Source organism: Hyphococcus sp. D3-15 (genome assembly GCF_055809375.1).
This window is the reverse complement of the sequence record NZ_CM147910.1, coordinates 388,765-442,335: the sequence shown is the minus strand read 5'-3', so window position 1 is coordinate 442,335 and position 53,571 is coordinate 388,765. Positions and strand designations below refer to the sequence as shown.

Sequence of the window (53,571 nt, the reverse complement as noted above, 5' to 3'; positions counted from 1 at the left end):
TGCCGCTTCGGCGTGAAAGCCCATCATCAACGAGCAGGTGAACGGCCAGGGCTGCGAAAACTGATAGACCACATTGTCGATCGTCACGCCGGCCTCTTCGAAAATCTCCCGGCGCGCGCATTCCTCCGGCGTTTCGCCGGCTTCGACAAAGCCGGCCAGCGCCGACACAAAGCCTTCGGGAAATTGATGGCCGCGCCCCATCAGGCAGGCGTCGTCATGGGTCGCGAGGATGATTGAGACCGGGTTGATGCGGGGGAAATGTTCCGCCTCGCATTGCGTGCATCGGCTCTTGGCGCCGCTGGGGTCGAGCCGTGTTTCGCCGCCGCAAATCGCGCAGAAGCGATGATTTCGGCGCCATTCAAAAAACCACCGCGCCTGTCCGACAATAGCGAGATCGTCGCGGGTTAAAATACCGGCCGCTGTGCGCAAGGAGGCGTATTCGCCGATTTCGGCGAAAGGCGCGGCCTCCGGCGTGTCGGCCGTCGCAGAAACATCAATGGCGAAATAGGCCCGTCCGCCCATCAGACCGAGTAGAATGACCGGCGCTGTTTTTGGAAATTCAGATAGCGCCGCCGTCGACAGGAATGCCGGCTTGCCGTCCGCCATCAGCGGATCGCCGCGCCAAAGCGGGAGCAGCAAACTCTCAGGATCGGCGAGGCGCGCTTTTGAAAATGCGTCCTGATCTTTTTCAATATTGATGCGCGACAGCGGGCTGTTCGCGAACCAGTTTGGATTTTGCCCGTGTTTCATGGCGGCGTTTGTCGCAAGGCCGTCAAGCCGGTGCAAGCTTTATGCGCTGCGCTTCAACATGCTGAGGGCGGCGCTTTTGTGGATGATCAAGATGAGCGCGGCGAATACCCAGCTAGCGCAAGCGGCGTAAAACAGCGCCGGAGAAAAGGCCGTCGGTTCGCCATTCGCCCATTCCACCGGCGTTTCGATGCCAAGCGGCGTGAACAGGTGAAAAAAGATTGCGCCGCTCATGATCCCGACAGCGATGAGCGCGCCGAGAAACTGCGATGGCGCGATCAGGCGTCTTTTGCCGGCGAACAGGAACACCGCGGGCAGGGCGATCAGCAAGAGTGATGACAACAACTCGCCCAGTCCGATGACCCACGGGCCTGCGGGATAAAACAGGCCGATGCCGGACCACTCGCGAAGGGTCGTGAAAATATGCTGCGGTGTCGGATGGCCGGTGAATTTGAAGCGCAGCAGATCCACAAAGATCGCCGAGATGAAGAGCCCGCCAGCCCAGGGAAAAAGTGAAAGAATGCGCTGCATGGGTCGTCCCCCGTTTCAGGATGCGCGCGCCCAGCGCGGCATGTGGTGATGACAAAGGTCAAATCGAATTTCGGCGGGACGTATCACAGGGCGCCGGTCACGGGGCATCACATCCCGCCCACTTGCAATCACGAAGCTGCGCGCCGATATAGGCTCCCGGAAGGCTGGCGGACGTGTTTCTCGCCAACCTGGTCAGGTCCGGAAGGAAGCAGCCACAACGAGTTTTGAACACGGGTCGTTCAGTCTTCCACCCTGTTTTCCCTTGATATTTCGCCATTCACGCATGCGGGCTTCTGGTCCGGGCGCATATTTTGTTGCTTTCCATTGACAAAATGTAAAACAAACCTAACATAATGAACGGCAGAACATACAAAGGAGCTGGGGATGACTTTCAAGGAAAAAAGCGCGTGGATCGTTTTGGCGGCGCTGATCTGGATTTATGGCGGCTATGCCTGGTCGCTTTACGAAGCGGGCAGTTTCGGCGCTGGCACAACGGGTGTGATGTTCGGGGCGATCATCGGTTTTGTGGTGGTTCTTGTGGTTGCTCATATCGTTGCGGCGATCTTTTCGCCGAAATCGGCTGATGAGGCGGAAGATGAACGCGACCGGCAGATCGAACTGCGCGCGGAGGAGGCTGGCGGCGTGATCCTTGGCATGGCTGTCTTGTTTGCGCTGGGCGTCGCCCTTTTTCACGGTGAATATCTGATGGCCAATATTCTGTTTCTCAGCCTCGCCGCGTCAGAGCTGGTGAAGAACCTCTATCAGGTGTTTGTCTATCGCAGGAGCGCCTGACCTTTATGGGGAAAACTCCGGTCAGCAATCGCATCCGTGTCTTGCGCGCAGAACATGGCGATATAAGCCAGGGCGATCTCGCCGCGCGCATCGGCATGACCCGCCAGACCGTCGCCGCCATCGAAAAGGGCAAATATGCGCCCACACTTGAAGCGGCGTTTCGCATCGCGGCGGTCTTTGGCGTCCCCTTTGACGAGGTCTTTCAATATGAAGAGGCGTCAGACGCCGCCTTTTTGAAGCTCCAGAAAAATGCGGTGAAAAAGGACGGTTGAGAAGCGCCGCCCGCACCGCCATATTCGCCGGACGGCCCAACGGGCGAATAAGTGGTTCAGATGACGGAAACGGACGAGAATAAGGGCAAGAGCGGCGGCGCCTATCAGGTGCTGGCGCGCAAATATCGTCCGCAGAATTTCGACGATCTGATCGGCCACGGGCCGATGGTGAAGACGCTGCAAAACGCCTTCGCTTCGAACCGCATCGCCCATGCCTATATCCTCACCGGCGTGCGCGGGGTCGGCAAAACCACAACTGCGCGCATTCTCGCTCGCGCCCTCAATTATGTGGGGCCGAAGGGCGAGGATAATGGCCCGCAAATCGACATGCCGTTCGAAGGCCTCAATTGCCGCGCCATCGCCGAAAGCCGCCATCCCGATGTGATGGAGATGGACGCCGCCTCGCGCACCGGGGTTGGCGACATTCGCGAATTGATTGAGGGCGTGCGCTACGCCCCGGTGGAAGCGCGCTACAAAGTCTACATCATCGACGAAGTGCACATGTTGTCGACGGCGGCGTTCAACGCGCTGTTGAAAACGCTCGAAGAGCCGCCGCCTCATGTGAAATTCATTTTCGCGACGACGGAAATCCGCAAGCTGCCCGTGACGGTCCTGTCGCGCTGTCAGCGCTTTGATTTGCGCCGCATCGATCCGGAAGTGCTGACCGAACATTTGTCCGCCATCGCCGAGAAAGAAAACGTCAAGATTGATCGCGACGGTTTGTGGATGATCGCCCGCGCGGCGGAAGGCTCCGTGCGCGACGGGTTGTCCATTCTCGATCAGGCGATTGTTCAGCATGCGGCGCAAGGTGAAGACAGCGTCAGCGCGGAAATGGTGCGCGACATGCTCGGTCTCGCCGACCGTTCTTCCGTTTGGGCGCTCCTCGAAGCGGCGATGAAGGGCGACGCCAAAACCGCGCTGGAAAATTTCCGGTCGCAATATGACAGCGGCGCGGAACCGACGCAGATCCTGCGCGACCTGCTCGACCTCACTCACCTTCTGACGCGCATCAAGGCGGCCGGGCCGACTTCGGCGGGCCATGGCCCGGCGGGCGAGGCCGATGCGGAACGCGCCAAGGCGCTGGCGTCCGGGCTGGAAATGTACGCGCTGACCCGCGTCTGGTCGCTGCTGATGAAGGGCCTCACGGAAACCCAAATGGCGCCGGATGCGGCGGCCTCGGGCGAGATGGCGCTGATCCGCCTGTGCTTCGCCGCCGACCTGCCGACCCCGGATGAAGCCCTTCGCGCCTTAAAAAAAATAGTTCCGGCGCCCCGGTAGCGAACAATGCTGGCGCCGCTGCGTCGCCCGCCCCTGTGAATGCACAGCATGCGGAAGACCGCCCCTCGGCGCAGATCATCGACATCATGCCGCCCATGTCCCAGCGCCCGGCGGACGGCTCACCCTATTTGCGCGCCTTCGAAGACGTTGTGCGGCTGGCCGGTGAAAAGCGCGATGCGAAATTGCGAACAGAACTCGAAGCCTATGTGCATATCGTTTCGTTTGCGCCCGGCCGCATTGAATTGCGCCTGCATGACGCCGCACCCGGCGACCTCGCCAATCGGCTGACCCTGCGCCTTAAAGAATGGACCGGCAAGGCGTGGATCATTTCCGTCACGTCGGAGCATCAAGGCGCGGAGACCGTGCGCGATGCGCGCACGCGCGAAGTGATGGAGCATCCGATGGTGCAAAAGGCGCTGTCGCTGTTTCCGGGGGCGGAAGTGACGTCGATCCGCGAGCCTGAAAACACGATCTCGCCGGCGCCCGACGAATTGGAAGAAGACGCGCCCATCGACCCCGATGACGAGGCGGTTGCCGAAGCGATCGCGGCGCGCAAGGAAACAGGAAAAGCGTAATGGATTTGAACGAGATCATGAAACAGGCCGGCCAGATGCAGGCCAAGATGCAGGAAATGCAGGAAGAAATCGCCGGGCTCGAGGCCACCGGCGAAGCCGGCGCAGGCATGGTCAAAGTCGTCCTCACCGGCAAGGGCTATGCGAAAGCCGTCGCGATTGAGCGCTCGCTGGTGAAGGAAGACGACGCGGAAATCCTCGAAGATCTCATCGCCGCGGCGATCAATGATGCGAAAGCGAAACTAGAAAAGCTCTCCGAAGAGCAGATGAAAAAAATGACGGCGGGCTTGCCCCTGCCGCCGGGTATGAAGTTGCCGTTTTAGGTGTTGGGCCCCTGTGACCGAGCGCATCAAAAATGATTACATGTTAGCCTTCGCTTGCTTTCATTGTCGTAAGTCATTTAAGCGCCAGTCAGAAAAATATGTGTTTGTACGCAAATGTCCTGACTGCGGCGGGGCAGCGGTTGACCTAGGGCGCAAATTTCAACCACCAAAGAAAACGGACATAGAAAAATGGATAACTGTGCAATTTTTGTATGAGCACGGCTTCACATATCGTTCGCTCGAGCGGCGGCAGCGGTATCCCGAAGATTTGAAAAGTGCTCGAGCGTTTGTCGAGCAACACCCAAGGCAACAGCCGCTTGGGTTTACCGTTTCAGTAAAAATTCCACACCCAGAAAAGCCGAAACAATTTACACACAAGGACGTTTTTGTACCTTGGGAGCCCTACAAAAACCCAGTCATTCCAAAAGATGAGCATTGATCTTTATGCCCGCTTCTCCCATCGGTCCCGAGTTACAGCGCCTGATTGATCTCCTTGCAAAAATGCCGGGGCTGGGTCCGCGCTCGGCCAAGCGCGCGGCGCTCTATCTTCTGAAAAAACGCGAGCCGGTGATGCGCCCGCTGGCCTTCGCCCTTGATGACGCGGCGAACAAGGTCAAGGCCTGCGCGGTCTGCGGCAATTGGGATTCCATTGACCCCTGCGCCGTCTGCGCCGACACGGACCGTGATTCATCTGTCCTCTGCGTGGTGCAGGATGTGGGCGATCTATGGGCGCTGGAGCGCGCGGGCGCCCATAAGGGCCGCTATCATGTGCTTGGCGGCTTGCTGTCGCCGCTGGATGGCGTTGGCCCCGACGATCTACACATCGGCGCGCTGATCGCGCGGGCCAAGGAAGGGCTGGTCAGTGAAATCGTGCTGGCGCTTCCCACCACGGTCGATGGTCAGACCACGGCGCATTATCTCACCGACCATATTGAAAGCGCGGGCGTCAATGTCACGCGCTTGTCCCAGGGCGTCCCCGTGGGCGGTGAGCTTGATTATCTCGATGAAGGAACGCTGGCGGCCGCAATGAAGGCGCGGCGTTCGTTTTAGCTTTTTCCGCTCATCCCCGCGAAGGCGGGGATCCACAGGAAAAGAACTGCATTGCAATTTCTGGATTCCCGCTTTCGCGGGAATGACCGGGTTATTGATGTTTTGGCTGTAGACGCCTTAACACAAAAACAAACGCCATCACCGTCACGACAAAGGAAAGATTGAAACCTGTCTGCGCCGGTTCGCCCGGCAGCAGCATAGGCAGCAGGAACAACCCCGCCAGCAGCAAATGGTCATGCCTGCGCCAGCCGTCACGCGCCGCTTCCATGGCGAGCAGCGCAACCAGCGCCGCGATGATCGTCAGCTCGTAATAATAGGCGTAAGGGGCGACCAGAAACGCCCCGGCGCATATGACGGCGGCTTTCAGTGCGCGGTTATCATGGCGCCGCCAGATGATCCATGTGGCCCAGGCGGCGGCGCCCGCGCCCATAAGATGCAGCGCTGCGGCGACCGAAGCCGGGAACCCGGCCAGCGAAAACGCCGCGAACAATGTCGGCATTTTAAAGAGCGGCATGACGCCGCCGCTGACCCGGCCGCTGACGCCGATGATGCTGTCGAGAAACGCCGCCCACGGAGCAAATCCGAATGCGGCGACGCTCGCGCCCGCAAGCAGGACGGCGCCAACCGCCGCTGCGCCGAATGCGCGCCAATGCCCGCCGGCGATATAGGCGATGGGAATGAGCAGGCCGAGCTGCGGCTTGATGGTGAGCAAAGCGGCGCAAGCCCCGGCTACAAGCGGGCGCTTGTCGGGCAGCAAGGTTGCGCCGAGCAACAGGCTGGCGGTGAGAAATCCGTTCTGGCCGGTGATAAAGGTTTGAAACAAGGCCGGCGCCGCGAGCATGACCAACAGCGCCGCGCCTTTGACGCCCGCCGCGCGCGATGACGCGGCGAACAGCGCGAGGCCGCCGCCGCTCCACAGCACATAGCCGAGCCCATAGGGCAGCAGCGCCAGCGCGCTGATGACGAAGAAATAGGTGGGCGGATATTGCCAGGAGAGGCCCCAGCGTTCCTGCGCCGGGGCGATGCGCGCCAGCCAGTCCTGAAACGCCGCCGGGTCATAGATCGCCGCCGCGTCGCCGGCCGCCATGGCTTTTGCGGCGGTCCAGAAGGCGGCGTAGTCGCCGCCGACCGGCGTGCCCGCCGGCGTCACATAGCCCTTGGCCAAAAGGATCTGCGCCAGTGCGACGGCCGCAAGGGTGAGCGCGATGATCGCCGCGCCCAGCCTTGTCTGGCGGGCGGTGAGGCGAAAATCCGCAAGCCTGTCGAGCCTGTTGAAAACCAGCGATCCCATGGCCGGGACCCTAGGGCTTACGGTTAAAGAAACCCTTATGAGCCGGGAAAATGAGCGCTTTCCCCGGCCCTGGCGAATCGGCTAGGTTCTCGAAATGTTCACTGATGCGCTTGCCCGAGCGGGCTTCCCGATTGATGGTCCGGCCCTTTGGCTGGCGCTGTTCCTGTTCATTGGCGTGGTGTTTTTCATCATCCAGGCGCGGCGCGAGGCGAAGCGCGCCCAGCGCCTGCGCGGCGAGCTGGAGGAAACCCGCATCAATCTCGCAGCGGCGCGGGAGCAAACCAGCAATTTTGACGCGATGCGCGATGAGCTGTCTCTCGAGCGGCAATTGCGGGCGCAACTTGAGCAAAACGCCGCCGCCAATGCGGTGAAGCTCGAAGAGCGCCAGCGCGCGCTGGACGAGCTGAAAGTCCGTATGGAGACGGAGTTCAAGGCGACCACGGCGCAATTGCTGGACGGCGCCAATGAAGCATTTTTGAAGCGCGCGGCGGAGACGTTTCAGCGCTATAGCGAGAATGCGCAAAGCGAAGGCGACAAGCGGCAAAAGGCGCTTGATGATTTGCTGAAGCCGGTCAGCGAGACCCTGGTGCGCTATGAAAAAGGTCTCGCGGAAATGCGCGATGAGCAATTCAAATCGCGCGGCGCCTTGACCAGCCAGATCGGCGAGCTTGCCAAACAAACCCATGATGTGCGCGCCGAAGCGCAAAAGCTTGCGACGGCGCTGCGGGCCGGTCCGAAAACCCGCGGCCGCTGGGGCGAAGAACAACTGCGCAATGTGGTCGAAATTGCGGGCATGACCGCCTATGTGGATTTCGTCGAACAGGCGAGCCATGACGATGCGGAAAAGCGCCGCAAGCAGCCTGACATGGTGGTCAGTCTGCCCGGCGGGCGCGTTGTAGCGGTCGATTCCAAGGTTTCTCTCGGCGCTTATCTCGATGCGATCGAGGCGGAAGGCGAAGACGCCCGCATGGCGCATCTTGCGCGGCATGCGGACGATCTGTGGAAACATGTGAAGAGCCTGTCGGCGAAAGAATATGCGTCGTCCCTGCGCGACTCTCTAGACTATGTGGTGATGTTCGTGCCCGGCGAGAATTATTTCTCCGCCGCGCTGGAGGCGCGCCCGCAACTCTATCAGGATGCGTTCGACCGGAAAATTCTGATCGCGTCGCCGACAATCCTGATCGCGATGCTGAAATCAGCCGCGCTCAACTGGCGTCAGGAAAAAATGACCGAACATGCGCAAGCCGTCGCCGCCATGGCGAAGGATCTCTATGACAGCCTACAGGTGATGAGCAAAAACCTGTCCGGGGTCGGCAATGCGCTGTCGTCAGCGCTGAAGAAATACAATTCGACCGTGGGCGGATTTGAATCGCGGGTGCTGTCGCGGGCGCGCAAATTTGCAGAATATGAAATCCCCGGCATTGAATCCGACATCGAGGCTGTGACGCTGGTGGAGGATGCGCCGCGCGTGCTGCGCGATGTGAGCAGTGAAACCGCGCCTGATGATGATGGCCGCGAAGACGCCGCCTGAGCGGGCGTTCCTAACGCAGCGGAAACGGCAATCTGTCGTCGCTGCTTTCGCCGGATTTGCGTGGCGGCGTTTCCAGCGCGGCGGTATATTCTGCGGGTTGATGCAGCGTCGGCGCAGCGGGTTTTTCCGCTTTCGCAGGCGACGCCCCATTTGACCGCTGGCTTTCCAGCATGGCGACGCGGTCGCGCAGGGATTGCAATTCCTCGATGAGATTAGCCGGGCTTGTCTCTTTCACGCCGGCGCCTGCCATCACAGCGCTGATCGTATGCAGCGCCGCCATCAAGGATGTGGGCGAGACCATGAACACCCGCGCGCGATAACTTTCCTGAACGAGGTCAGAGAAATGCGCATGCATCTCCGACAGGATGTTTTCCGACGGGATGAACATCATCGCGCAATCGGCGGTTTCTTCAGGCGAGATCAGCTTCTCGCCGGCATCGGCGATATTGCGCAGGACCGCGCGGCGCAGCTCCGTTTCCGTGCCGGCATTGCGCGACAAATGCCAGGCGTCGAACGCCTCCACGGGAAAGCGCGCATCCACGGCGATCGGCGCCAGCGGTCCGGGCATCATGATCGCCGCTTCGGCGGTGCGGCCGGTTGAGAGTTTGTGGCGCAGCTTGTAGCGCTGCGGCGCCAGCGCATCGCCTAAAAGGTCTGATAGTTGAATGCGTGCGGCGGTTGGCGCGCCAGCGCCGGGCGCGGCCGGCAAATGGTCCAGGCGCTTTGAAAGCTTGTCGACGGCGCTGTTCACGGCGCCGCGCAGCGCATCAAACTGTTCGCCCATCAGATTGGCGAATTCCGCGAAATGTTCTTCGGAAACGCCGCCCGGCGCGTCCTGATAGGCCGCCAGCGGCGCGCTTGCGGGCGCGTTTTCCGCGAGCTTTTCCGCTTTCGCGCTGACGGCGTCGATGCGTTCTTGAAACTCGCCCGACATGGCCGCGAGACGGCGCTCCAGTTCGGCCATGGCGGCGGCCCGCTGGTCGAGCGCGGCTTCCTGTTTGCGCAGGTCGATCTTCATGACGTTCTGGGCGTCTTCATTGGCCCGCTTCAAATCGCGCGCAAGCGACTCTGCGCCTTCTGCGCGTTTCAGGGCCAGTTGCGCGGCTTCTTCAGCATGCGCGACACGCGCGGCTTCGGCCGCTGCAATCGGTGAAGGAATCGGCGCTGGGGGCTGACGTAGCGGCGATGGTTCCGGCTCGGCGACGGGCTCCGCGTCTTCCACCTCCGGGGCGAAGAAACCGGGCTCTTCACTTTCGTCCGCATAAAAAGCTTCGTCATCGAGGTCTTCTTGCGGTTCCGGCTCGGGCTTTTTGCCGAACAGACCGGCGAAAGCGGACTTTTTCTTTTTCTCCGGTTTTTCGGGCGCGAGTTCTGCGGCCAGCGCTTCCGGTTCTTCCTCAAGCTCAGGCGCGTCTTCGTGCAGCGAGCCGCCTTTATGATCGGGATCGATCGTGATTTCCGTGTCGGTTGCTTCGTCGTCTCGCCAATGATCGCTTCTGTCCGCCTTGGCGTCCGCTCTGGCGGGCTCTGGCGTTTCGTCTTCATCGAAAATGATTTCAGCGTCTTCGCCGGCGGGTTCGAAATAGGCGCGGGAATCGCCTTTGCCGCCATGCGATTTGGCGGGCGTGACGCGGCCTCTGATGATCAGGATCATCCCGACAAGGAAGATGAGCAGAAAGGCGCCCGCGCCCGCCCAAAGGGCCGGCGCCGGGCCGCTGATCAGCGGTTCGGAAAGGCCGGTGACGGCCTGCGTCGTTTCTCCCGCAGCCCCGGGTTCGTCGGCCTGCACCGACAGCGCGTGCGTCTGCATCGTCAAAACCCCAACACGAAACACCACATGACCCATGCACCTTATGGGAAAACCCCATAAAAAGCGAGGGTTTAGCGTTAACCATGTTTCCCCCCGCAGTTGCGAAGCCTGAGCTCTCGCGCGACTTGACGCATGCGAGGCCGAGACATAGGTGAATGGCATGAGCATTAGAGAGATTTTGACCGCACCCGATCCGCGCCTGCGCCAGGTGTCCAAGCCTGTCGACAAGGTCGATGACGAATTGCGCGTGCTGATGGATGACATGCTGGAGACGATGTATGACGCGCCGGGCATTGGCCTCGCCGCGATCCAGGTCGGCGTTCCTCTTCGGGTGATCGTGATGGATCTCGCCGGCAAGGACGAAGAGCCCGAGCCGCGCTTTTACGTCAATCCGGAAATTCTCGACCCTTCCGAAGAGATGAATGTCTATGAAGAGGGCTGTCTCTCGGTCCCGGAATATTATGACGAGGTGGAGCGGCCTTCGACCTGCCGCGTGAAATATCTCGACTATGACGGGAATGAACAGATTCTGGAGGCGGAAGGCCTGCTCGCCACCTGCATCCAGCATGAGATGGACCATTTGGAGGGCGTGCTCTTCATCGACCATCTGTCCCGTTTGAAGCGCGACCGCGTGCTGAAAAAACTCAAAAAAGAACAACGCCTCGCCGCTGCGTCCTGACGGCGCGCCGCCCCATCGCCGGAGCTGACCGATGCGCCTCGCCTTTATGGGAACGCCGGAATTTTCCGCCCCGGTTCTGGCTGAGCTTGTTGCGGCTGGTCACGAGGTGGCTGCGGTTTATGCGCGGGCGCCGACGCCTTCCGGCAGAGGGCAAAAGTTGACGCCCTCGCCGGTGCACAAGCTGGCGGAAAGCCTCGGTCTTGAAGTGCGCACGCCGAAAAACTTCAAATCGCCAGCGGAGATCGACGCTTTTCGCGCGCTAGAACTCGATGTCGCCATTGTCGTTGCTTACGGACTTATCCTGCCGCAGGCGGTGCTCGATGCGCCGCGCTATGGCTGCCTTAATCTGCATGCGTCTTTATTGCCGCGTTGGCGCGGCGCGGCGCCGATACAACGCGCGATCATGGCCGGCGACAGCGTGACCGGCGTACAGGTCATGCAGATGGAAGCGGGCCTCGATACGGGCCCGGTCTTGTTGTCGGAAACCGTGACCATCGCCAATGACGACACCGCGGGCACCTTGCATGACAAGCTTTCCGCCGTCGCCGCCCAGCTTGGACCGCGCGCGCTGGCCGCCTTGTCGCGCGGGGCGCTGACCGCGACGCCGCAAGGCGAGGAGGGCGTCACTTACGCCCATAAAATCTCCTCGGATGAAGCGCGCATTGACTGGGCGCGTCCGGCGGTTGAGGTCGACCGGCATGTGCGCGGCCTCTCGCCTTTTCCCGGCGCCTGGTTTGAGGCGGATGGCGCGCGCGTCAAAGTGTTGATGTCGCGGCCCCTCGCTGGCGTCGGCGAGAGCGCTGGCGCGCCCGGTGATGCTCTCGATACGGATCAAAAATTGGTCATCGCCTGTGGCGAGGGCGCGCTGGAAATCGTGACGGCGCAGCGCGCTGGCAAACGCGCGCAAGGCGCGGAAGAATTTCTGCGCGGGTTTGCGCTTGAAGCAGGCGCGCGGGTTTCGTGACCTAGTTCAGCGGCGCCAATAACGGGCGGCGTAAATGTTTCAGCCCGTCTTCCTTGCGCTGCATGTTGAGCGAAAACAGCATGGTTTCCGCGCGGCCCACAAGGTTCTCGACCGGCAGGAAGCCAACGCCGGGCGCTCCGAACCGGCTGTCGAGAGAATTGTCGCGATTGTCGCCCATCACAAACAGATTGTTGTCCGGCACGATGGCGGGGCCGAAATTATCGCCGCGGCGATGGTCGCCGCGTTCATAGATTGCATGGGCGCGCGCGCCGGGAAGGTTTTCCGTGAAGGCGCCGACCGTGGCGACCGCGCCTTGATGTTCGCGATAGCTGAATGTTTCGTCGAGATGGCGCGGGATCTCCTGATCATTCAGATAGAGGCGTCCGTCGCGGAGTTCGATCTTGTCGCCCGGCAGGCCGATGACCCGTTTGATCAGCGTGTCGCTATTGTGAGGGTGCTTGAAAACGACGAGATCGCCGCGCGCCGGCAAGCGTCCCATTATTCGGCCGGTCGGGGTTTCCACTTCCGGCCCGACCGAGAAGGGCAGGGAATAGCGGCTATAGCCATAGGCGAATTTATTGACGAGGATGCGGTCCCCGACGGCGAGCGTCGGCAGCATGCTCTCGCTCGGGATGTAATACATGCCGTAGGCGGTGGTCCTGAACGCCATAAAGGCCAGGAAAATGCAGGCGAAGAAAAGGATTTCCGACCGTAAGCTTCGCCAGGAATTTCTCGACAGCATTGCGTCCTCCATCAAGTTGGAAATATAGCAACCGCCATGGCGCGTTACAAACTGATCATTGAGTATAAAGGCACGGATTTTGTCGGCTGGCAGCGCCAGGACAACGGCCCGTCGATTCAGGGCGTTCTGGAAGCGGCGGCGAAGGCGTTTTGCGGAGAAGCGATCACGGCGCATGCGGCGGGGCGCACCGATGCGGGCGTTCATGCGCTGGCCATGGCCGTGCATATCGACATCGCAAAATCATTTCCCGCAGACACGGTGCGCGACGCCATCAACCAATATATGCGCCCGCATCCGATTTCGATCTTGTCGGCCGAGATTGCGCCGGACGATTTTCATGCAAGATTTTCATGCATCGGGCGCGCTTATGAATATCGCATCGTCAACCGCCGCGCGCCGCTGGCGCTCGATGCCGGACGGGTCTGGCGGGTGTCGCACCGGCTGGACGCGGATTCGATGCACGCCGCCGCGCAATTGCTCGTGGGAAAGCATGATTTCACCACCTTCCGCTCGATCAAATGTCAGTCGGCGTCGCCGGTGAAAACGCTAGATGAAATTTCCGTGTCGCGCTTTGGCGAAGAGGTTGTGTTGCGCTGCGCTGCGCGGTCGTTCCTGCACAACCAGGTGCGCTCCTTTGTCGGCACTCTGGTCGAGGTGGGCCGGGGCAAATGGCGCGCGCGCGATGTGAAGGCGGCGCTGGAGGCGGCGGACCGGACGCGATGCGGGCCGGTGGCGCCGCCTGACGGCCTGTATTTCGTGCGCGCCGAATATTGATCGTCAGTGTGCGAAGGTTTGGAAATAGCGCGCGATGATCAGGTCATAAATATCCGCCAGCAACTCAATGTCGCCTACCTCAACATGTTCGTCGACCTGATGCATGGTGGCGCCAACCAGTCCGAATTCGGCGACTGGCGCGTAGTCCTTGATAAAGCGTGCATCGGAAGTGCCGCCCGAGGTGGACAATTCGGGTTTGCGGCCGGTCTTTTCTTCAATGCAGGATGAGAGCATGCCGAGAAACTGCATGTCGGTGGTCAAAAACGCTTCGCCCGAGACGACACAGTCAAGCGCATACGCCGCGCCGATCTCTTTCGCGATGGGATCAAGCTGCGCGCGCAGCCATTCCTGAATGCTTGCGCCGGTCCATGTGGGATTAAAGCGGATGTTGAAACGCGCGCTCGCTTTTCCGGGAATGACATTATGCGCCGGATTGCCGATGTGAATATCCGTAACCTGAAGGCTTGATGGCTGGAACCGCTCATAGCCTTCATCAAGCGGCGTCTCGCTTAAATGCAGCAGCTTGCGCAGCAAAGCGGGGATCGGGTTTTTTGCCCGGTGCGGATAGGCCACATGGCCTTGCTTGCCGGTGATGGTGAGCCAGCAATTGATCGAGCCGCGCCGCCCGACCTTGATCATGTCGCCCATGGCGTCAGGGTTTGACGGCTCGCCCACCAGGCAATGGTCGATCTTGATGTTCTGGTCCCGAAGCCATTCGAGCATTTTGACGGTGCCGTTGACGCCTTTGCCTTCTTCGTCGCCGGTGATCAGCAGCGACAGCGTGCCCTTCACGGCGCCGGCCTTTATCGCGCGGGCGGCGGCGCCAGCGAAAGCGGCGATCGCGCCTTTCATGTCGGACGCGCCGCGGCCCCAAAGCTTGCCGTCTTTGACGGCGGCGTCAAATGGCGGCGACGTCCATTCATCCGCGTCCCCCGCCGGCACCACATCGGTATGTCCGGCGAAACAAAAATGCGGCGCGCCGGCGCCGATCTCGGCGTAAAGATTGTCGATGTCCTCAAAGGGAAGACGGGTGCAGCGAAAGCCCATGCTCTCAAGCGCCGCCTGCAACACATCAAGCGCGCCGGCGTCTTCGGGCGTCACGGAAGGGCGGCGGATCAATGCGCGCGCCAGCGTCACCGGATCGTGAGTCAGATTGTTTTTGTCGCTCATGGGTTTGAGGTAGACTAGGCGCGAGATTGAAACAAGCGGACTCCAGTTAAGGGGGGCGAAATGCCGAAGCTCGACATCAAGAATGCGCCGGTGCGGACGGCGACCGTCTATCCCGGCAAGCTGGCCGATCATTGCAAGGGGCGGTCAAAGATCGCGCTGGGTGATCTCGGCGGGCTCGATCAGTTCGGCGTGAACCTCACCCGCCTCGCGCCGGGGGCCGGCTCTGCCCACAAGCACTGGCACCTTAAGGAAGACGAGCTGATTTACATGCTCGAAGGCGAGGCGGTGCTGGTGGAAGACGATGGCGAGACGGTGTTGAAAGCCGGGGACGCCGCCGCCTTCAAGGCGGGCGCGCCAAATGGACATATGATGGTCAACCGGTCCGGCGCCGATGCGGTTTTCCTTGAGGTCGGCACGCGCTCAATGGATGAAGACGTGACCTATACCGATCCCGATGTTGATATGAAGGTCATCAAGGAAAACGGCGCGTGGAAAATCTCCCGCAAAAACGGCGAGCCCTATTAGCCTCCGTCCCTAGTCCCGCAATAGATCGTTCACGGATGTTTTTGCGCGCGTCTTTTCGTCGACCTGTTTGACGATGACAGCGCAGTAAAGGCTCGGTCCGCCTTTGTCAGACGGCATGGTTCCCGACACGACAACCGAATAGGGCGGCACTTCGCCATAGGTGATTTCGCCGGTCTGGCGATTGACGATCTTGGTGGAAGCGGTGATGAACACGCCCATGGCGAGGACGGAGCCTTCGCGCACAATGACGCCCTCGACCACTTCCGAGCGCGCGCCGATAAAGCAGTTGTCTTCAATGATGGTCGGGTTCGCCTGCAACGGCTCCAGCACGCCGCCAATGCCGGTGCCGGCGGAGATGTGGCAATGCTTGCCGACCTGCGCGCAGGACCCGACCGACGCCCAGGTGTCGATCATGGTGCCTTCGCCCACATAGGCGCCGATATTCACATAGGACGGCATCAACACCGCGCCCGGCGCGATAAAGGCGCCATGGCGCACGGTCGCCGGCGGCACGGCGCGAAACCCGGCCTTGCGGAAATCTTCTTCGGTCCAGCGCGCGAATTTCGTTTCAACCTTGTCGAACCACGGGCCATTGGCGCCGTCGATGATCCGGTTGTCATTCAGCCGGAAGGAAAGCAGCACGGCTTTTTTCAGCCATTGATTGACCCGCCAGTCGGTCTTGTCGCCGCCGGAATGGGGCTCGGCGACGCGCGCCTGCCCGCTATCGAGCATCGCCAGCGCTTCGGTTACGGCGTCGCGAACATCGCCCTTTGTCTCAAGGGAAACTTCCGCGCGGTTTTCCCATGCGGCGTTGATGATTGTTTCAAGCGCAGTCTTGTCAGTCATGATCTCTCTTTATTTCGCGGTGTTGGTCAGGTCGGCGCCGGACAGGAAGGCGGTGATGTCGTCGGTTACATAATGCACATGCGGCGCTGAGTCTCCCGGCCGGGCCGGTCTTTTTTCGTGGGGTTCGTCGTCCAGCCATGCGGCGTCGGAATGCACCAGCACGGTTGTCATGCCAAGCTCGTGCGGGGCTTCGAGATTCTGGACGATGTCTTCAAACATGATCGCGCTTTGCGGCGCGACGCCGTGGGAGGCGAGGAATTTGTCATATGGCTCACGCCGCGGCTTTGGCGCATAGCCCGCCGCCTTGATGTCGAAAATTTCGTCAAAGCAGGACAAGACGCCGAGCGCCCCGGCGACATTTTCCGCGTGGCGCACCGATCCGTTGGTGAAGATGAATTTGCGGCCCGGCAGCGCGGTGAGCGCGGCGGCGAGCGGTTTGTTCTCGTGCACGGCGCTGACATCGATGTCATGCACATATTCCATGAATTCATCCGGACACACATCATGCTTGTCCATCAGTCCGCTCATGGTCGTGCCATATTCCACATAATAACTTTTCTGCAGACGTCGCGCTTCCCAGTGCGGCATGGCGAGGCGGTCGCGAATGAACGCGGTCATGCGCGCGTCGATCTGTGCAAAGAGCTGGCATTCAGCGGCGTAGAGCGTGTTGTCCAGGTCGAAAACCCAGTTTTCCACATGGCGTAAGTCAGGGCGCGCAACGGCCATGTTATTGCCTTCTGGGCTGCGCCGGCTGCAAGGCCTGGCGGAAAGAAAAATTACTGTCCGGGCGCAGGCGCTGGCGCGGGAGCGGTTGTCGCGGGTGACGGAGCTGCGAACATTTCCGGCAGGAAATCAAAGGTCGCCGACTCGGCGCCGCCGATTTCCACGCGGCGGAAGGATGCGTCTTCCAGTTCCTGATCGGCGCAGGAAAGATCGTTCGGCGTATTGAACATGACGAGATTGACGCAGAAAGTTTTATCACCGCCAATCAGGTTTCTGTCGCCAGCCGGGTCTTCAATTAGTCCGTAGACGTAATAATGATCTTTTTCGAGGGAGCCCTTGATGATCTTGGCGCAATCGCCCGGTTCGAGCTTCCACCAGCCGCGGGAGCGATAGGCGGTCTCGTCCTGCGGTTCTGAAATGGCGGACCAGACCGGGTTGTCGGTCTTGTTGCAGTAGAAAAAGCCGAGTTTCGACTCGCGGGCGTTTGCATCTTCGATCAGCGCGTCGATCAGATCGTCATCGATATTATAGCCTTCGGGCAGGTTTTTCTCGCGCCGGTAATTGGCGAGGGCGCGCTGCGTGTCGCGGCCCATGGCGCCGTCCACATTGCCGCTATCCTTGCCGATGTCGGAGAGCAGGCGCTGCACGCCGGCGACTTCTGCGGAATAGACGGTGTAGGTGTTGGCTTCGGAGAAATCCGTTTGCCAGTTTCCGCCGGCGGCCTCCGTCACTTCGACATTGAAAAACTTGCGCTGGCGCATCGGATCGTCGCGACACACATCCTGATTGCGCAAATTGAAGAAGCCGTTGTTTTCCACACAGAGCGCGGTCTCTCCCGACCATGTGCGCAGCGGACCCTTGTGGCCCGGTATCGCTTCCGCGTAGACAAAGTAGCGTCCCGGTTTCGCCTGTTCGGTCAAAATGACCTTGCATTGGCCCGGGCGCAGGCGCCACCAGCCGCGAGTCGCCAGGCGGTCGCCATCGACATATCCGATCGAAGCGGAAAGCGCGTAGCTCGATTTATTGCAGAAGCTGTATTTTGCGGATGCGCCGCTTGCGCCGATGATGAAAACCAGGATCGACAAAAGAATGAGACGCATGCTGCTTCGCCTGAATATAACTAGCTGGACTGGCGTGTAATTCAGCCGAAACTGACCTGAGGATCAAGCGCGAGCAGATGAATAAGGCGTCACCAATCGAAGAAAAGCTGCGGGATGAGCATGCTTCGGCGCAAGCAGCGCGCGTCAGCATCCTGTTTCCGCTGCCTTTGCCGAAAGCGTACGACTATCTGTGCGCGGCGCCGGCGCCTCCGGTGGGGAGCTTCGTTGCGGCGCCGTTTGGGCCGCGCGAAGTCATTGGCGTGGTCTGGCCGTCAGAGGGCGAGGCGCCGCCGCTGGAGAAAATGAAGGCGGTCGCGGCCGTTCTGGATGCGCCGCCCTTGGCCGCAGAGATTGTCGAATTCGTCGATTGGGCCGCCGCCTATACGATGTCCCCGAAAGGCTCGGTGCTGCGCATGGTGATGCGGGTCTCTGACGCGCTTGAAGGCCCGCGCATGCAGACCGCTTTTGTAAAGGCGGAAACGCCGGACGGCTTGCGGATTACGCCGCAGCGAAAAGCCGTGCTCGCCGCCGCAGGTGAAGCGCCGCAATTCGCCGGCGAACTCGCCGCCGCCGCGGGCGTCAGCGAGGCCGTGGTGCGCGGTCTTGCCGATGCGGGCGCGCTGGCCCGAGTGGAGGTCGATCCTGATCCGCCATTCGCCGCGCCCGATCTTGAGCAAACCGGCTACGACCTCTCGGAAGATCAGCAATTCGCGGCGGAGATGATCGCCGGGCTGATCGCCGAGGGCGGCCACAAGGCGGTGCTGATCGACGGCGTGACCGGTTCGGGCAAGACGGAAGTTTATTTCGAAGCGGTCGCCGCAGCGTTGCAGCGCGACCCGCAAGCGCAGGCGCTTATCCTGCTGCCGGAAATAGCGCTGACCTTGCCGTTTCTTGAGCGCGTTGAGCAGCGTTTCGGCGCCGCGCCCGCGCCCTGGCATTCGGATTTGACCGGCGCGCAGCGGCGTCGCAGTTGGCGCCGCGTCGCGGAAGGTCAGGCGCGGCTGGTGGTCGGCGCGCGCTCCGCCTTGTTTCTCCCGTTCAAAAAGCTGCGCCTGATCGTTGTCGATGAAGAGCACGAAAACGCCTATAAACAGGAGGAAGGCGTGATTTATCACGCCCGCGATCTGTGTGTCGCGCGCGGCGCGCTCGCCGGATTTCCGGTGGTGCTCGCTTCCGCGACGCCCTCGCTTGAAACCATCGTCAATGTGGATGAGGGGCGCTATGAGGCGGTCGGGCTGTCATCGCGCTTCGCCGATGCGCAGATGCCTGACATCAAGCTGATTGACATGCGCGAGCATGGTCCCGAAGCGGGCAAGTGGCTGTCACCGGTGCTGGTTGACGCCGTCTCGCAAAAACTGTCCGCACACGAACAGTCAATGCTGTTTCTCAATCGGCGCGGTTATGCGCCGCTGACTTTGTGCCGGCGCTGCGGACATAAAATGACGGCGCCGGGCTCCGACACAATGCTGGTGGAGCACCGTTTTGAAAACCGGCTGGTCTGTCATCATACCGGGTTTTCCATGGCCAAGCCGACCGCTTGTCCCGCCTGCAACGCAGTCGACTCGCTGGCGCCTTGCGGTCCGGGTGTGGAGCGTGTTGCAGAAGAGGCGCGCGAGCGCTGGCCGCAGGCGAATATCGCTGTGCTGTCTTCGGATACGGCGCCGGGACCGCGGGCGATGCGCGAAATGCTCGATGCGATGCATGCAGGCGAAATCGACATTCTCATTGCGACCCAGGTCGCCGCAAAGGGCCACCATTTTGCAGAATCTGACTCTGGTCGGCGTGGTGGATGCGGATCTCGGGCTGGCGGGCGGCGATCTGCGCGCGGCGGAGCGCACCTATCAATTGCTGAGCCAGGTCACGGGCCGCGCCGGTCGCGCGGAAAAGCCGGGCCGCGCATTGTTGCAGACCTATCAGCCCGAGGCGCCGGTGCTGGCCGCGCTGGCGTCCGGTGATCGCGATGCGTTTCTCGCGGCGGAAGCCATGGGCCGGCGCGATCTTGGTTTTCCGCCCTATGGGCGGCTCGCGGCGATCACCCTGAAGTCGCTGGATGAGCGCGTGCTGGACGAAACCGCGCGGCGATTGCGCGCTGCGGCGCCGCATGCCGACGGGATTGAAGTGCTGGGCCCGGCGCGGGCGCCGATCTATCGCCTGCGCGGCATGGCGCGCATGCGGCTTCTCGTGAAAGCCAGAAAAAACGTTCATTTACAGGGCTATCTCGCGGACTGGCTGTCTTCAGTGAAGATACCGGGCGCGGTCCGCGTGATGGTGGACATCAACCCCTATTCTTTTTTGTAGGCTGACTTTTCCCCAATTGGCGGGCCTTTCTGGCACGCTGCTTGCTCAACCTTGGATTGAGCACGGAACAGTTGTATCAGTCACGGGTCGTTGAGGGGTTCTTATGAAAAAGCTTGCAGCAGTTTTCGCCGGCTGTGCCGTTATGGCGTCCGCCGCTGCGGCGGATCCGTTAGAGGAAGTCCGCGTCGGCATTTACGCGCAAGGCTGCTGCGGTTTTGGTTCCGATAAAGAGCAAGGCGTCGCGCTGAATGGCGAGGCGGTTTTCAAATCCCCCGGTTCCTCTCCATTTTGGCCAAGCCGCGCCCGATTATCGGCGCGACCATCGCGACAGATGGCGACGCCACCAGCCAGCTCTATGGCGGGCTCGACTGGAAAGTCGACCTCACCTCACGCTGGTTCGTGACCGCCGGCATCGGCGCCGCCATCCATAATGGCGAAACCGACGCCTATGATCCGGTGGCGGATGCGGCGCGGGTGTCGAACACCGTGTTTTACGGCTGCCGGGTGCTGATCCGGGTGGCGGGCGATGTGGGATACCGGGTGACCGACCGCCTCAGCGCGTCCTTTCACTGGAATCACATCTCCAACGCCGAGCTTTGCAGCGACAATGAAGGCCTTGATCAGATGGGCCTCCGGCTCAGTCTCGGCCTCTAAGAAAACCCCGACAATCGCAGGTTTCGCCATTCCGCCGCACTTGTCCTTGTTGCGTCGCGGCGGGGGCCATGCTATCGCCTCGCGCGATCCCATGAAGAGGGCGCGTTTGTAAGCGAGCGTGGCCTTCTTTTCGTATGTAAATTCAAAGCCTTAGGCGCCGGTATTTTTCGGCGCCCGATCCTTGAGGAGCGAACAGCGCCCGTGTCCGCGAATTCAACGTCCGATAGCGCCGCGTCTGCCAATCTCGCCCCCGTTTCCGGTGTCGCCGGTCGCTATGCGGCTGCGCTTTTCGATCTCGCCCGCGATGCCGGCGCCATCGAAAAGATCGAAGGGGAATTGAGCAACCTGCAAACCGCCATTGATGCGTCGGCGGATCTTCGCAGTTTTCTGCGCAGTCCCGTCTATGACCGGCCCGAGCAGGTGAACGCCGTGACCGCGCTGGCTGAGCGCGCAGGCTATTCCGCGCTGACCGGCAATTTCCTCAAACTGGTCGCCAAGAACCGGCGCCTGTTTGCACTCGAAGACATTATCCGCGCCTTCCGCGCGCTGGCCGCCGATGAACGCGGCGAAGTCAGCGCCGAAGCTGCAACCGCCGCCCCCATGAGTGACGATCAGGTCAAGGCGCTGCGCCTTGAGATCGAGCGCATGGTCGGCAAGGCGGTCAATCTTGAAACCCGCGTCGATCCGGATTTGCTGGGCGGTCTTGTCGTCAAGATCGGCTCCAAAATGGTCGATGCATCGTTGAAGACCAAACTTACTCGTTTGAAGACCGTAATGAAAAAGGCCTGAGCTCATGGAACTCAATGCGGCGGAAATTTCCTCCATCCTGAAACAGCAGATCAAGGATTTCGGCAAGGATGCTGAAGTCTCGGAAATCGGCCAGGTGTTGTCGGTTGGCGACGGCATCGCGCGCGTCTACGGCCTCGACAATGTCCAGGCTGGTGAGATGGTCGAATTCGCCAATGGCGTAAAAGGCATGGCGCTGAACCTGGAAAGCGACAATGTCGGCGTCGTGATCTTCGGCGATGACCGCGCCATCGGTGAAGGCGACACGGTCAAGCGCACCAAGACGATCGTGGACGTGCCGGTTGGCAAAGGCCTTCTTGGCCGCGTTGTCGACCCGCTCGGCAATCCGATTGACGGCAAGGGCCCGATCGATGCGACGGAGCGCCGTCTCGTTGATGTGAAAGCGCCGGGCATCCTGCCGCGTAAATCCGTGCACGAACCAGTGCAGACCGGCATCAAGGCCATCGACTCCATGATCCCGGTTGGCCGCGGTCAGCGCGAGCTGGTGATTGGCGACCGTCAGACCGGCAAGACCGCGATCTGCATCGACGCCGTGTTGAACCAGAAAGCGGTGAACCAGGGCGACGACGAGTCGAAGAAACTTTATTGCGTCTATGTAGCGATCGGTCAGAAGCGCTCCACCGTGGCGCAGATCGTCAAGACGCTCGAAGACAACGGCGCCATGGAATATTCCATCGTCGTCGCCGCGACCGCTTCCGAGCCGGCCCCGCTGCAGTTCCTCGCGCCTTTCGCCGGTTGTGCGATGGCTGAATATTTCCGCGATAACGGCATGCACTCGCTGATCATTTATGATGATCTCTCCAAGCAAGCCGTTGCTTATCGCCAGATGTCGCTTCTGCTTCGCCGTCCGCCGGGCCGTGAAGCATATCCGGGCGACGTTTTCTATCTCCACTCGCGCCTGCTTGAGCGTTCGGCGAAGCTGAATGAAGATCACGGCGCAGGCTCGATGACCGCGCTGCCGATCATTGAAACGCAGGCCAACGACGTGTCCGCCTATATTCCGACCAACGTGATCTCGATCACCGACGGTCAGATCTTCCTCGAGACCGATTTGTTCTTCCAGGGCATTCGTCCTGCGGTGAACGTCGGCCTGTCAGTGTCGCGCGTGGGCTCCTCGGCTCAGATCAAGGCGATGAAACAGGTTGCGGGCAAGATCAAAGGCGAGCTGGCGCAGTATCGCGAACTCGCGGCTTTCGCGCAGTTCGGCTCCGATCTCGACGCCACGACCCAGCGCATTCTCAATCGCGGTGACCGCCTGACCGAGCTGATGAAGCAGAACCAGTATTCGCCGCTTCAGGTTGAAGAACAGGTCTGCGTGATTTTCGCCGGCACCAACGGTTACCTCGACAAGTTCCCGAAAAATCGCGTGCGCGAATTCGAAGCTGAATTCCTGCGCAAGCTGCATGCCGATCACAGCGACATTCTCAAAGCGATCCGTGAAAGCGGCAAGCTCGAGAAAGACACTGAAGAAAAGCTCGTCGCAGCGCTCGACGCGTTCGCCAAGAACTTCGCTTAAAGAAAAGGCGCAACGATGCCCTCTCTTAAGGACCTCAAAAACCGGATCGCTTCGGTTAAGTCGACGCAGAAGATCACCAAGGCGAAGCAGATGGTCGCCGCGGCGAAACTGCGCCGTGCGGAAGAGCGCGCCACTGAAGCCCGTCCCTATACGGAGCGGATGGAGGCGGTGCTCGCCAATCTGTCGGCCAGCGCCAAGGGCAATCCGAATGCGCCGAAGCTTTTGTCCGGCACCGGCAAGGACGAAACCCATTTGCTGATCGTCGCGACGGCTGACAAAGGTCTGTGCGGCGGCTTCAACTCATCCATCGTCCGGCTGGCGCGCGAGCACATCACGCGCCTTCAAGGCGAAGGCAAAAAAGTCAAAATCATCACCGTCGGCCGCAAGGGCAACGACCAGCTCAAGCGTCTCTATGGCGATCTGATTGTCTGGAAGACGAATTTCGTCGAGATCAAACAGGTCGGCTTCGGTGAAGCGCATGAGATCGCCGAACAAGTGCTTACGCGTTTCGACGCTGGCGAGTTCGATGTGGCGACGCTGTTTTTCGGCAAGTTTAAAAACGTCGTGACGCAGGTGCCGACCGCGCAAAAAATCATTCCGGCGGAAGCGCCGGAAGGCGTGGTGACGCCGGACCTTAAAGGCGCCGTCTACGAATATGAGCCGGACGAGGCGGATATTCTGCGCGCCCTGCTGCCGCGTTATGTGGCGGTTCAGGTGTTCCGCGCTCTGCTCGAAAATGTCGCCTCTGAACAGGCCGCGTCGATGTCCGCCATGGACAACGCCACGCGCAATGCCGGCGACATGATCGACAAGCTGAACCTGAAATATAACCGCGCCCGTCAGGCGCAGATCACGACCGAACTGATTGAGATCATCGCCGGCGCGGAAGCCCTGTAGGGCGCGCTGAGCGAGTAGTTGAGGAGACGAGTTTAGGAGAAAATCGCGCCAGGCTTGCGCATGATGGCAGGAAACCCCTAAGATTGCTGCGGTGCAGCGTTTCGGCCCTTGTGGGTCATGCGGGAAGCGGGGGCTTTCTTGGACGTCAGTTCGCGGATTGTGCGGTTAATCCTGATTGTGTTGCGGATGTTGAGTGGGCGGCGCGCCGTTACGGCCTTGCCCGCGCCTTATCTGGAAGCAACGCAAAATAGCATTGGCGACAGTGCCGGTTTTGAAGGCAAAACCATCACTGCTCGTTATCAGAGAAGAGACCGAACAGAGGCGAAGGACGTAAAAATGAGCAATCAAGGCCGGATTAGTCAGGTGATCGGCGCTGTCGTGGACGTTGTGTTTGACGACAAGCTGCCCCCCATCCTGAACGCGCTGGAAACCGAGAATAACGGGCAGCGTCTCGTGCTCGAGGTCGCGCAGCATTTGGGCGAAAACGCCGTGCGCACCATCGCCATGGACTCGACCGAAGGTCTGGTGCGCGGCGCCAAGGTGACCGACACCGGCGAAGCGATCTCCGTGCCGGTTGGCGACGGCACGCTGGGCCGCATCATGAACGTCATCGGCGAGCCGGTGGACGAGCTGGGCCCGATCCCGCACACGGCGAAGCGCGCCATCCACCAGGAAGCGCCGCCGCTCACCGAACAGTCCACCGAGTCTGAAATTCTCGAAACCGGCATCAAGGTTGTCGATCTGCTCTGCCCTTACGTGAAGGGCGGCAAGATCGGCCTGTTCGGCGGCGCGGGCGTCGGCAAGACGGTTTTGATCATGGAGCTGATCAACAACATCGCGAAGGCTCACGGTGGTTACTCCGTGTTCGCCGGCGTTGGCGAGCGGACCCGTGAAGGCAACGACCTTTATCACGAGATGATCGAGATCCGGCGTGAACAAAGAAGGCGGCGGCGAAGGCTCCAAAGCTGCTCTCGTTTACGGTCAGATGAACGAGCCTCCGGGGGCCCGTGCGCGGGTTGCGCTGTCGGGCCTTACGGTTGCGGAACATTTCCGTGACGCCGGTCAGGACGTGTTGTTCTTCGTCGACAACATCTTCCGCTTCACCCAGGCTGGCTCGGAAGTGTCGGCGCTGTTGGGCCGCATTCCTTCGGCGGTGGGCTATCAGCCGACGCTCGCCACTGACATGGGCATGATGCAGGAACGCATTACGACGACGACCAAAGGCTCGATCACCTCGGTGCAGGCGATTTACGTGCCGGCCGACGACTTGACCGACCCTGCGCCGGCGACCTCCTTCTCGCACTTGGACGCGACGACGACGCTGAACCGCTCCATCGCGGAAAAAGGCATTTATCCGGCGGTTGACCCGCTCGACTCCACCTCGCGCATTCTCGATCCGCGCATCATCGGCGAAGAGCACTACAAGGTCGCCGGCGACGTGCAGGGCATCTTGCAGCGCTACAAGTCGCTGCAGGACATCATCGCCATTCTCGGCATGGACGAGCTGTCCGAAGAAGACAAACTCGTCGTGGCGCGCGCCCGTAAGGTTGAGCGCTTCCTGTCGCAGCCGTTCTTCGTGGCGGAAATCTTTACCGGTAGCCCGGGCAAGCTGGTGCCGCTCGCTGACACCATCAAAGGCTTCAAAGGTCTCGTTGCTGGCGATTACGATCACCTGCCGGAAGCAGCCTTCTACATGGTCGGCTCCATGGACGAAGCGATCGAAAAAGCAGAGCGTCTCGCAGCGGAAGCGGCGTAAGCGGAAATGGCTGACAAACTCCATTTCAATCTCGTCTCGCCGGAGCGCGAACTGATGTCGGCGGAAGTCGACCAGGTCGACATTCCCGGCGTCGAGGGCTGGATCGGCGTGTTGCCGAACCATTCACCGCTGATGACGACGCTGGCGCCGGGCATGGTGCGGATCAAATCGGGTTCCGATGAAAGCCGCATCTTCGTGCGCGGCGGCTTTGCGGAGATTTCTCCGTCGGGCCTCACCGTTCTCGCCGAAGAAGCGATGAAGGCGGAAGATCTCGACGCCGCGGCGATCGCCTCGCGCATCAAGAATGCGGAAGAAGATCTCGCCGACGCCGATACGGACGACAAGAAACTCAACGCCCAGCAATCGCTGGACCGGCTGAAAGAGCTTCAGGCGGCGCTGTAGGCGCGGCTAAACGGCTTGTGGAAAAGGGGCGCGTCAGCGCCCTTTTTCATGGGCGGAGGTTAAAGACCCGCTCTTCCCGGCGAAAGCCGGGATCCAGTATCAAGTGAGTTTCCACAGTCGGAGCGTGATGGTTTTCCACCAGGCCCTCCTGCGCCTTACTGATTTCCAGCTTGTGCAGTCTGGGTCCCGGCTTTCGCCGGGATGAGCGGTGGAAAATTTGCGCAAACAGGATGAGGAAAAGTCTGTTGGAAAATTTTGGATAAAATCCGATCTGCATTGTGCGGCCGACGCGCTAACCCTCTTAACAAATCTAGGAGCTCGCCCATGTCCGCCACTGCATTCAAGCCGCTCGCTGAGCCAGCAGAACTCAATGTCCGGATCAAGCGTCTGCCCCATGCAGAAGGGCTTGAGCTGCCGCGCTATGAAACCGAACTCGCTGCGGGCTGCGATGTGCGCGCGGCGGTTGCTGAGGCGCTGACGCTGAAACCCGGCGAGCGGTTCATGGTGCCGACCGGCATCGCCATCGCCATGCCGCCGGGCTGGGAGGCGCAGATGCGCCCGCGCTCCGGCCTTGCGGCGAAGTTCGGCATTTCCTGCGTCAACGCGCCGGGCACCATCGACGCTGATTATCGCGGCGAGCTGAAGGTGATCCTGATCAATCACGGCGCGGAGGATTTCACCATCAATCGCGGCGACCGCATCGGTCAGATGGTGTTCGCCCCGGTCTATCAGGCGGTGTTCGAAGAAGTCGAAGAGCTTGACGACACGGTGCGCGGCGCCGGCGGTTTTGGCTCCACCGGGGTCTAGCTACCGCCCGAAAAATCGCAAGATCAGCGTCAGGACGATTGAGACGACGATCATCGTCGTCACCGGGAAGAAGAACGAAAAGCCTTCGCGCTCTACACGCAAGTCGCCGGGCAGGCGGCCGAGCCCGAGTTTCGAAAGCACCGGCCACAAAAGCCCCGTAACCAGCAGGATGATCCTGGCGGTGATCAGAAATTTCTGCATGGGCGTTGGACCATCATCTCCGTTCATCCCCGCGCAGGCGGGGATCGAGACATAAAATGGGGCTTGCCTGCGGCGAATGCAATTCCCGGACGCTTCATCCTGAGGGGCAACAATCCCTTCGCCCTTCGAGACGCACGCATTTCATGCGCGCCCTCAGGATGAAGGGATTGTTGTGTCCTGAAGGGGGTAAGCCGCAGAGAAGCGGTGCTTACTCCCCGGCCTCGCGGTCGATAACGCCGACTTTTTCAATGTCGGAAAAGACCTGATGGGTGAGCTGTTTGAAGGATTTGAACATCGCTTCGCCTTCAACCACGCCATCGGAAGTGGCGAGGAAAGCGGGTTCGTCGCCATGGGGCGCGGCGAAGGTCTGGGTCTGGATCAGATGCTCGACTTTTGCGATCGGCATCGGCTTGAAAGCTTTTTCGAGCGCACTTCGATTTTTGAGACATAGGCCTGCGGCTTGTTCAGCGTGATGTAGACTTCCAGCGCGTCTTTGGGAAACTCGTCTTCATCGACCTGCGCCACGAAGACGGCTTCCGTTTCAGTCTCCTCGCGGAACTCTGCGACCTCGATCATCTCGTCGAGTTTTTCATAGAGAACCGGATTGTCCTGCATTTCCGCCTTGCGCATTTTCTTCAGGGCTTTTTTCGCATCCTTGTCGAGATCGTCCTCGGCGGGCGCCAGCACTGTCCATTGCTCGCCTTCCGGCAGGCGCGGGTCGTAATGCAGCTTTACCGTGGCTTCTTTCTCGCCATTGCTCGACCAGTGTTCGACCGTGAAGGCGTATAGGTTATGCGCGTTGGCGCGCGCCTTTTCCGCTGCTGCGATCAGCAGCGGCGCGGTTGCGTGGTCGAGCGCTGCTTCCGCATGGGCGGAGGAAACAAAGAACAAGGCGCAGAGCGCCGGAGCAAAACGGGGGAGGGCGCAGATCACAAAATGCTCCTTGAACGGACTATTGTTGCGGCATGCGGTCGGCAAAAAGGCCTGCGGCCATTCCGTCGTTAGTAAGCAGGCGCGAAGCTGCGCGGCGCCGGGTCAATGACCTGAATGCCGCCGGGCTGGATTTCCAGAATGGCGAGCCCGCGTTCCACCGTGCCGTTCAGATTAAGCCGGAACAGCCCGTCCGCGCCGAAATACCCATTCGGGTCGGCGATTGACTCTGCGTCAAAGCGATTGCGCTTGCGCTGGCTGGCGGCGAGGCGGGCGGAAAGCAGCGTGGCGTCATAAGCGAGAGAGGCAAGGCGCGGCGGCGGCGAGCCGAAAGCGTCGGCGAAATGTTTTTCAAAATTCGCGGTGATGGTCGGCTCCGGCGCCGCGAACCAGCCGCCGCGCAAAGCGGGCTCACGCGTCAGGCGCGGATTGTTCCAGCTCGATACGCCGAGAATTTTCACCCGGTTGATGTCCACATTGTAGTAAGGCAGCAGCGGCGCCAGGGCGCGCAACAACGTGCCCTGTTCGGGCATCAGCACTGCCTGATAGCCCTGGGTGTAGCCGGCTTCGGTGCTGGCGTCCTCGGCCAGCGGCTGGGTGCGGTCGCCCTGATAGCCATGGCGCATTTCGATCGGAATGATCTGCTTTGAATATTGCGCCAGACGTTTGGCGGGGGCGAGCATCGCGTCCGGTTCCTGCTCATAGCGTTCTTCATGGACGATGACGCCGCCGCGCGCGAAGACTTCTTCTGCGAAGGCGCCGGAAACCCGGTCGCCATAGGCGGTCATCGGCGCAAGCACGCCAAAGCGCGTCATCTCCTGCGTCATCGCGAATTCAGTGACCCGCGCAATTTCAAGTTCCGGCGGGAAGGACAGCAGAAAGACGCCATTGCCGGCGGACCTGAGGTCTGACGAAAAGGCGATCATCGGAACGCTGGCGGCGCGGGTGACAGCGGCGGCGGCGTCGACCGATTCCGCAAAGAGCGGTCCGAGAATGATTTCCGCGCCATCAGCCAGCGCAGAGCGGGCCGCCGCAGCGGCGCCTTCCGCTTCGCCGCGCGTGTCTTTCGGGATCAGCAGGAAATTCTGATCGCCTGCGTCGAAGACGGCGAGCTGGGCGGCGTCGAACATCGCCGACGCGACCCGGCGCGCGGCTTCGTTTTCGGCCGAGAAAGGCAGCAGCAGGCCGACCCGAACAGGCTCCGCGCCTTCCATATGCGGCGGGCGGGTGAAGGCGCGGCGGTCATAGCGCTCGGCTTCTTCGAAAATCTCACCGTCTATATCCGGCTGCGGGTAGTCGACGCCCGGCTGCGCGATGACCGGCCCCGATGATGGGCGCGGCGATGTGGTGCTGGTGGCGCAGGCCGCCATGGCGAGCGCCGCCGAAATCGCCAGTCCGGCCTTCAAAATCGGGGTGAGGGAAAACCGCATGTGCTCAACTTCCTTCGTGTCTGCCCTGGTGACCCCGCTATGCCTTGGCTGAGAGCCTTTGCCGGCATGGGGCGTGGGCGGCGAGATTAGCCGCCGCCGGGTGCGGCGTAAACGGCTGAGATGTAAACGGCAGGGGAGCAATTGACGCCGCCCCCAGCGCCGTTCATGGCTAAATCCATGGTGAACAGGACCTTGAGCCACGATAGTGAGAAAGCCAGTATAAAGCAGGAACCTGGCCTTTATGTGACGGCGACGCCGATCGGCAATCTCGCCGACATGACCTATCGCGCCGTGGAAGTCCTCCAAAACGCCGATCTGGTTTTGTGTGAGGACACGCGTCAGACCGCAAAGCTGATGAGCGCCTATGGGATCGACACCCCCCGTTCGCCCTATCATGAGCATAATGCCGCGCGTGTGCGGCCGGGTATCCTTAAAAAGCTGCAAGACGGCGCCGTGATCGCGCTGGTCTCTGATGCGGGCACGCCGCTGATCTCCGATCCTGGATACAAGCTGGTGCGTGAGGCGCGCGATGCGGGCGTTGCGGTCTATCCGGTGCCCGGCGCCAATGCGGGGATCGCCGCGCTGTGCGCCGCCGGTGCGCCGAGCGACCGGTTTTTCTTCGCCGGGTTTTTGCCGTCCAAGCAGGGCGCCCGAGCCAAAGCGCTCGCCGGCCTCGCCGCGATTGAGGCGACGCTGGTCTTTTACGAAACCGCGCCGCGCCTTGCCGATGTGCTGGCGGCGATGGCGGCGGCCTTTGGCGAGCGCAAGGCGGTTGTCGCGCGAGAGATCACCAAGCTGCATGAAGAATTCCGCGAAGGCGAATTGTCGGAACTCGCCGCCGCCTATGCGCAGGCGGCGCCGAAAGGCGAGATCGTCATTCTCGTACACCCGCCGGAAATCCATGCTGCGGATAGCGGCGACATTGACGCGTTCCTTGCGCGCGCGCTTGAGACCATGAGCGTCAAGGAAGCGGCTGCTGCGGCGGCGGAAGCGTTGTCCGTGCCGCGCAAGGAAGCTTACGCCCGCGCGCTCGCGCTCAAGGATGCGAAGTGACGCCGGAGGGCGCAACCGAACGCCGCCGCAAGGCGGAGCAGGGCGGCCGCCGGGCCGAATGGCTGGCCTCGCTGGCGCTGATGATAAAAGGCTTTTCAATCCTGTCGCGGCGCTATCGTACGCCTTTGGGCGAGATCGACCTGATCGCCCGGCGCGGGCGGCTGGTGGTCTTTGCGGAAGTGAAGGCGCGCCGCAGCGCCGATGCGGCGGTCGAGGCGGTGACCGCAAGCGCGCGGCGACGGATCGAAAAGGCCGCAGGGTTGTTTCTGTCCCGGCACAGCCATCTTGCAGATTGCATGATGCGTTACGATATTGTCGCGGTCTCGGGCTGGCATGTGCGTCACCGGCCTGACGCCTGGCGCGAAGGTGAATGAAGGCGGCGGCGCCAAGCGGTTTTCTTCACGGCCGAAACAGCCGATAGGAAGCTGATTGTCTTTCGGCCGACATGAATTGCCGCCACATGATGCGCGCATCGAGGAGTTATCTGATGACCAAGTTTGTCTCCCGCCTTTTTCTTCTCGCCGCCGCGCTCGGGCTCGCCGCCTGCGCCTCCAGCCGCAATCTCGACCAGAGCTTTTCCGATCTCGCCGGCAATGCTGACTTGAAGAATGTGCTGTTCGCTGACCGGACGCATGATTACAGCGATGTGGACATCACCCTCTATGAAGGCCGCCTGATGCTGACCGGCACCATGCCGTCCGAGGCGGGGCGCAAGAAGCTGATCGAAAACGCCTGGAAGGCGGATAATGTCAAAGAAGTGATCGACGAAGTTTTCGTCGGCGACGACACGTCATTCGGTCAGGGTTTTGAAGATGCGCGCATTGATCAGGTCCTGCGCGCCAGGCTGATTGCGGATAAGGACGTGGTGAGCGGCGATTACAAGATCGCGGTCTCCGGCGCTGTGGTTTATTTGCTGGGCGCATCGCGCCGTCAAAGCGACCTTGACCGCGCGCTGGAGCTTGCGCGAACCGTCCCCGGAGTGGAAAAGGTGGTGAGCCATGTCGCCTTGCGCAGCGTGGCGGCCCAGTAAAAGATTTCTCAGGACAGGCAGTTATGTTGAAGATCGCCATTCAGATGGACCCCATTGAGGCGGTCAACGTCAATGCGGACACGTCTTTCGACATGGCGCTTGAGGCGTTTGGGCGCGGTCACCAGATCTGGATTTACCAGCCGCAAATGCTGCAACTCGATTGCGGCGTCGTGCGCGCCCGCGCCCGCAAGGTCGAGACCCTTCAGCGTGTGCAGGGCGAGCATGTGACGCTTTCGGCGCCGGAAGTGATCAACCTCCATGAGGTTGATGTGGTGCTGGTGCGTCAGGACCCGCCCTTCAACATGGCGTATATCACGGCGGCGCAAATTCTTGAGCGCCTGACGCCGGAAGTGCTGGTCCTCAACGATCCGCGGTCTATTCGCGATGCGCCGGAAAAACTCTTTGTCCTCGATTTTCAGGATCTCACGCCGCCGACCTTGATCACCCGCGATGCGGAGGCGATGCGTGCTTTCCGCGCCGAGCATGGCGACGTCATCGTCAAGCCGCTTTACGGCAATGGCGGCGCCGGCGTGTTCAAGCTTTCAAGCGACGATTCCAACTTCAACGCATTGCTGGAGCTTTTCTCCGAAGCCTATGCGGAGCCGGCGATCATTCAGAAATTCCTGCCCGATGTCCGCAATGGCGACAAGCGCATCATCCTCCTCGATGGCGAGGCGGTGGGCGCGATCAATCGGGTGCCCGCCAAAGGGGAGACCCGGTCCAACATGCATGTGGGCGGGCGCGCTGAAGCGGTGGAGATGTCCGAGCGCGATCAGGAGATCTGCGACCGGATCGGGCCGGTGCTCTCCGAGCGCGGCCTCGCCTTCGCCGGGATCGACGTGATTGGCGACTATCTGACCGAAATCAACGTCACCTCGCCGACCGGCGTGCAGGAAGTGCGCCGCTTCGGCGGGGCTGATATTTCCGCGCTGTTCATCGACTGGATCGAAGGCCAGCGCGAGGCCTGAGGCCCGTAGCGGCGCCTGACTTGACGCGGCGCGCCGGGCGGGGTTTACACGCCCATCCCGGGAGTTGATCATATGGTCTGGTAGTGCTCTTTTCGCGCTCCGGAGAGGGCTGGCGGGGGCTCTCTTGCAAGCCAAACCAGCAGCCGGCCATATCGAAGCAGTGTTGAGCAGAGCGATGAGCGCCCCCCTTTCGAGAACAGATCGCAAGCTGCGCGTCGCCTTGTTTTCCGGCAATTATAATTACGTCATGGACGGGCCGGTGCGCGCCCTCAACATGCTGGTCGCCTATCTGGAGCGCCAGGGGCATGAGGTGCTGGTGTTCGCGCCGACAAATGACAAGCCGGCCTTCCAGCATTCCGGCACGCTGATCTCGATCCCGTCCATCGCGCTGCCCGGCAAGCGCAGCGAATATCGCATGGGCTTTCGCATTCGCGGCGAGGCGCGGCGCGCGCTTGACGCCTTCAAGCCGACGCTTGTTCATGTCGCCGCGCCTGATTTCACGGGCCTGAGCGCGCTCAATTATGCGCGCAAAGCGGGCATCCCCGCGGTCGCGTCGTTTCACACCAGATTCGATACTTACCCGCGCTATTACAATATGCGCTGGTTCGAAAAATATCTGACGCGCTACATGCGGTATTTTTACGGGCGGTGCGAGCATGTCTATGCGCCGTCGCATTCGATGGTCGAAGAGTTGAAGCGCGACGGCATTGGCGAGGATATCCGTCTGTGGACGCGCGGCGTCGACGGAGAGCTGTTTAATCCGGCGCGGCGCGACATGGCGTGGCGCGAAGCAAATGGTTTCCATGCGGATGATGTGGTGGCGGCCTTTGTCGGGCGGCTGGTGCTGGAAAAAGGCATCGATATTTTCGTCGACGCCTTCAAGCGCGCGAAAGCCAAGGCGCCGGCGTTAAAGGCGCTGATTGTCGGCGACGGACCGGAGCGCGAAACTTTCTCGCGGCTCCTGCCGGACGGGGTGTTTGCGGGCTATCAGCAGGGCGAAGGGCTGGCCCGCGCCTATGCCAGCGCCGACATTTTCTTCAATCCGTCGATCACCGAGACGTTCGGCAATGTGACGCTGGAGGCTATGGCGTCGGGCTTGCCGTCGATTGGCGCGGCGGCGGCAGGCAGCAAATCCCTGATCGAGCATGACGTCACCGGCTATCTGGCGGAGCCCAATGCGGCGGGCTTTGCAGAGCAATTGGCGCTTCTCGCGGGCGACGCTGATTTGCGCCAGCGTTTCGGGCGCGCCGCGCGCGAAAAAAGCGCCCGCTTCAGCTGGGACGCCATTCTGGCCGAGCTGGTCGGTCATTATTTCGAGGCGCTTGAAGAGTTCCAGCCTTCCGCGCGTCACGCGCAGTCTGCAGCGGCGGCGCGCCGCCATGCAGCGTAAAGCGCGCGCCCGGAAATGATCGTTCCCCTTATCAAGTCCGCCGGCGCCGGACTGCGTGATCATTGGCGTGTTTTGCGCGAGCGCCCGGACGTGCAGCGGGCGCTGAAGATCATGCAATATGGCGTGCTCGCCGCAATCGTCGCGTATCTCCTTTACAAGCTGACCCATCTTGGCTGGCGCGAAGTGATCGGCGCCCTGCCAGTGTCGCCCTGGTTCTATCTGTTTTTCCTGCTGCGCTTTTTGGCGCTGCCTATCTCGGAGCTGGCGCTCTACGAAATTGTCTGGTCGCAGCCGCTGGTGCGCCATTTCTTCGTCTTCATCCGCAAGCGGGTCTATAATTTTGCGGTCATGGGATATTCCGGCGAGGCCTTTCTGACGATCTGGGCCCGCCGGCGCCTGGCCTTGCCGCACAAGAAAATCCTGATCGGCGTCAAGGACAATAATCTCCTTTCAGCCTTCGCCTCGAATGCGGCGACTGTGGTTTTGATCCTGGTGCTGGCGGCGACTGGCGGCCTGAAGGCCGGGCTTGAGGCGTTTCCGGGCGCTGGCTGGCTGTTCGCGCTCGCCTTCGCATCTGCGGCGACGCTGTCGGTGCTGGTGATGATTTTCCGCGACAAGCTGATGGCGCTGCCCAAAGGGGTGATGCCGAAGCTGATTGGCGTTCATGGCGCCCGTCAGGCGCTGATCATTCTGCTTCACGCCGCCATGTACGCCTCGGCGCTGCCGGGCGCGCCGGTGATGGCGTTCCTCACCTTTATCGCCATGCAGCTGGTGCTCAGCCGGGTGCCCTTCCTGCCCAATCAGGACATTGTCTATCTTGGCGCGGCCTTGAGCCTGGCGCCGATTGTCGGCGCGCCTGAGGCGGCGGTGGCCGGCATGCTGGTGGCTGAGGCGGGGCTGTCGCAGATTTTCAATATCGCCATGTTTTTCGCCACGGCTCATCTTGCGCGGACCGACTATCGCGCCGCCCCGGCGCGGGTGTAGGTCTTGAGGTCCCAGGGCTTGAAAAGTGGCGGTTTTTCATGATCACCTTCCGAATTGGTCCGGAATTCGCTACAGACCCTCTTCCGGCGGTTCTCTCTCCGCCGCTTTGTCCGCCGTCTGGCAGGTGCGTTTCCGTCCATGCATCTTATTGACCGTTATATTCTGCGCGCCGTCGCAACGCCGCTGATCCTGGCGCTGTGCGTCGCAGGGATGCTTTTGCTGATGGAGCAGATGCTGCGGCTGTTCGATTTCGTCCTCGCCGAGCAGGGGCCGGTGGACGTGGTCTGGCGCATGCTCGCCAATCTGCTGCCGCACTATCTCGGCCTGGCGCTGCCGCTCGGGGTCTTTCTCGGCGTCATGATGGCTTTCCGCAATTTGTCCATGTCGAGCGAGCTTGATGCGCTGAATTCCGCCGGCGCGTCTTTCGGGCGGCTGATGCGCCCGGTTTACATGCTCGTCCTCGTTTTGATGCTGCTGGATTTTCTGCTGGTCTCCTATGTCCAGCCTTTCGCGCGCTATAAGTATCAAGAGATCCGTTTCGACGTGACCTCCGGCGCGCTCGGCATCAAAATACCAGCAGGCGAATTCATTGAGATCAGCGACGGCGTCACCATCAGGCTCGGCGAAATCAATGCCGCAACCCGCGACGCCCGCGATGTGTTTCTAGAGCGCCGCAGCCGCGACGGCAGCAAGACCGTGATCACCGCGCGCTATGGCTCCATTTCGACAACGCCGGAGATTTCGTCGTTGTTGTTGAAGCTGCAGGATGGCCGCCAGATCATTATCAATTCGCTTGGCGACCGGATCAGCACTCTTGATTCAGACAGTTTCGATCTTGAGATCGACCTGCCGGCGATTGACGTCTTCCGCGAGCGCGGCACCGATGAACGCGAAGCAACCATTGGCGAAATCATCTCCTATCTGCGCACGCAGCCGAAAAATGCGGAGCGTTATGATGATTATCGCGCGGGTCTTTATTGGCGCATCTTGCATCCGCTGACATTTCTGGTGCTGCCGATCCTTGCGGTCGCCATGGGCGTCACCGGAGCCGGCGCGCATCGAATTTGAAACCCGTGGTCGGGGTGGCGATCCTGATCGTCTATCACGAAGTGCTGGAGGAGTGGGGCAAGGTCGTTGCGGCGAATGGCGAGTTGTCGCCGCTGATCAGCATGGTCGGCATTTTCGCGCTCTTCGTGATGGTTTCCGCCTATTTATATAATGGCTCGATAGACCAGGCCCGCTCGGCGAAAGTCATGTCGCGGCGTTCAGATGAAACGGTGCGTATCGCCGCGCCCGCAGCGGCGGATGCGGCTGAATGAAGTTCAAGCGCCACATCTTCATGCATTATGTCGGGCAGATGTTTTTCGTCCGCTTCATCGGCCTGTTGATCTTTTTTGTGATTATTTTGCAGATGCTCGACCTCCTCAACCGGTCGAGCGACATCATGGCCGCCGACGGCGCCGGATTTGAATCGGTGATGCGCTATATTTCGCTGCGCACGCCGCAAATCATCAGTCAGTTTATTCCTTTTGCGGCGCTGCTCGGCGTGGTGCTGACCATGGCCGGGCTGAGCCATACCAGCGAAATCACCATCATGCGCGCCGCCGGATTGTCGGTGCAGCGCGTCCTGTTCCCGCTCGGCTTTGTTTGCGGATTGGTGTCGTTGTTTCATTTCGCCTTTCATGAAACCGTCGTGGTGCGCGCTTCCGAAGCACTCGATTACTGGGAGGTGAACGACTACGCCGTCGACCTGCCGCCAGAAAGCGATACGCGTACGGACATTCGCATCAATTATGACGGCGAATTCATCGCCGCCGACAGCGCCGCGCGGGTGGCTGATGCGGTCATGCTCTCCGGCGTGACAATCTACGATATGACCGATGGTTTGCTGGCGAGCACGATCGAAGCGCGTGCGGCGCGGTTTGAAGACGGCGCCTGGCGGCTTTATGCGGTGCGCCGGCTCGATGCGCTGACCCAGGAAGTGACCTATACGGCGGAAGTGATCTGGACCAACTCTCTCGATCCGGAACTGCTCTTCGCCATGACGCTGGAGCCGGAGCAGACCAGCCTGCCCGAATTGTCCGCCAAGATCCGCCAGCTCAACAAGGACCGCGCCGATACGCGCGGCCCGATGACCCAGCTTCTCGGCCGGTTTTCAAAACCAATGGCGACGCTGGTGATGCCCCTGCTTGGCGCGATCGCCGGTTTCGGGGTGCATCGTCAGGGAGTGTTGCTGGCGCGGGCGGTGTCCGGCGCGGCGCTTGGTTTCACCTATTTCATTGTCGAAAACCTCGCCCTCGCCTTTGGCGCGCTGGGGGTGGTGCCGGCGATCATCGGGGCGTTTTTCCCGCTCGCGATCTTTATGGTGGTCGGCTTTTCCATCATCCTCGCGATGGAGAATTGACGCGGCTTCTCCCCGCCCGCAGGCTTAAGCACTTCTCAAGTTTCTTCCTATAGTTGTATATATTGCAATCATAGGTTGCGAATATTGCAATTGGCGCCTATGCTCAACATCACGGCAGGTGGGAGAGCTTATGAGCGGATTGATTCTGAAACTGCGTCCCCACGAAGAGCTGATGATCAATGGCGTCCTCGTTGAAAATGGCGAACGCAATACGCGCCTGCGGGTGAAAACCGAGGGCGCGCATATTCTCCGCTTGCGCGATGCGCTGAAGCCGGAGGAGGCGACGACGCCCCTGAAGCGCGCTTATTACATCGCCCAGCTTGCGGTTTCCGGTCAGCTCTCCAATGGCGAGGCGGCGGCGATCCTGAAAGAAGCGCTGGCCTCGATGCCGGATTTTCGCCTCGACGGCGATCTCAATGATTGCGTGGCGCGCCATGATTTTTATCAAGTGATGCGCATCCTGCGCGATCATGCGCTGGCAGACCGGCCGGGATCAGACAGCGCCCGGACGCGGCGGCCCGGCGGCGAAGCGGCGGCGGTTCAGCGCAATGGAGTCGCTGCGCTCTAGAGGTCTTTCAATCTCGGCCCGCGCCTTGTGCCGGGCGCTCATATAGCCCAAATAGCCCGCCATGGCGGATACTGCGGAGATCATCACATTTGGCTGTCGGCTGAATTCGGCGGAGAGCGAGACCATGCGGCGTCTCGCTGACGGCGCGGGCTGCAATGATGTGGCGATCGTCAATACATGCGCCGTCACCAATGAAGCGGTGCGCACAGCGCGCCAGCGCATTCGCCGGCTAAAGCGCGAGCGGCCCGATGCGCGCATCGTCGTCACCGGCTGCGCCGCGCAGACCGAGCCAGCAGCTTTCGCTGCGATGGACGAAGTTTCCGCCGTGATCGGCAATCAGGAAAAGCTCGACGCCGCCCAATGGCGCAGCCTGGCAGAAACCGCTGACGACATTATCCGGGTCAATGACATCATGTCGGCGCGTGAAACCGCCGGGCATATGATCGACGGCTATGGCGACCGCGCGCGGGCGTTCCTGCAAATTCAAAATGGCTGCGATCACCGCTGCACCTTTTGCATCATCCCCTATGGCCGCGGCAATTCCCGTTCGGCGCCGATCGCCGAGGTGGTGGAGCAGGCGCGACGGCTGGTCGATAATGGCCATCGCGAGATTGTGCTGACCGGCGTCGACATCACATCCTATGGGAGCGATCTGGACGGCGCGCCGCGGCTCGGGCGGCTGGTCGCGGCGTTGCTGGATCAGGCGCCCGATCTTTACCGCCTTCGCCTGTCCTCGATTGACGGCGCTGAAATTGACGATGAGCTTTTTGAACGGATCGTCGGGGATGCGCGCGTTGCGCCGCATCTGCATCTGTCATTGCAGGCTGGCGACAATCTCATTTTGAAGCGGATGAAACGCCGCCATAGCCGCGAGCAGGCGATCGACCTATGCGCCGCGGTCCGGGCGCGCCGTCCCGATGTCGCCTTTGGCGCAGACCTGATCGCGGGCTTCCCGACGGAGACGGAGGCGATGTTTCAAAACAGCCTCGATATCATCGACGAGGCCGGCCTGTCTTATTTGCATGTCTTTCCGTTCTCGCCGCGCGTGGGAACCCCGGCGGCGCGTATGCCGCAATTGCCGCGGGCTGAAGTCAAGGCGCGGGCAGCGCGGTTGCGCGCCAAGGGCGAGGCGGCGCTCTCGGCATTTCTCGACGGGCTGGTCGGGCGGACGGAATACGCCATTCGCGAAAGCGGCGGGCGCGCCCGGCTTGGCAATTTCGCCCCGGTCCGGATCGACGGAACCGACGAGGCTGCGGGCGGCGTCGGCGATGTCATCAAGCTCGCCATTACGGGCCGCGACGGCGACGCCCTGGTCGGGGCGCGTGCGTGAGCGGTCAGCAAGCCTGTCCCCAAAACGGAAAAAGCCGCCCTTTTGGGGCGGCTCTTTCAAGTTATTGCGACCTGTTACTTGCCAGGTTTGCCAGCCGGTTTCGGCGAAGGTTTGCCAGCGGGTTTGGCTTGGGTTTTCTTGTCGGCAGGTTTGGCTTGTGGTTTGGCGATCGCCATAGTGGTCTCCATAAACGGCGCGGAGGATTCCGTCCGTGCTTAGATAATTACGACGTATAGAAACTTTTCAAGAGGGTAAGACGCTCCGTGGCGAATAAATTTTTGTCAGGTTTGTTCGGGAAGAAAAAACCCGAGGCCGAAACCGAGGTCGCGACCCCGGCGGATGCTCCTGCGGACGTGCCTGCGGTTGACCCAACGGACAGCCAAGGGGAGGCGCCGGAAGAAGCCGCTCCGGCTGCGGAAGAGGCCGCCCCGCCGCCGGTTCAATCGCCGCCGCAGGAAAAGAAAAAGGGCTGGTTGTCCCGCCTCCGTGACGGGCTTTCGAAGTCTTCCAACAAGCTGACGGAAGGCGTTAGCGCCATCTTCACCAAGCGCCGTCTCGATGACGAGACGCTGGAGGAGCTGACGGATCTGTTGATCACCGCCGATCTCGGCGTGCCTGCCGCGACGCGGATCACGACCGCACTTGCGAAGGACAAATTCGACAAGGACATCACCGGCGAGGAAGTGCGCGACGCGCTGGCGGGCGAAGTCGCGGCGACCCTTTCGCCATTGCAAAAACCGCTTGCGGTGGACCCCGCCCACAAGCCGCACATTCTGTTGATGGTCGGGGTCAATGGCGCCGGCAAGACGACGACCATCGGCAAGCTGGCGAAAAAATTCGCCGATGACGGCAAGTCGGTCATGTTGGCGGCGGGCGACACCTTCCGCGCCGCCGCCATTGAGCAACTCGCAGTTTGGGGCGAGCGGACGGGCGCTCCGGTGGTCTCCGGCGCGGCTGGCGCCGACGCGGCGGGCCTTGCCTTTGACGCGGTCAAACAGGCCCAGGCGCAGGGTGTCGACGTGTTGATGATCGATACGGCGGGCCGCTTGCAAAACCGCAAAGAGCTGATGGACGAACTCGCGAAGATCGTCCGTGTCATCAAGAAGCTCGATGACACGGCGCCCCATGATGTGATCTTAACCCTCGATGCGACGGTGGGGCAGAATGCGCTCAGCCAGGCGCAGACCTTCACCGAAATCGCCGGGGTCACCGGCCTCGTCATGACCAAGCTCGACGGCACGGCGCGGGGCGGCGTGCTGGTGGCGCTTGCCGACAAGTTCAAATTGCCGATTCACTATATTGGCGTCGGCGAAGGCGTTGAGGATTTGCAGGAATTCAACGCCGATGAGTTCGCCAAAGCGCTTGCCGGGACGGCGAGCGACGCAGTCTGATCGAAAGTAAGGGTAAGAGATGACAGTTTCCGACACGGCCAAGGGCCAGAAGCTTTCCGGCGGCGCGAAATTCGCGGTCGATATGGGCCCGCTGCTGGTCTTCATGATCGCCTATTTTCTCGGGGGCAGGCTGGCGCCGCTCGCCGGCAAGATCGTCGGGCGCGACTGGTCGATCGGCGAGGGCGAGGAAATGTTCCTTGCGGTCGGCTTGTTCATGCCGGCTTTTCTCATCGCCTTTATCTATTCGGTCTGGAAAGAGCGCCGGGTCGCGCCGATGCTGATGATCACCGGCGTGATCGTTGGCGTGTTGGGAACGCTAACCCTGGTTCTCCACAACAAGACCTTCTTTTATATGAAGCCGACGATCGTTTATTCGCTGTTTTCGGCGATGCTGGCGGCGGGCATCGTCACCGGCCAGAATTTTCTGAAAATTGTTTTCGATGGCGCGCTGCACATGCCCGATGATGCGTGGATGGTACTGACCAAGCGCTATGCCGTCTTTTTCGCCGCCCTCGCCATCGCCAATGAGATCGCCTGGCGCTGGCTGATGCGCGATTGCGATCTGTCGGGCGGCGTCGCCTGCGCCGGGGAGCCGAGCTGGGTCAATCTCAAGGTCTTCGGCTTCACCGCGGTCAGTCTCGTCTTCACCGCGTTTCAGGCGCCCCTGATCGCCAAGCATATGCCGGAAGAGGAAAAGGCGCCGGGCGACGAAAAGCCGGGAACCTAAAGCCCCTCCACCGGGTTGGTGAAAGGCGCGAAGTCGGTCCGGTCCATGGTTTCGCGATATTGCCGCAAGGCCCAGCCGACGGAAGGAAAGGCGAGATCGGCCCAGGGGATGTCGTCCCACGCATAAAGCCCGACCGCCTCGCTTTCGGGTCCGGCGGCGATGCCCGGCGACATGAGTCGCGCACGGAACATCAGCTGGATCTGCGAGATGCGCGGGATTGAATAGACCGCCAGCAGGCGCTCGATCTCTATCGCCGCACATGCCTCCTCCTGGGCTTCGCGCGCCGCGCCGGCTTCGGCGGTTTCGTTGAGCTCAAGGAACCCCGCGGGCAGCGTCCAAAAGCCGCGCCGCGGCTCAATAGCGCGCTTGCACAACAGGATTTTTCCGTTATGGACGACCACCGATCCCACCACGATCTTAGGGTTCTGGTAATCAACAAATCCACATGTGGCGCATACGGAGCGCTCCATATTGTCGCCCGGCGGAATCCTTCGGGTAAAGCGCGGCGTATGTGGGGAATCACTCATTGTTTCTGTCCTGACAAAAAGTTGATGACAGCGTGCGGAATATCCGTCCAAGGTGTATTTTAACGCGCCCGCAAGTGTTGCAATTTCGATTGCGATGCGCGATATGCTGTCAAACAAGACGCGCCTTCTCACACCACCCGCAAGAGCGCTTTCGCGCCAAGTGCGATTAACCGAACGGCTAATTTACACACTCATGAGACTCATGCAAAACGCTCGGTTTTCTGATCTCGCGCGCCGCGCCGCACACCGCCTTTGCCTCGCTTCCGGGATATTCGCCGTAAACGGACTTTATGGCGGGTTAATGTCGCGAGAGACGGCGTTTTCATATTCTTATCGCCTATCAAGAGCCAAGAACGGAGAATAAAATGGCTTATTCGCTCAAGAACTCACCGGGCCACCTTCTGCGCCGCGCGCAGCAATACGCCCATGACCTTTATTCGACAGAGGTTGGTTCGTCCGGCCCGACGCCGCGCCAATATGAAGTGCTTCATGTGGTCGCCGCCAATGACGGCCTGAGCCAGACCGACCTCGTTCAGCACACCGGCATCGACCGCTCGACGCTGGCCGACATGATCGCCCGCATGATGAGCAAGGGCCTTTTGTCGCGCAAACGCACCAAAGAAGATGCGCGCGCCAACGCCGTGTCGATCACCGCTGCGGGCAAGCGCATGCTGAACTCCGCGAATTCCAAGGTCGCCAAGGCTGAAAACGCGGCGCTCGCCGTGTTGCCGAAAACCCAGCAGGCGGCGTTCATGAAGTCGCTTCGCGCTTATGCCGACGCCCTCGACAAGATGGCCGACGGCGCTGCCGCTCCGAAGAAAAAGGCGACCCGCAAAGCCGCGAAAAAGAAAACCACGGCCAAGCGCAAAACGACCGCCAAGCGCAAGACAACCAAGAAAAAAGCCAAGCGCAAAACTCGCCGCTAGGTTTTTGGAATACCAGAATTGAGAGCGCCGCCGGATTCCGGCGGCGTTTTCTTTGCGCGGTGTTCACCGGTCAGCGTTGCTGCAGCTTGCGCCATTCCTTCAGGGGCGGCGGCTCGTCCGCGCCCGCGCCCGCCGTCATTTTGCGCGCGCCGAAATCTCCCATGGTAATCGCGCGGTCATACATCACGATCGCCGCCGCGATGGAGAGGTTGACGCAAAAGCGGGTCGGGATTTTCACCAGATGGGCGCAGCGCGCCATCGCCTCGGCGGAAAGACTGCCCTTTTCCGGGCCGAGTATATAGGCGGCGTTGAGCGGGTGGCGAAAACTCGGCAATTCGACCGCGCGGTCATCAAGCTCGACGCCGACCAGCACGCATCCCTTTGGCAAGCGGATCTCCGCCGGGCTCTCCCATTCATAAAGCGGCAGATGCGCGTCGCTTTTCGACGTGTCGGCGCGATTGACGTCATAGGTCGAATGATGGGCGTTCACGGTGAATGCAAAGCTGGCGTCAAAGGCGTGGGCCGTGCGCAGCACCGCGCCGAGATTCATCGCCTTGGAGATGCGTTCCGATCCGATGCCGAAATAGCCCCGCATATGCGCCCGTTTCTGTTCCCGTTCATTCAATCGCGATGGCATTGGCCTAGCCGCGCCGGCTTTGTCAGGTCAAGGGCGCGGCGCCGGCCGCACGTAGACGGATGGCGGCGATATGGGGCATGTTGGCGCCATGAATGAGCCCGCCAAACCAGTTGACGACCGGTTTAAATTTCTGGTGATCGCCATGGATGCGCCCGAAGCGCGGCTGGCGGCGTTTTTTGCGGCGCGGCGCGCGAAACAATCCAATGCGCTGGTGACATTGCTCGCCATTATCGAACCGCCGGAATTCGGCCATTGGGCGACCGTTGCGGAAACCATGCGCGCGGAGGCGGAGGAGGCGGCGGAAACCCTGTTGCGCGAATTCGCGGCGGAAGTGAAAGCGCAATCCGGCGTCGATCCGGAGCTCGTCATCCGGGAGGGCGCGGTGACGGAAGAAATCCGCGGGCTGATCGATGAAGATCCGTCTATTTCGATCCTCGTGCTCGGCGCGTCAGCGGAAGCGGCGGGGCCGGGGCCGTTAGTGTCGTCGCTGGCGAAAAATCCGCCCTATCTCGGCTTGCGGCCGATCCCGGTGACGGTCGTGCCCGGCTCCATGACGCGCGATGAATTGCGGCGGCTGGCGGGTTAGAATGGACGCGGACAAATTTCACCTGCCGGGAAAACATTATTTCCTTTCGCATTCCGTTGGCGCGCAGCCAAAGGCGTGGGCGCAAACCATGGCGCAGGGCTATGCCGATCCGTGGCGTACGGAAGGCTTCAATGTCTGGGGGCCATGGTTTGATGCGCTTGACCGGTTCAAGGCGGGGCTTGCGCCGATCCTTGGCGCTGACCCGCAAGACATCGCGCCGCAGGGAAATGTTTCCAGCGGCATCGCGAAAATTCTGTTCTCCCTGCCGGAGCGCGCGGGGCGTAATAAAATCGTTCTCACCGAAGATGATTTTCCGACTGTCGGCTTCGCGCTCGAACAGGGCGCGCGCCGGGGCTATGAGCTGGTGTTTTTACCCGGCGGCGAAAGTCTCGCCGATCCGGACGCCTGGTCGCGCGCTTTCGCCGATGATGTGCAACTGATCGTCGCGACACAGGTTTATTCGAACAGTTCGGTGCTGGCGCCATCCGCCGAGATTGCCAAAAGAGCCCGCGCCGCAGGGGTTTTTTCACTGCTCGACGTGGCCCAGGCGGCGGGGACGACGCCGGTGCGCCTCAATCAATGGCGACCGGATTTTGCGGTGGGCACGTCTTTAAAATATCTTTGCGGCGGCGCCGGCGCGGCGTTTTTATGGGCGGACCCGGAAACCGCGGCTGCATGCAAGCCGCTGGATGTGGGCTGGTTCTCTCATGCGGACCCGTTTGAGTTCGACATTCATCACTTCGATTATGCGCCGGGCGCGGCGCGCTTCACCGGCGGCACCCCGTCCATCGCGCCCTTCGCCGGCGCGGCGGCGGGTCATGCGCTGATCAACGCTCATGGCGTCGATGCAGTCTATGCCCATAACCAGAAATTGCTGTCGCGGTTGTTCGACGCCTTGCCGCGCGAGGCGTTTTTGTCGACGACGAAACAGGGCGCGCGCGGCTCCGGCGCGCTGATCCGCGTTAATGACTATGATGCAGCAGCGGCGGCGCTTGCGAGTGCGGGCGTCGGCCATGACACGCGCCTTGGCGCGGTGCGCGTGTCGGTTCATCTTTATAATGATGAAAAAGACATCGACGCGCTGGTTGCGGCGATCGAGCCTTATTTATAGATCGAATTTCAGCGACACCGGCGCGTGATCCGACGGGCGTTCCCAGCTTCGGGCGTGATCGTGAATGGTGTATGCGTCGCGGCCCAGAGACAGCGCCGGTTTCTTCAACGCCGGGCTGACCCAGATATGATCGAGGCGGCGCCCGCGATTGGAGGCGCGCCAGTCCTTCGCGCGGTAAGACCACCACGTATAAAGTTTTTCCGGTTCCGGCACGAGTTCGCGCGCCACGTCGATCCAGCCATGGGAGTCGATGACTTTGCTGAGCCGCTCCACCTCGACCGGCGTGTGCGACACGACTTTCAGTAGCTGTTTGTGGGACCACACATCATGCTCGTTGGGGGCGATATTGAGATCGCCGACCAGAATGGCCTTCGAGCGCGGCGCCAGCGCGGAGAACCAGTCCGTCATCTCGTCGAGGAAGGCGAGCTTGTGGGCGAATTTCTCGTTCTTTTTCGGGTCCGGTTCATCGCCGCCCGCAGGCACATAAAAATTATGCACGCGATAGCCGCCGGGCAGGCTCGCGGCGATATGGCGGGCGTCGCCCTTGGCGCAGAATTCGCGCTTTTCAATATTCTTCAGCGGCAGTTTCGAGACGATGGCGACGCCGTGATAGCCGGACTGTCCAGAAATGGCGTGATGTTCATAGCCGGCGGCGGTGAAGGCTTTTGCGGGAAAGGCGTCCTCCAGGCATTTGATTTCCTGCAGGCACAACACATCCGGCGCTTCTTCTTTCAGGAATCGCGTAACGAGATCAATCCGTAGACGGACGGAATTGATGTTCCAGGTGGTGATTTTCATTGAAAACGCGCTCGCTGGCCGGGAGGAAGGGTGCAGGGCCCGCCATACGGGCAGGGCGCCGGACCGTCAAGACAGGAGGGGGACAGGTTTGAAGGCCACACAGGCCGGGCGCATTGCTGGCGCGCTTGAAGCGGCGTAGGAGCGGGGCCGATGGAGTTTTTTGCCGGATTTTTGCCTGACGCCGTGCCGCTCTGGGCGGCGGGGCTGGTCGTTTTCGTCAGTTTTTTCACCGCCGCGATCACCGCCGCTTTCGGGCTCGGCGGCGGTCTGGCGCTGTTGGCGATCATGAGCGCGCTTTTTCCGGCGGCGGCAGTCGTGCCGGTGCATGGGGCGGCGCAGGCCGGCGCGAATGGCGGCCGCTTCTATCTTCAGCGCAAGGAAGTGGTCTGGCGCATCGTCCTCTGGTTCAGCCTTGGCGGGCTGATCGGGGCGGCGATTGGCGGCCGGATGGCGGTCGAGGCGCCGGTCTGGCTGCTGCGGGGCGGGGTCGGCCTGTTTGTGCTCTGGACCCTGTGGGGGCCAAAGCTCAAGGGGTTCGCGCCCGGCCATTTGAGTTTCTTTTTCACGGGCATTGTCACTGGCATATTGACGATGTTTTTCGGCGCGACCGGGCCGATCGTGGCCGCGATGCTGTCCGTCGCGGGACTGACCCGGCTCAATATCGTCGCCACCCACGCCGCCGCCATGGTGATCCAGCATGTTTTCAAGATCGTCGCCTTCGGCTTGCTGGGCTTCGCCTATGGCGCATGGGCCTGGCTGATCGGCGCGATCTTGCTGTCCGGTTTCGCCGGCACCTATGCGGGCACGCATTATCTGCGCGCCATGCCGGAGGAGACGTTCCGGCGCGGCTTCAAGGTCATCCTGACCGCGATTGCAGCCTATCTGCTTGTGGCGGCGCTTGCCGAGTTCAGAACAGGTTGAAGGACGAGCCGGTGATCGACACCGGCCAGCGGCCGAATTCGAACAGACGGAATTTCGCCGCCAGCGGGTGGTTCTCGGCGTCGAAGTCGCTGTTTTCGGCGGCGATCAGCGCCAGCGCTGCGCCATTGGCGGCCTGCACCGCCGCGCCGACGCATAACGTCTTGATCTGCTCATCGTCGAGATCGCTGAGATAGGAGAGCTCCTCCACCGCGTCCTTGGCGGGGTCGGAGACTTTTTCGGCGATCAGCATCATGCCGATCCGCAGCGCGTCTTCGGACAGGATGTCGAGGGCGCGGCCCGTCAGATCAGCGCGCAGGGATTCCTCCGCCTCCCAGCTGGCGCTCTGCCAGTCGAGGCTTTCGGCGACATTGGCCGCGTCTTCCCAGTCGAGCAGCATGGCGATATCCGCATCGGGAAAGCCCAGCCCGGCGCAAAAATCCTGTGCGGCCGCCTTCGCGCCGGGGGTCAGCGGTTCACCGATATTGGCGAACCACGGGATCCGGTCGAGAGAGCGGGCGAAGCGGGACAGCCGCGCCAGTCCGGGCAATTCGCGCTCCAGCGCTTCAAGTTCGGTTTCGTCCATGAAAGATCCCTTCGCCCCGCATGTAGCGACTGCGGCGCTCTGGTGAAAGGGCCAAAAAAAGGCGTCCGACCTTCTCAGATCGGACGCCAAGCTGCGCTGTTGCGCCTACGCCGGGAGGGGATATTCCGGCGACGCGATCGGCTTGTCGGGCCTGCAAGCGGGGGGGCAACGCCGGCCCAACTATGATGCCCATCGCGTACTGTTACATTAACGCATCATGAGGCAACTTTTCAATAGATCAGCGAGAAAAAACTTGCGTGTGACTCTGTTACAAAATGGCAAACATGCCGAAGCGGGACATTTATCTGTCCAGAAATCGCCCGCCGGCCTCCGGCGCCCGGAACAGGCTGGTGGCGATCTTCATGCCTGATTCCACGTTGTTTAGCGTCACAACGGTGACCCCGCCCTGCAAATCGCGGACGATCCAGCGCCGCAAAACAAAGTCGGGCGCGTTGGCGATCAAGGTGATTTCGCCTTCGGTTTCTTCATCAGTTGACGAAAAAGTGACCGCAACATTGTCGACGCCGCGATCGACGTGAACGACTTTTGCGTCGTCGAGATCGATTTTTTTGCCGAGCAGAAATTTCAGCGGCGTTTTCCCGACCGGATAGGAATCCGTGGTGTCGAGCGAGATCGTCATGCACATAGACCATGCCGCCATTGGCGACGAGCAGCAGCGGCGTCGGCGGCTCGTAGTCGAAACGCAGAAAACCCGGCCGGCGCAGGTAGAACTTCCCGTCGGAGATCGCGCCTGACGGCGCCACCTGCGTGAAGTCACCCTTCATGGTGTCGAGATTTTCGATATAGGAAATGAGTTTGGCGGCGACAGCCTCGTCGCTGTCCTCAGCGAAGACCAGCGGGTCGTTGAAGACTTCCTCAACGGAAACTTCCTCCGCCTCGGGCAGGGCTTCGGGCGGGGCCTGCTTGGTCACTGGCGCGGTTTCCTGCGCGGCGGCGACAGCCGTCGCCACCGTCGTCATCGCGGGCGCGACCGGCAGCGGACGCGCGGCGAGCGCGCCGTCAAGGCAGATCAGCGAAATGGCGGACATCACCGCAAGACTCATGGCTCAAACTCCAGCTATCCAGGCCCCATATCTAGGAAACACCGGCGTCCAAAGAAAGTCTCGATTAAGGCGCCCGCGTGGCGGTCACGCACGAAATCGTTATCGCATCAGCGCGTATGGCCCGCCGCGCTCCAGCGCGCGCAGATAGGCCGGGCGCGCCTGCAGCCGCATCAGATAGGCGGCGATATTGGGATAGGCGTCGGCGTCGGCGGCGCGCGATGAAAACGCCTCCACCGGAAAGCTCATAATGATGTCGGCGGCGCCAAGCTCGTCGCCGGCGAGCCAGGGCGACTTCTCCAGCGCGGATTCCAGATAATCATATTGCGCCTTCATGGTGTGGTTGAGATAGCCCTCGCGCACCGCCGCCACCAGTTTTTTGGCGATGGGCCGCGCGAAAAACGGCATCGGCGCGGTCTCCATGCGGTTGAGGAACAGCGTGAACACCAGCGGCGGCATATAGGTGCCTTCCGCCGCATACATCCAGTAGCGGTGGCTTTCAAAGGCTGGCGTCCCCGCTTGCGGGCGCAATTTCCCCTGCCCGTAATGGTCAAGGATGTAATCGATGATCGCCCCGGTTTCAGCGATGATCTGGCCATTATCTTCGATCACCGGCGACTTGCCGAGCGGGTGCACGGCGATCAGTTCCGGCGGTGCCAGATTGGTTTTCTTGTCCCGCTCATAGCGCTTGATCTCATATGCCGCGCCGAGCTCCTCGAGCAGCCAGAGGATGCGCTGCGAGCGTGAGTTTTCGAGATGGTGAACAATCAGCATAAGGAAGGTTCCTAATAAAGTTTTGCGAGCGCGTCTTTGGTGAACGTCATCAACTCGTCTTTACGGCCGTCGCGAATTTTCTGCGCCCAGTCCGCATCTTGCAGAAGCGCGCGGCCGACGGCGATCAAGTCGAACTCTTCGCGGGTCAGCATTTCCACCAGCCGGTCAAGGCTTGCCGGTTCCGAGGCTTCGCCCGCATAGGCGGCGGTGAACTCGCCGGAAAGCCCGACAGAACCGACCGAGATCGCCGGCTTGCCGGTGAGCTTCTTCGCCCAGCCGGCGTCGTTGAGGTCCGATCCTTCAAAGGCCGGTTCCCAGAAACGCCGCTGCGACAGGTGGAAAATGTCGATCCCGGCTTCGACCATGGGCGCCAGCCATTGTTCCATCTCGGCGGGGCTCGCCGCGACTTTCGCTGCGAAGTCCTGTTGCTTCCATTGCGACAGGCGGATGATCAACGGGAAGTCCGAACCGACTTTTTCGCGCGTGCGGCGGATTATCTCGCAAGCTAGCGCCGTGCGCCCGATCCAGTCGCCGCCCCATTTGTCGTCCCGCAGATTGCTCTGGGCCCAGAAAAAGCTGTCGATCAAATAGGAATGGGCGCCGTGAAACTCGACGCAATCAAATCCCAATTCTTTCGAGGCGACGGCGGCGTCGACAAATTCGGTGATCGCGGTTTCGATCTCTGCTTCGCTCATCGGCGCCCACAGCTCCTTGCCGGGAACCTTGATCCCCGAAGCGGACCAGGACGGAATGTCCGGGTGCTGAGATTTGGCCGGATTGCGATAGGGCCCTTCATGCCAGAGCTGCAAGCCCATCTTGCCGCCCGCCTTGTGCACGTCGTCAATGACGCGCTTCCAGCCGGCTTTGGCTTCATCCGTCACGATATTCGGCACATTCGGCGTGCCCGATGCGGTGGTCGTGTTGGTCGAAACGCCTTCGGACAGGATCAGCCCGACGCCGCCTTCTGCGCGGCGGCGGTAATAGGCGGCCACATCCTCGCCCGGCACATTGCCCGGCGAAAAGCTCCGCGTCATCGGCGCCATGACGATGCGATTGGGCAGGGCGAAGCCGTTAAGGTTGATCGGGTCGAAGAGAATATGCGTGTCTGTCATGGGTGTTTTACGGGCTTTCTTTCTGGCGGTTGTGGGCGCGGACCATAAAGGCCGCGAGAAGAAAACACACCTGGACATCGCAGAGAGTTGAGAATCCGGTTGGCCCGGCGGCGCCGGGCGTGTAGATGGCGCGAATGAAATTCCTCGATCGTACGAAAATCTATGTCCAGAGCGGTGCTGGCGGTAATGGCTGTCTGTCATTCCGGCGGGAGAAATTTATCGAATTTGGCGGCCCCAATGGCGGCGATGGCGGCGCGGGCGGCCATGTCTGGGCCGAGGCGGTCGAAAATCTCAACACGCTGATCGACTATCGCTACCAGCAGCATTTCCGCGCCGATAATGGCCGCCCGGGCGAAGGCTCGAACCGCACCGGCTCTTCGGCGGAAGATCTGGTGGTCAAGGTGCCGGTGGGCACCCAGATTTTTGAAGAAGACGAAGAAACGCTGATCGCCGATCTCGATTTTCCCGGCGAGCGCGTGCTGCTCGCCAAAGGCGGCAATGGCGGCTTCGGCAATGCGCGCTTCAAATCTTCGACCAATCGCGCGCCGCGCCGCGCCAATCCGGGCCAGCCCGGCGAACAACGCACGATCTGGCTGCGCCTCAAACTGATCGCCGATATCGGGCTCGTGGGCCTGCCCAATGCGGGCAAGTCTACATTCCTCGCGGCGGTGTCCGCGGCGAAACCGAAGATCGCCGATTATCCGTTCACGACGCTTCATCCCAATCTCGGCGTGGTGCGCGTCGGCGAAGGGCAGAGCTTTGTGCTCGCCGATATTCCCGGCTTGATCGAAGGCGCCCATGAAGGCGCCGGGATCGGCGACCGCTTCCTCGGCCATGTGGAACGCTGCGCGGCGCTGTTGCATCTTGTCGACGGCACGCAGGAAGACGTGGCCGGCGCCTATCGGACAGTGCGCGGCGAGCTCAAGGCCTATGGCGAGGGGCTGGCGGACAAATCGGAAATCGTCGTGCTCAACAAGATCGACGCATTGACGCCGGAAGAGATTGAAGCGCGCAAGGGCGAGCTGGAACAGGCCGCCGGCGTTGAAGTGCATGCCGTGTCAGGCGCCAGCGGCGCCGGTCTGCCGCCCTTGCTCCATAAACTCATGGCGCTCGCCGCCGCCGCGCGCAAAGCCAATGCGCCCGTCGCGCCGGCGCCCGCGCCGGAACCGGAAGCAGAAGACGACGAAGAGGATGAGGGCTGGACCCCGTAACGCAGCTTTGATGGCGCGTTGTGCAGCCGGGCGGTTGGAATCCACCCGCGCAACCTCTAAGTAGTCTGCGCCGTCAGCAGCCGGGGCCTCGTTTGCCGTCCAGCAACAACATTGAGCGCCGCCGTATCGGGCTTTTGGGCGGCTCCTTTAATCCTCCCCATCAGGGCCATCGCGAAATCTCGCTGGCCGCGCTCGACCGGCTGGGCCTCGATGCGGTCTGGTGGCTGGTGACGCCGGGCAATCCGCTGAAAGATCCGGAGATTTACGCCGGTTACGAAGACCGGCTGCGGCTTGCGCGGGCGGTCGCCCATCATCCCGATATCGTCGTCAGCGATTTCGAGCGTCGCAAGAATTTGACATACACCGCCGATACGATCGACGCGCTGAAGGCGCTCAACCCGCACACCGCTTTTGTCTGGCTGATGGGCGCGGACGGGCTTGAGAATTTTCACCGCTGGCGCGACTGGCGCCATATCGCGCAGGCCGCGCCTTTCGCGGTGTTCAACCGGCCCGGCCATGAAACCGCGGCGCTGGAAAGCGAAGCGGCGACCGCGCTGGCGGCGTTTCGCGTCAGTCCCGACGACGCGATGTCGATTTGTGAAACCGAACCCCCTGCCTGGGTGTTCTTCCCGGATACGCAGAACACTCTTTCGTCAACGTCCATCAGGAGCAGAAACATCCAACATCTGAAACAAACCGCTAGTGAAGATGATCTGATCGCCCCTTGCGGCGCGCTTACCTATTTTCTCGATTTGCATCCTGATCTCGGTGACTTCCGTGAAGATGCGATCACCGGACTTTCAAAAACGCCGAAGTCGATTTCGCCGAAATATTTCTACGATGAATATGGCTCCAAGCTGTTTAATCAGATTACGGAAGTTGAAGAATATTATCCGACGCGGACTGAAAAATCCGTATTCGTCGATAACGCAGCAGAGATCACCGACGCCATCGGGCCGGGCGCGGCGATCTTTGAATATGGCTCTGGCTCAAGCGAAAAAATCGAATGGCTGGTGAGCGGGCTCGACAGCCCGGCGGCCTATGTGGCGATGGATATTTCGCGCGATCACTTGCTGGAAAGCGCATCGGCGATGGCGGATGTGTTGCCGGTGCCGGTTGCGGCGATCTGCGCGGATTTTCATTCGCCGATCACCTTGCCCAGGGATTTGTTGCCTGCGCCCAGCCATTGGCTCGGTTACTTTCCCGGCTCGACGCTCGGCAATATGTCGCGTGATGCGGCGACCGCTTTTTTAAATCGCGCCGCCGATACGCTGGGGCCCGATGCGCAGTTTTTGATCGGCGTCGATCTGGTGAAAGACAAGGCGGTTTTGGAAGCGGCCTATAATGATGCGCGCGGCGTCACTGCGGCGTTCAACATGAACCTCCTGACACGGATGAAGGCGGAGCTTGGCGCACGGCTCAATCCTGACGATTTTGAACATTACGCGTTTTACAATGATGTCGAAGACCGGATCGAAATGCATCTGCGCGCGCTGCGCCCGACCGAGATAGCCATCGACGGGAAGGTTTTTTCTTTCGATGCGGGCGAGACTCTGCATTCGGAAAATTCCCACAAATTCACGGTCGAAAAGCTGCAAGCGCTTGTTAACCAAACCCCCTGGCGGCTTGAGAAAACCTGGACCGACCCCAAGGGCTGGTTCGCGGCGTGCCTTTTGAGCAACAAATAAATTGGCGCGCCCGGTTGGAGGGACCCCGGAACGGGCCTATATCTGACCTGCGGGGAATGCCCGCGCAGCGTATGGAGACCGGAGCTGAACGTACAGCATGGCGCCGCGGCCGCGGAAAAGGCCGCATTGGGGCTCGCAAGAGGGCAAGCCGGGTTGGAAGAAGGCGAAAGCGAACTTTCAAACCTGTCGCCCGAGCAGCGTAGCCAAAAGATTTTGTCCCTCATTCTTCAAGAGCTTGACGACGACAAAGCGGAAAATGTCGTGACCATCTCGCTTGAGGGAAAGTCAGACATCGCCGACGCTATGGTGGTCGCCTCCGGGCGATCGCAACGCCATGTGGGCGCAATGGCCGGCAAGGTCGTCACCCGCCTGA

The 53,571-nt window shown here is 61.2% G+C and carries 59 protein-coding genes, 1 other RNA gene and 2 pseudogenes (2 of these 62 cut by a window edge); 41 read left to right on the top strand and 21 right to left on the bottom strand.

The genetic code is table 11. The features are described 5' to 3' along the window. Positions 1-750 carry the 5' portion of an NAD(+) diphosphatase gene (nudC, locus tag AC0L8G_RS02295; protein ID WP_473386398.1) on the bottom strand. 159 nt of this gene lie to the left of the window's left edge, so 750 of the gene's 909 nt are visible here — the first part of the coding sequence; the start codon lies at positions 748-750; the stop codon falls past the left edge of the window. A gap of 39 nt (positions 751-789) precedes the next feature. Next, positions 790-1,278, bottom strand: coding sequence for a hypothetical protein (locus AC0L8G_RS02290; protein ID WP_473386396.1), 489 nt, complete (start codon positions 1,276-1,278; stop codon positions 790-792). Between the two features lie 155 nt (positions 1,279-1,433). Between AC0L8G_RS02290 and ffs the strand changes: the two genes are divergently transcribed. From ffs to recR, 8 genes are all read left to right on the top strand, one after another. After that, positions 1,434-1,533: signal recognition particle sRNA small type (ffs, locus tag AC0L8G_RS02285), an RNA gene on the top strand. Between the two features lie 129 nt (positions 1,534-1,662). After that, positions 1,663-2,070, top strand: a complete 408-nt coding sequence (locus AC0L8G_RS02280) for a hypothetical protein (protein ID WP_473386394.1) — start codon at positions 1,663-1,665, stop codon at positions 2,068-2,070. A gap of 5 nt (positions 2,071-2,075) precedes the next feature. After that, positions 2,076-2,342, top strand: a complete 267-nt coding sequence (locus AC0L8G_RS02275; protein ID WP_473386393.1) for a helix-turn-helix transcriptional regulator — start codon at positions 2,076-2,078, stop codon at positions 2,340-2,342. Positions 2,343-2,402: 60 nt separating this feature from the next. Continuing rightward, positions 2,403-3,620: a DNA polymerase III subunit gamma/tau gene (locus AC0L8G_RS02270; RefSeq protein ID WP_473386390.1), complete on the top strand. Its 1,218-nt coding sequence runs from the start codon at positions 2,403-2,405 to the stop codon at positions 3,618-3,620. 35 nt (positions 3,621-3,655) lie between these two features. After that, entirely contained in the window at positions 3,656-4,195 is a 540-nt protein-coding gene (locus tag AC0L8G_RS02265) for a hypothetical protein (RefSeq protein WP_473386388.1), read from the top strand. Beyond that, positions 4,195-4,515 carry a YbaB/EbfC family nucleoid-associated protein gene (locus AC0L8G_RS02260; protein WP_473386384.1) on the top strand — a complete coding sequence of 107 codons (321 nt, stop codon included), beginning with the start codon at positions 4,195-4,197 and terminating at the stop codon, positions 4,513-4,515. Before AC0L8G_RS02265 ends, AC0L8G_RS02260 begins: the two co-directional genes overlap by 1 nt. Positions 4,516-4,528: 13 nt before the next feature. Further along, positions 4,529-4,954 (top strand): hypothetical protein, encoded by a 426-nt coding sequence (locus AC0L8G_RS02255; protein ID WP_473386382.1) that lies wholly within the window; start codon positions 4,529-4,531, stop codon positions 4,952-4,954. Between the two features lie 5 nt (positions 4,955-4,959). Next, positions 4,960-5,565, top strand: a complete 606-nt coding sequence (gene recR / locus AC0L8G_RS02250) for a recombination mediator RecR (protein ID WP_473386381.1) — start codon at positions 4,960-4,962, stop codon at positions 5,563-5,565. Between the two features lie 91 nt (positions 5,566-5,656). On the opposite strand, the gene AC0L8G_RS02245 is transcribed toward recR, so the two are convergent. Next, positions 5,657-6,856 carry a glycosyltransferase family 87 protein gene (locus AC0L8G_RS02245; RefSeq protein WP_473386379.1) on the bottom strand — a complete coding sequence of 400 codons (1,200 nt, stop codon included), beginning with the start codon at positions 6,854-6,856 and terminating at the stop codon, positions 5,657-5,659. 94 nt (positions 6,857-6,950) lie between these two features. On the opposite strand from AC0L8G_RS02245, the gene AC0L8G_RS02240 reads away from it, so the two are divergent. Continuing rightward, on the top strand, positions 6,951-8,387 hold the full coding sequence (locus AC0L8G_RS02240) for a DNA recombination protein RmuC (protein WP_473386377.1): 1,437 nt from the start codon (positions 6,951-6,953) through the stop codon (positions 8,385-8,387). 10 nt (positions 8,388-8,397) lie between these two features. Here the strand turns inward: AC0L8G_RS02240 and rmuC are convergent, their stop codons facing one another. Further along, entirely contained in the window at positions 8,398-10,197 is a 1,800-nt protein-coding gene (gene rmuC, locus AC0L8G_RS02235) for a DNA recombination protein RmuC (RefSeq protein ID WP_473386376.1), read from the bottom strand. A gap of 160 nt (positions 10,198-10,357) precedes the next feature. Between rmuC and def the strand changes: the two genes are divergently transcribed. Both def and fmt read left to right on the top strand, forming a co-directional pair. Continuing rightward, positions 10,358-10,876 carry a peptide deformylase gene (def, locus tag AC0L8G_RS02230; RefSeq protein ID WP_473386374.1) on the top strand — a complete coding sequence of 173 codons (519 nt, stop codon included), beginning with the start codon at positions 10,358-10,360 and terminating at the stop codon, positions 10,874-10,876. A gap of 31 nt (positions 10,877-10,907) precedes the next feature. Continuing rightward, the gene (gene fmt, locus AC0L8G_RS02225; protein WP_473386372.1) at positions 10,908-11,840 is read left to right on the top strand and encodes a methionyl-tRNA formyltransferase; all 933 of its coding nucleotides are present in this window, start codon (positions 10,908-10,910) and stop codon (positions 11,838-11,840) included. A 1-nt stretch (position 11,841) separates the two neighbouring features. On the opposite strand, the gene lepB is transcribed toward fmt, so the two are convergent. Further along, positions 11,842-12,582: a signal peptidase I gene (gene lepB, locus AC0L8G_RS02220; protein WP_473386370.1), complete on the bottom strand. Its 741-nt coding sequence runs from the start codon at positions 12,580-12,582 to the stop codon at positions 11,842-11,844. 36 nt (positions 12,583-12,618) lie between these two features. Between lepB and truA the strand changes: the two genes are divergently transcribed. Further along, positions 12,619-13,356: a tRNA pseudouridine(38-40) synthase TruA gene (gene truA, locus AC0L8G_RS02215; RefSeq protein ID WP_473386368.1), complete on the top strand. Its 738-nt coding sequence runs from the start codon at positions 12,619-12,621 to the stop codon at positions 13,354-13,356. A gap of 3 nt (positions 13,357-13,359) precedes the next feature. Here truA and dapE read toward each other — a convergent pair whose 3' ends face one another. Then, positions 13,360-14,526 carry a succinyl-diaminopimelate desuccinylase gene (gene dapE / locus AC0L8G_RS02210; RefSeq protein ID WP_473386366.1) on the bottom strand — a complete coding sequence of 389 codons (1,167 nt, stop codon included), beginning with the start codon at positions 14,524-14,526 and terminating at the stop codon, positions 13,360-13,362. A gap of 60 nt (positions 14,527-14,586) precedes the next feature. On the opposite strand from dapE, the gene AC0L8G_RS02205 reads away from it, so the two are divergent. Continuing rightward, on the top strand, positions 14,587-15,051 hold the full coding sequence (locus AC0L8G_RS02205) for a cupin domain-containing protein (protein ID WP_473386364.1): 465 nt from the start codon (positions 14,587-14,589) through the stop codon (positions 15,049-15,051). A 9-nt stretch (positions 15,052-15,060) separates the two neighbouring features. On the opposite strand, the gene dapD is transcribed toward AC0L8G_RS02205, so the two are convergent. From dapD to AC0L8G_RS02190, 3 genes are read right to left on the bottom strand one after another with little or no spacing between them, the layout of a single operon-like run. Further along, positions 15,061-15,897: a 2,3,4,5-tetrahydropyridine-2,6-dicarboxylate N-succinyltransferase gene (gene dapD, locus AC0L8G_RS02200; protein WP_473386362.1), complete on the bottom strand. Its 837-nt coding sequence runs from the start codon at positions 15,895-15,897 to the stop codon at positions 15,061-15,063. 9 nt (positions 15,898-15,906) lie between these two features. Continuing rightward, positions 15,907-16,623: a pyrimidine 5'-nucleotidase gene (locus AC0L8G_RS02195; protein WP_473386361.1), complete on the bottom strand. Its 717-nt coding sequence runs from the start codon at positions 16,621-16,623 to the stop codon at positions 15,907-15,909. Between the two features lie 50 nt (positions 16,624-16,673). Next, positions 16,674-17,720 carry a DUF1036 domain-containing protein gene (locus tag AC0L8G_RS02190; protein ID WP_473386359.1) on the bottom strand — a complete coding sequence of 349 codons (1,047 nt, stop codon included), beginning with the start codon at positions 17,718-17,720 and terminating at the stop codon, positions 16,674-16,676. A 77-nt stretch (positions 17,721-17,797) separates the two neighbouring features. Between AC0L8G_RS02190 and AC0L8G_RS02185 the strand changes: the two are divergent. From AC0L8G_RS02185 to dut, 8 genes and pseudogenes are all read left to right on the top strand, one after another. Next, positions 17,798-20,018: pseudogene (locus AC0L8G_RS02185) on the top strand (primosomal protein N'). Positions 20,019-20,306: 288 nt separating this feature from the next. Next, a complete protein-coding gene (locus tag AC0L8G_RS02180; protein ID WP_473386358.1) occupies positions 20,307-20,672 on the top strand; it encodes an acyloxyacyl hydrolase in 366 nt (121 codons plus the stop codon). 201 nt (positions 20,673-20,873) lie between these two features. Continuing rightward, complete coding sequence (locus AC0L8G_RS02175) at positions 20,874-21,461, top strand: F0F1 ATP synthase subunit delta (protein WP_473386356.1); 588 nt, start codon at positions 20,874-20,876, stop codon at positions 21,459-21,461. A 4-nt stretch (positions 21,462-21,465) separates the two neighbouring features. Then, a complete protein-coding gene (gene atpA / locus AC0L8G_RS02170; protein WP_473386354.1) occupies positions 21,466-22,995 on the top strand; it encodes a F0F1 ATP synthase subunit alpha in 1,530 nt (509 codons plus the stop codon). A gap of 15 nt (positions 22,996-23,010) precedes the next feature. After that, positions 23,011-23,892: a F0F1 ATP synthase subunit gamma gene (locus tag AC0L8G_RS02165; RefSeq protein WP_473386352.1), complete on the top strand. Its 882-nt coding sequence runs from the start codon at positions 23,011-23,013 to the stop codon at positions 23,890-23,892. A gap of 336 nt (positions 23,893-24,228) precedes the next feature. Next, positions 24,229-25,648, top strand: a pseudogene (gene atpD / locus AC0L8G_RS02160) (F0F1 ATP synthase subunit beta). Positions 25,649-25,654: 6 nt separating this feature from the next. Then, on the top strand, positions 25,655-26,050 hold the full coding sequence (locus AC0L8G_RS02155; protein WP_473386351.1) for a F0F1 ATP synthase subunit epsilon: 396 nt from the start codon (positions 25,655-25,657) through the stop codon (positions 26,048-26,050). A gap of 324 nt (positions 26,051-26,374) precedes the next feature. Then, on the top strand, positions 26,375-26,857 hold the full coding sequence (gene dut / locus AC0L8G_RS02150; RefSeq protein ID WP_473386349.1) for a dUTP diphosphatase: 483 nt from the start codon (positions 26,375-26,377) through the stop codon (positions 26,855-26,857). On the opposite strand, the gene AC0L8G_RS02145 is transcribed toward dut, so the two are convergent. From AC0L8G_RS02145 to AC0L8G_RS02130, 4 genes are all read right to left on the bottom strand, one after another. Next, entirely contained in the window at positions 26,858-27,058 is a 201-nt protein-coding gene (locus tag AC0L8G_RS02145; protein ID WP_473386347.1) for a DUF2905 domain-containing protein, read from the bottom strand. It lies immediately after the preceding gene. Between the two features lie 208 nt (positions 27,059-27,266). Then, positions 27,267-27,464 carry a hypothetical protein gene (locus tag AC0L8G_RS02140; RefSeq protein ID WP_473386346.1) on the bottom strand — a complete coding sequence of 66 codons (198 nt, stop codon included), beginning with the start codon at positions 27,462-27,464 and terminating at the stop codon, positions 27,267-27,269. After that, on the bottom strand, positions 27,437-27,991 hold the full coding sequence (locus AC0L8G_RS02135) for a hypothetical protein (RefSeq protein ID WP_473386345.1): 555 nt from the start codon (positions 27,989-27,991) through the stop codon (positions 27,437-27,439). The genes AC0L8G_RS02140 and AC0L8G_RS02135 overlap by 28 nt, the downstream gene beginning before the upstream one ends. Before the next feature lie 68 nt (positions 27,992-28,059). Continuing rightward, positions 28,060-29,418: a penicillin-binding protein activator gene (locus AC0L8G_RS02130; protein WP_473386343.1), complete on the bottom strand. Its 1,359-nt coding sequence runs from the start codon at positions 29,416-29,418 to the stop codon at positions 28,060-28,062. A 177-nt stretch (positions 29,419-29,595) separates the two neighbouring features. On the opposite strand from AC0L8G_RS02130, the gene rsmI reads away from it, so the two are divergent. From rsmI to AC0L8G_RS02065, 13 genes are all read left to right on the top strand, one after another. Continuing rightward, positions 29,596-30,471 (top strand): 16S rRNA (cytidine(1402)-2'-O)-methyltransferase, encoded by an 876-nt coding sequence (gene rsmI, locus AC0L8G_RS02125; protein ID WP_473386341.1) that lies wholly within the window; start codon positions 29,596-29,598, stop codon positions 30,469-30,471. Next, complete coding sequence (locus tag AC0L8G_RS02120) at positions 30,468-30,845, top strand: YraN family protein (protein ID WP_473386339.1); 378 nt, start codon at positions 30,468-30,470, stop codon at positions 30,843-30,845. The genes rsmI and AC0L8G_RS02120 overlap by 4 nt, the downstream gene beginning before the upstream one ends. 113 nt (positions 30,846-30,958) lie before the next feature. Beyond that, positions 30,959-31,501, top strand: coding sequence for a BON domain-containing protein (locus AC0L8G_RS02115; RefSeq protein WP_473386338.1), 543 nt, complete (start codon positions 30,959-30,961; stop codon positions 31,499-31,501). A gap of 23 nt (positions 31,502-31,524) precedes the next feature. After that, positions 31,525-32,469, top strand: coding sequence for a glutathione synthase (gshB, locus tag AC0L8G_RS02110; RefSeq protein WP_473386337.1), 945 nt, complete (start codon positions 31,525-31,527; stop codon positions 32,467-32,469). 175 nt (positions 32,470-32,644) lie between these two features. Further along, the gene (locus AC0L8G_RS02105; protein ID WP_473386336.1) at positions 32,645-33,859 is read left to right on the top strand and encodes a glycosyltransferase family 4 protein; all 1,215 of its coding nucleotides are present in this window, start codon (positions 32,645-32,647) and stop codon (positions 33,857-33,859) included. A gap of 15 nt (positions 33,860-33,874) precedes the next feature. Continuing rightward, the gene (locus AC0L8G_RS02100; protein WP_473386335.1) at positions 33,875-34,843 is read left to right on the top strand and encodes a hypothetical protein; all 969 of its coding nucleotides are present in this window, start codon (positions 33,875-33,877) and stop codon (positions 34,841-34,843) included. Between the two features lie 138 nt (positions 34,844-34,981). Beyond that, positions 34,982-35,911 carry an LptF/LptG family permease gene (locus AC0L8G_RS02095; RefSeq protein ID WP_473386333.1) on the top strand — a complete coding sequence of 310 codons (930 nt, stop codon included), beginning with the start codon at positions 34,982-34,984 and terminating at the stop codon, positions 35,909-35,911. After that, positions 35,908-36,162, top strand: coding sequence for a hypothetical protein (locus AC0L8G_RS02090; RefSeq protein ID WP_473386331.1), 255 nt, complete (start codon positions 35,908-35,910; stop codon positions 36,160-36,162). The genes AC0L8G_RS02095 and AC0L8G_RS02090 overlap by 4 nt, the downstream gene beginning before the upstream one ends. Continuing rightward, entirely contained in the window at positions 36,159-37,247 is a 1,089-nt protein-coding gene (locus tag AC0L8G_RS02085) for an LptF/LptG family permease (RefSeq protein WP_473386329.1), read from the top strand. Before AC0L8G_RS02090 ends, AC0L8G_RS02085 begins: the two co-directional genes overlap by 4 nt. Positions 37,248-37,377: 130 nt before the next feature. After that, positions 37,378-37,815, top strand: a complete 438-nt coding sequence (locus tag AC0L8G_RS02080; RefSeq protein WP_473386327.1) for a flagellar biosynthesis repressor FlbT — start codon at positions 37,378-37,380, stop codon at positions 37,813-37,815. A gap of 61 nt (positions 37,816-37,876) precedes the next feature. Further along, the gene (mtaB, locus tag AC0L8G_RS02075) at positions 37,877-39,145 is read left to right on the top strand and encodes a tRNA (N(6)-L-threonylcarbamoyladenosine(37)-C(2))-methylthiotransferase MtaB (protein ID WP_473386325.1); all 1,269 of its coding nucleotides are present in this window, start codon (positions 37,877-37,879) and stop codon (positions 39,143-39,145) included. Between the two features lie 263 nt (positions 39,146-39,408). Next, a complete protein-coding gene (gene ftsY / locus AC0L8G_RS02070) occupies positions 39,409-40,536 on the top strand; it encodes a signal recognition particle-docking protein FtsY (protein ID WP_473386323.1) in 1,128 nt (375 codons plus the stop codon). A gap of 19 nt (positions 40,537-40,555) precedes the next feature. Further along, on the top strand, positions 40,556-41,263 hold the full coding sequence (locus AC0L8G_RS02065; RefSeq protein ID WP_473386321.1) for an inner membrane-spanning protein YciB: 708 nt from the start codon (positions 40,556-40,558) through the stop codon (positions 41,261-41,263). Here the strand turns inward: AC0L8G_RS02065 and AC0L8G_RS02060 are convergent. Further along, a complete protein-coding gene (locus tag AC0L8G_RS02060) occupies positions 41,260-41,790 on the bottom strand; it encodes an NUDIX hydrolase (RefSeq protein WP_473386320.1) in 531 nt (176 codons plus the stop codon). The two genes, AC0L8G_RS02065 and AC0L8G_RS02060, sit on opposite strands and share 4 nt — an antisense overlap. 365 nt (positions 41,791-42,155) lie before the next feature. On the opposite strand from AC0L8G_RS02060, the gene AC0L8G_RS02055 reads away from it, so the two are divergent. Continuing rightward, entirely contained in the window at positions 42,156-42,716 is a 561-nt protein-coding gene (locus AC0L8G_RS02055; protein ID WP_473386319.1) for a MarR family winged helix-turn-helix transcriptional regulator, read from the top strand. Positions 42,717-42,786: 70 nt separating this feature from the next. Here AC0L8G_RS02055 and AC0L8G_RS02050 read toward each other — a convergent pair whose 3' ends face one another. Next, entirely contained in the window at positions 42,787-43,311 is a 525-nt protein-coding gene (locus AC0L8G_RS02050; protein ID WP_473386318.1) for an RNA methyltransferase, read from the bottom strand. Positions 43,312-43,423: 112 nt separating this feature from the next. Here AC0L8G_RS02050 and AC0L8G_RS02045 point away from each other — a divergent pair, with 112 nt between their 5' ends. Continuing rightward, positions 43,424-43,939 carry a universal stress protein gene (locus tag AC0L8G_RS02045; RefSeq protein ID WP_473386317.1) on the top strand — a complete coding sequence of 172 codons (516 nt, stop codon included), beginning with the start codon at positions 43,424-43,426 and terminating at the stop codon, positions 43,937-43,939. A 1-nt stretch (position 43,940) separates the two neighbouring features. Continuing rightward, complete coding sequence (locus tag AC0L8G_RS02040; RefSeq protein WP_473386316.1) at positions 43,941-45,050, top strand: aminotransferase class V-fold PLP-dependent enzyme; 1,110 nt, start codon at positions 43,941-43,943, stop codon at positions 45,048-45,050. Here the strand turns inward: AC0L8G_RS02040 and xth are convergent. After that, positions 45,045-45,848, bottom strand: a complete 804-nt coding sequence (gene xth / locus AC0L8G_RS02035) for an exodeoxyribonuclease III (protein WP_473386315.1) — start codon at positions 45,846-45,848, stop codon at positions 45,045-45,047. The two genes, AC0L8G_RS02040 and xth, sit on opposite strands and share 6 nt — an antisense overlap. Before the next feature lie 150 nt (positions 45,849-45,998). Here xth and AC0L8G_RS02030 point away from each other — a divergent pair, with 150 nt between their 5' ends. Beyond that, on the top strand, positions 45,999-46,769 hold the full coding sequence (locus AC0L8G_RS02030) for a TSUP family transporter (RefSeq protein WP_473386314.1): 771 nt from the start codon (positions 45,999-46,001) through the stop codon (positions 46,767-46,769). Here the strand turns inward: AC0L8G_RS02030 and AC0L8G_RS02025 are convergent. The 5 genes from AC0L8G_RS02025 to AC0L8G_RS02005 form a co-directional block, all read right to left on the bottom strand. After that, positions 46,756-47,352: a hypothetical protein gene (locus AC0L8G_RS02025; protein WP_473386313.1), complete on the bottom strand. Its 597-nt coding sequence runs from the start codon at positions 47,350-47,352 to the stop codon at positions 46,756-46,758. The two genes, AC0L8G_RS02030 and AC0L8G_RS02025, sit on opposite strands and share 14 nt — an antisense overlap. 301 nt (positions 47,353-47,653) lie before the next feature. Continuing rightward, positions 47,654-47,917 (bottom strand): hypothetical protein, encoded by a 264-nt coding sequence (locus AC0L8G_RS02020; RefSeq protein WP_473388941.1) that lies wholly within the window; start codon positions 47,915-47,917, stop codon positions 47,654-47,656. Next, positions 47,841-48,416, bottom strand: coding sequence for a LolA family protein (locus AC0L8G_RS02015; RefSeq protein ID WP_473386312.1), 576 nt, complete (start codon positions 48,414-48,416; stop codon positions 47,841-47,843). The genes AC0L8G_RS02020 and AC0L8G_RS02015 overlap by 77 nt, the downstream gene beginning before the upstream one ends. 99 nt (positions 48,417-48,515) lie before the next feature. Next, positions 48,516-49,187 (bottom strand): glutathione S-transferase family protein, encoded by a 672-nt coding sequence (locus AC0L8G_RS02010; protein WP_473386311.1) that lies wholly within the window; start codon positions 49,185-49,187, stop codon positions 48,516-48,518. A gap of 11 nt (positions 49,188-49,198) precedes the next feature. Then, positions 49,199-50,299, bottom strand: coding sequence for an NADH:flavin oxidoreductase (locus AC0L8G_RS02005; protein ID WP_473386310.1), 1,101 nt, complete (start codon positions 50,297-50,299; stop codon positions 49,199-49,201). A gap of 134 nt (positions 50,300-50,433) precedes the next feature. Between AC0L8G_RS02005 and obgE the strand changes: the two genes are divergently transcribed. The 3 genes from obgE to rsfS form a co-directional block, all read left to right on the top strand. After that, positions 50,434-51,510: a GTPase ObgE gene (gene obgE / locus AC0L8G_RS02000; RefSeq protein WP_473386309.1), complete on the top strand. Its 1,077-nt coding sequence runs from the start codon at positions 50,434-50,436 to the stop codon at positions 51,508-51,510. Positions 51,511-51,602: 92 nt separating this feature from the next. Beyond that, positions 51,603-53,198 (top strand): L-histidine N(alpha)-methyltransferase, encoded by a 1,596-nt coding sequence (gene egtD, locus AC0L8G_RS01995; protein ID WP_473386308.1) that lies wholly within the window; start codon positions 51,603-51,605, stop codon positions 53,196-53,198. A 183-nt stretch (positions 53,199-53,381) separates the two neighbouring features. Then, positions 53,382-53,571, top strand: the 5' portion of a protein-coding gene (gene rsfS, locus AC0L8G_RS01990; protein ID WP_473388940.1) for a ribosome silencing factor. 173 nt of this gene lie beyond the right edge of the window; 190 of the gene's 363 nt are visible here — the first part of the coding sequence; the start codon lies at positions 53,382-53,384; the stop codon falls past the right edge of the window.

What these genes read in the sequence shown, in the direction of transcription:
- AC0L8G_RS02275 (WP_473386393.1), top strand. Translation starts at nt 2,076, where the DNA reads ATGGGGAAAACTCCGGTCAGCAATCGCATCCGTGTCTTGCGCGCAGAA.
- AC0L8G_RS02105 (WP_473386336.1), top strand. Translation starts at nt 32,645, where the DNA reads ATGAGCGCCCCCCTTTCGAGAACAGATCGCAAGCTGCGCGTCGCCTTG.
- AC0L8G_RS02140 (WP_473386346.1), bottom strand. Translation starts at nt 27,464, where the DNA reads ATGCCGATCGCAAAAGTCGAGCATCTGATCCAGACCCAGACCTTCGCC.
- rsmI (WP_473386341.1), top strand. Translation starts at nt 29,596, where the DNA reads ATGGTGAACAGGACCTTGAGCCACGATAGTGAGAAAGCCAGTATAAAG.
- AC0L8G_RS02095 (WP_473386333.1), top strand. Translation starts at nt 34,982, where the DNA reads ATGCATCTTATTGACCGTTATATTCTGCGCGCCGTCGCAACGCCGCTG.
- xth (WP_473386315.1), bottom strand. Translation starts at nt 45,848, where the DNA reads ATGAAAATCACCACCTGGAACATCAATTCCGTCCGTCTACGGATTGAT.
- fmt (WP_473386372.1), top strand. Translation starts at nt 10,908, where the DNA reads ATGCGCCTCGCCTTTATGGGAACGCCGGAATTTTCCGCCCCGGTTCTG.
- AC0L8G_RS02280 (WP_473386394.1), top strand. Translation starts at nt 1,663, where the DNA reads ATGACTTTCAAGGAAAAAAGCGCGTGGATCGTTTTGGCGGCGCTGATC.
- AC0L8G_RS02145 (WP_473386347.1), bottom strand. Translation starts at nt 27,058, where the DNA reads ATGCAGAAATTTCTGATCACCGCCAGGATCATCCTGCTGGTTACGGGG.
- atpA (WP_473386354.1), top strand. Translation starts at nt 21,466, where the DNA reads ATGGAACTCAATGCGGCGGAAATTTCCTCCATCCTGAAACAGCAGATC.
- AC0L8G_RS02100 (WP_473386335.1), top strand. Translation starts at nt 33,875, where the DNA reads ATGATCGTTCCCCTTATCAAGTCCGCCGGCGCCGGACTGCGTGATCAT.
- AC0L8G_RS02055 (WP_473386319.1), top strand. Translation starts at nt 42,156, where the DNA reads ATGGCTTATTCGCTCAAGAACTCACCGGGCCACCTTCTGCGCCGCGCG.
- dapD (WP_473386362.1), bottom strand. Translation starts at nt 15,897, where the DNA reads ATGACTGACAAGACTGCGCTTGAAACAATCATCAACGCCGCATGGGAA.
- AC0L8G_RS02025 (WP_473386313.1), bottom strand. Translation starts at nt 47,352, where the DNA reads ATGGACGAAACCGAACTTGAAGCGCTGGAGCGCGAATTGCCCGGACTG.
- AC0L8G_RS02245 (WP_473386379.1), bottom strand. Translation starts at nt 6,856, where the DNA reads ATGGGATCGCTGGTTTTCAACAGGCTCGACAGGCTTGCGGATTTTCGC.
- AC0L8G_RS02115 (WP_473386338.1), top strand. Translation starts at nt 30,959, where the DNA reads ATGACCAAGTTTGTCTCCCGCCTTTTTCTTCTCGCCGCCGCGCTCGGG.
- AC0L8G_RS02240 (WP_473386377.1), top strand. Translation starts at nt 6,951, where the DNA reads ATGTTCACTGATGCGCTTGCCCGAGCGGGCTTCCCGATTGATGGTCCG.
- AC0L8G_RS02260 (WP_473386384.1), top strand. Translation starts at nt 4,195, where the DNA reads ATGGATTTGAACGAGATCATGAAACAGGCCGGCCAGATGCAGGCCAAG.
- gshB (WP_473386337.1), top strand. Translation starts at nt 31,525, where the DNA reads ATGTTGAAGATCGCCATTCAGATGGACCCCATTGAGGCGGTCAACGTC.
- AC0L8G_RS02005 (WP_473386310.1), bottom strand. Translation starts at nt 50,299, where the DNA reads ATGACAGACACGCATATTCTCTTCGACCCGATCAACCTTAACGGCTTC.
- AC0L8G_RS02010 (WP_473386311.1), bottom strand. Translation starts at nt 49,187, where the DNA reads ATGCTGATTGTTCACCATCTCGAAAACTCACGCTCGCAGCGCATCCTC.
- AC0L8G_RS02085 (WP_473386329.1), top strand. Translation starts at nt 36,159, where the DNA reads ATGAAGTTCAAGCGCCACATCTTCATGCATTATGTCGGGCAGATGTTT.
- mtaB (WP_473386325.1), top strand. Translation starts at nt 37,877, where the DNA reads ATGGCGGATACTGCGGAGATCATCACATTTGGCTGTCGGCTGAATTCG.
- obgE (WP_473386309.1), top strand. Translation starts at nt 50,434, where the DNA reads ATGAAATTCCTCGATCGTACGAAAATCTATGTCCAGAGCGGTGCTGGC.
- lepB (WP_473386370.1), bottom strand. Translation starts at nt 12,582, where the DNA reads ATGCTGTCGAGAAATTCCTGGCGAAGCTTACGGTCGGAAATCCTTTTC.
- AC0L8G_RS02045 (WP_473386317.1), top strand. Translation starts at nt 43,424, where the DNA reads ATGGGGCATGTTGGCGCCATGAATGAGCCCGCCAAACCAGTTGACGAC.
- recR (WP_473386381.1), top strand. Translation starts at nt 4,960, where the DNA reads ATGCCCGCTTCTCCCATCGGTCCCGAGTTACAGCGCCTGATTGATCTC.
- AC0L8G_RS02080 (WP_473386327.1), top strand. Translation starts at nt 37,378, where the DNA reads ATGAGCGGATTGATTCTGAAACTGCGTCCCCACGAAGAGCTGATGATC.
- AC0L8G_RS02190 (WP_473386359.1), bottom strand. Translation starts at nt 17,720, where the DNA reads ATGCGTCTCATTCTTTTGTCGATCCTGGTTTTCATCATCGGCGCAAGC.
- AC0L8G_RS02130 (WP_473386343.1), bottom strand. Translation starts at nt 29,418, where the DNA reads ATGCGGTTTTCCCTCACCCCGATTTTGAAGGCCGGACTGGCGATTTCG.
- AC0L8G_RS02015 (WP_473386312.1), bottom strand. Translation starts at nt 48,416, where the DNA reads ATGAGTCTTGCGGTGATGTCCGCCATTTCGCTGATCTGCCTTGACGGC.
- AC0L8G_RS02050 (WP_473386318.1), bottom strand. Translation starts at nt 43,311, where the DNA reads ATGCGGGGCTATTTCGGCATCGGATCGGAACGCATCTCCAAGGCGATG.
- AC0L8G_RS02060 (WP_473386320.1), bottom strand. Translation starts at nt 41,790, where the DNA reads ATGAGTGATTCCCCACATACGCCGCGCTTTACCCGAAGGATTCCGCCG.
- def (WP_473386374.1), top strand. Translation starts at nt 10,358, where the DNA reads ATGAGCATTAGAGAGATTTTGACCGCACCCGATCCGCGCCTGCGCCAG.
- AC0L8G_RS02270 (WP_473386390.1), top strand. Translation starts at nt 2,403, where the DNA reads ATGACGGAAACGGACGAGAATAAGGGCAAGAGCGGCGGCGCCTATCAG.
- truA (WP_473386368.1), top strand. Translation starts at nt 12,619, where the DNA reads ATGGCGCGTTACAAACTGATCATTGAGTATAAAGGCACGGATTTTGTC.
- AC0L8G_RS02040 (WP_473386316.1), top strand. Translation starts at nt 43,941, where the DNA reads ATGGACGCGGACAAATTTCACCTGCCGGGAAAACATTATTTCCTTTCG.
- AC0L8G_RS02065 (WP_473386321.1), top strand. Translation starts at nt 40,556, where the DNA reads ATGACAGTTTCCGACACGGCCAAGGGCCAGAAGCTTTCCGGCGGCGCG.
- AC0L8G_RS02030 (WP_473386314.1), top strand. Translation starts at nt 45,999, where the DNA reads ATGGAGTTTTTTGCCGGATTTTTGCCTGACGCCGTGCCGCTCTGGGCG.
- AC0L8G_RS02195 (WP_473386361.1), bottom strand. Translation starts at nt 16,623, where the DNA reads ATGGCCGTTGCGCGCCCTGACTTACGCCATGTGGAAAACTGGGTTTTC.
- AC0L8G_RS02205 (WP_473386364.1), top strand. Translation starts at nt 14,587, where the DNA reads ATGCCGAAGCTCGACATCAAGAATGCGCCGGTGCGGACGGCGACCGTC.
- AC0L8G_RS02155 (WP_473386351.1), top strand. Translation starts at nt 25,655, where the DNA reads ATGGCTGACAAACTCCATTTCAATCTCGTCTCGCCGGAGCGCGAACTG.
- AC0L8G_RS02290 (WP_473386396.1), bottom strand. Translation starts at nt 1,278, where the DNA reads ATGCAGCGCATTCTTTCACTTTTTCCCTGGGCTGGCGGGCTCTTCATC.
- rmuC (WP_473386376.1), bottom strand. Translation starts at nt 10,197, where the DNA reads ATGCAGACGCACGCGCTGTCGGTGCAGGCCGACGAACCCGGGGCTGCG.
- dut (WP_473386349.1), top strand. Translation starts at nt 26,375, where the DNA reads ATGTCCGCCACTGCATTCAAGCCGCTCGCTGAGCCAGCAGAACTCAAT.
- AC0L8G_RS02165 (WP_473386352.1), top strand. Translation starts at nt 23,011, where the DNA reads ATGCCCTCTCTTAAGGACCTCAAAAACCGGATCGCTTCGGTTAAGTCG.
- dapE (WP_473386366.1), bottom strand. Translation starts at nt 14,526, where the DNA reads ATGAGCGACAAAAACAATCTGACTCACGATCCGGTGACGCTGGCGCGC.